This window comes from Neobacillus driksii (genome assembly GCF_013409995.1).
Taxonomy (GTDB): Bacteria; Bacillota; Bacilli; order Bacillales; family Cytobacillaceae; genus Neobacillus; species Neobacillus driksii.
In genome coordinates this window covers 115,344-170,775 of record NZ_JACCBX010000013.1, presented here as the reverse complement: position 1 = coordinate 170,775, position 55,432 = coordinate 115,344, and the positions used below count along the sequence as shown (strand labels likewise).

At 36.6% G+C, this 55,432-nt stretch carries 43 protein-coding genes and 2 pseudogenes (1 of these 45 running past the window's edge); 33 read left to right on the top strand and 12 right to left on the bottom strand.

Annotated elements, in window-relative coordinates:
• Positions 1 to 178: 178 nt before the first annotated feature.
• Together F4694_RS25275 and F4694_RS25270 are read left to right on the top strand one after the other, a co-directional pair.
• Positions 179 to 538 (top strand): DUF7674 family protein, encoded by a 360-nt coding sequence (locus F4694_RS25275; protein ID WP_179602680.1) that lies wholly within the window; start codon positions 179 to 181, stop codon positions 536 to 538.
• Between the two features lie 638 nt (positions 539 to 1,176).
• Complete coding sequence (locus tag F4694_RS25270; protein WP_179602679.1) at positions 1,177 to 1,638, top strand: hypothetical protein; 462 nt, start codon at positions 1,177 to 1,179, stop codon at positions 1,636 to 1,638.
• Positions 1,639 to 1,706: 68 nt separating this feature from the next.
• On the opposite strand, the gene F4694_RS31870 is transcribed toward F4694_RS25270, so the two are convergent.
• The gene (locus tag F4694_RS31870) at positions 1,707 to 1,949 is read right to left on the bottom strand and encodes a hypothetical protein (RefSeq protein ID WP_218895835.1); all 243 of its coding nucleotides are present in this window, start codon (positions 1,947 to 1,949) and stop codon (positions 1,707 to 1,709) included.
• A gap of 2 nt (positions 1,950 to 1,951) precedes the next feature.
• Positions 1,952 to 2,791 (bottom strand): tyrosine-type recombinase/integrase, encoded by an 840-nt coding sequence (locus F4694_RS25265; RefSeq protein WP_179602678.1) that lies wholly within the window; start codon positions 2,789 to 2,791, stop codon positions 1,952 to 1,954.
• An 856-nt stretch (positions 2,792 to 3,647) separates the two neighbouring features.
• On the opposite strand from F4694_RS25265, the gene ltrA reads away from it, so the two are divergent.
• Both ltrA and F4694_RS25255 read left to right on the top strand, forming a co-directional pair.
• Positions 3,648 to 5,459: a group II intron reverse transcriptase/maturase gene (gene ltrA, locus F4694_RS25260; protein ID WP_179602677.1), complete on the top strand. Its 1,812-nt coding sequence runs from the start codon at positions 3,648 to 3,650 to the stop codon at positions 5,457 to 5,459.
• 235 nt (positions 5,460 to 5,694) lie between these two features.
• On the top strand, positions 5,695 to 6,033 hold the full coding sequence (locus F4694_RS25255) for a DUF5655 domain-containing protein (RefSeq protein ID WP_179602676.1): 339 nt from the start codon (positions 5,695 to 5,697) through the stop codon (positions 6,031 to 6,033).
• 519 nt (positions 6,034 to 6,552) lie between these two features.
• On the opposite strand, the gene F4694_RS25250 is transcribed toward F4694_RS25255, so the two are convergent.
• Positions 6,553 to 7,017, bottom strand: a complete 465-nt coding sequence (locus F4694_RS25250; RefSeq protein ID WP_179602675.1) for a DUF3231 family protein — start codon at positions 7,015 to 7,017, stop codon at positions 6,553 to 6,555.
• Positions 7,018 to 7,031: 14 nt separating this feature from the next.
• The gene (locus tag F4694_RS25245) at positions 7,032 to 7,541 is read right to left on the bottom strand and encodes a DUF3231 family protein (protein WP_179602674.1); all 510 of its coding nucleotides are present in this window, start codon (positions 7,539 to 7,541) and stop codon (positions 7,032 to 7,034) included.
• Positions 7,542 to 7,994: 453 nt separating this feature from the next.
• Here F4694_RS25245 and F4694_RS25240 point away from each other — a divergent pair, with 453 nt between their 5' ends.
• From F4694_RS25240 to F4694_RS25225, 4 genes are all read left to right on the top strand, one after another.
• Positions 7,995 to 11,087, top strand: coding sequence for an EAL domain-containing protein (locus F4694_RS25240; RefSeq protein WP_179602673.1), 3,093 nt, complete (start codon positions 7,995 to 7,997; stop codon positions 11,085 to 11,087).
• Between the two features lie 461 nt (positions 11,088 to 11,548).
• Positions 11,549 to 12,022, top strand: coding sequence for a DinB family protein (locus F4694_RS25235; RefSeq protein ID WP_179602672.1), 474 nt, complete (start codon positions 11,549 to 11,551; stop codon positions 12,020 to 12,022).
• Positions 12,023 to 12,258: 236 nt separating this feature from the next.
• Complete coding sequence (locus F4694_RS25230; protein WP_179602671.1) at positions 12,259 to 12,744, top strand: VanZ family protein; 486 nt, start codon at positions 12,259 to 12,261, stop codon at positions 12,742 to 12,744.
• 825 nt (positions 12,745 to 13,569) lie between these two features.
• On the top strand, positions 13,570 to 13,815 hold the full coding sequence (locus F4694_RS25225) for a hypothetical protein (RefSeq protein WP_179602670.1): 246 nt from the start codon (positions 13,570 to 13,572) through the stop codon (positions 13,813 to 13,815).
• Between the two features lie 827 nt (positions 13,816 to 14,642).
• On the opposite strand, the gene F4694_RS25220 is transcribed toward F4694_RS25225, so the two are convergent.
• Positions 14,643 to 15,194: a TetR/AcrR family transcriptional regulator gene (locus F4694_RS25220; protein WP_179602669.1), complete on the bottom strand. Its 552-nt coding sequence runs from the start codon at positions 15,192 to 15,194 to the stop codon at positions 14,643 to 14,645.
• Between the two features lie 245 nt (positions 15,195 to 15,439).
• On the opposite strand from F4694_RS25220, the gene F4694_RS25215 reads away from it, so the two are divergent.
• Positions 15,440 to 16,294, top strand: coding sequence for an SDR family oxidoreductase (locus F4694_RS25215; protein ID WP_179602668.1), 855 nt, complete (start codon positions 15,440 to 15,442; stop codon positions 16,292 to 16,294).
• Between the two features lie 1,399 nt (positions 16,295 to 17,693).
• Positions 17,694 to 19,064: a tyrosine-type recombinase/integrase gene (locus tag F4694_RS32445; RefSeq protein WP_257029388.1), complete on the top strand. Its 1,371-nt coding sequence runs from the start codon at positions 17,694 to 17,696 to the stop codon at positions 19,062 to 19,064.
• Positions 19,065 to 19,268: 204 nt separating this feature from the next.
• Here the strand turns inward: F4694_RS32445 and F4694_RS25195 are convergent, their stop codons facing one another.
• The 4 genes from F4694_RS25195 to F4694_RS25180 all read right to left on the bottom strand — a co-directional run bounded on the left by F4694_RS25195 (position 19,269) and on the right by F4694_RS25180 (position 23,578).
• On the bottom strand, positions 19,269 to 20,309 hold the full coding sequence (locus F4694_RS25195; protein ID WP_218895834.1) for an AbrB family transcriptional regulator: 1,041 nt from the start codon (positions 20,307 to 20,309) through the stop codon (positions 19,269 to 19,271).
• A gap of 107 nt (positions 20,310 to 20,416) precedes the next feature.
• Positions 20,417 to 21,397, bottom strand: coding sequence for a VOC family protein (locus F4694_RS25190; protein WP_179602666.1), 981 nt, complete (start codon positions 21,395 to 21,397; stop codon positions 20,417 to 20,419).
• A gap of 89 nt (positions 21,398 to 21,486) precedes the next feature.
• Positions 21,487 to 22,656, bottom strand: coding sequence for an acyl-CoA dehydrogenase family protein (locus tag F4694_RS25185; protein WP_179602665.1), 1,170 nt, complete (start codon positions 22,654 to 22,656; stop codon positions 21,487 to 21,489).
• A 25-nt stretch (positions 22,657 to 22,681) separates the two neighbouring features.
• On the bottom strand, positions 22,682 to 23,578 hold the full coding sequence (locus F4694_RS25180) for an alpha/beta fold hydrolase (RefSeq protein WP_179602664.1): 897 nt from the start codon (positions 23,576 to 23,578) through the stop codon (positions 22,682 to 22,684).
• Positions 23,579 to 23,754: 176 nt separating this feature from the next.
• Here F4694_RS25180 and F4694_RS25175 point away from each other — a divergent pair, with 176 nt between their 5' ends.
• Positions 23,755 to 25,560 carry a V4R domain-containing protein gene (locus F4694_RS25175; RefSeq protein ID WP_179602663.1) on the top strand — a complete coding sequence of 602 codons (1,806 nt, stop codon included), beginning with the start codon at positions 23,755 to 23,757 and terminating at the stop codon, positions 25,558 to 25,560.
• 79 nt (positions 25,561 to 25,639) lie between these two features.
• Here the strand turns inward: F4694_RS25175 and F4694_RS25170 are convergent, their stop codons facing one another.
• Complete coding sequence (locus F4694_RS25170; RefSeq protein ID WP_179602662.1) at positions 25,640 to 26,935, bottom strand: MFS transporter; 1,296 nt, start codon at positions 26,933 to 26,935, stop codon at positions 25,640 to 25,642.
• Positions 26,936 to 27,449: 514 nt separating this feature from the next.
• Here F4694_RS25170 and F4694_RS25165 point away from each other — a divergent pair.
• The 10 genes from F4694_RS25165 (at position 27,450) to F4694_RS25120 (ending at position 40,345) form a co-directional block, all read left to right on the top strand.
• Positions 27,450 to 27,923: a flavin reductase family protein gene (locus F4694_RS25165; protein ID WP_179602661.1), complete on the top strand. Its 474-nt coding sequence runs from the start codon at positions 27,450 to 27,452 to the stop codon at positions 27,921 to 27,923.
• A 14-nt stretch (positions 27,924 to 27,937) separates the two neighbouring features.
• Positions 27,938 to 28,756, top strand: a complete 819-nt coding sequence (locus F4694_RS25160) for a 2-keto-4-pentenoate hydratase (RefSeq protein WP_179602660.1) — start codon at positions 27,938 to 27,940, stop codon at positions 28,754 to 28,756.
• 21 nt (positions 28,757 to 28,777) lie between these two features.
• Positions 28,778 to 29,566, top strand: coding sequence for an FAD synthetase family protein (locus tag F4694_RS25155; protein WP_179602659.1), 789 nt, complete (start codon positions 28,778 to 28,780; stop codon positions 29,564 to 29,566).
• Between the two features lie 326 nt (positions 29,567 to 29,892).
• The gene (locus F4694_RS25150; RefSeq protein ID WP_179602658.1) at positions 29,893 to 30,873 is read left to right on the top strand and encodes a tRNA dihydrouridine synthase; all 981 of its coding nucleotides are present in this window, start codon (positions 29,893 to 29,895) and stop codon (positions 30,871 to 30,873) included.
• 144 nt (positions 30,874 to 31,017) lie between these two features.
• Positions 31,018 to 31,548 (top strand): TetR/AcrR family transcriptional regulator, encoded by a 531-nt coding sequence (locus tag F4694_RS25145; protein WP_179602657.1) that lies wholly within the window; start codon positions 31,018 to 31,020, stop codon positions 31,546 to 31,548.
• Between the two features lie 168 nt (positions 31,549 to 31,716).
• Positions 31,717 to 34,800: an MMPL family transporter gene (locus tag F4694_RS25140; RefSeq protein ID WP_179602656.1), complete on the top strand. Its 3,084-nt coding sequence runs from the start codon at positions 31,717 to 31,719 to the stop codon at positions 34,798 to 34,800.
• A 427-nt stretch (positions 34,801 to 35,227) separates the two neighbouring features.
• Complete coding sequence (locus F4694_RS25135; RefSeq protein ID WP_179602655.1) at positions 35,228 to 35,548, top strand: hypothetical protein; 321 nt, start codon at positions 35,228 to 35,230, stop codon at positions 35,546 to 35,548.
• Positions 35,549 to 35,890: 342 nt separating this feature from the next.
• Positions 35,891 to 37,657, top strand: a complete 1,767-nt coding sequence (locus F4694_RS25130) for a sensor histidine kinase (protein WP_179602654.1) — start codon at positions 35,891 to 35,893, stop codon at positions 37,655 to 37,657.
• A complete protein-coding gene (locus F4694_RS25125) occupies positions 37,650 to 38,387 on the top strand; it encodes a LytR/AlgR family response regulator transcription factor (RefSeq protein WP_179602653.1) in 738 nt (245 codons plus the stop codon). Before F4694_RS25130 ends, F4694_RS25125 begins: the two co-directional genes overlap by 8 nt.
• Positions 38,388 to 38,539: 152 nt before the next feature.
• Complete coding sequence (locus tag F4694_RS25120) at positions 38,540 to 40,345, top strand: carbon starvation CstA family protein (protein ID WP_179602652.1); 1,806 nt, start codon at positions 38,540 to 38,542, stop codon at positions 40,343 to 40,345.
• Between the two features lie 128 nt (positions 40,346 to 40,473).
• On the opposite strand, the gene F4694_RS25115 is transcribed toward F4694_RS25120, so the two are convergent.
• Complete coding sequence (locus F4694_RS25115; RefSeq protein ID WP_257029387.1) at positions 40,474 to 40,677, bottom strand: hypothetical protein; 204 nt, start codon at positions 40,675 to 40,677, stop codon at positions 40,474 to 40,476.
• A 323-nt stretch (positions 40,678 to 41,000) separates the two neighbouring features.
• On the opposite strand from F4694_RS25115, the gene F4694_RS25110 reads away from it, so the two are divergent.
• Positions 41,001 to 41,558: a hypothetical protein gene (locus tag F4694_RS25110; RefSeq protein WP_179602651.1), complete on the top strand. Its 558-nt coding sequence runs from the start codon at positions 41,001 to 41,003 to the stop codon at positions 41,556 to 41,558.
• 179 nt (positions 41,559 to 41,737) lie between these two features.
• On the opposite strand, the pseudogene F4694_RS25100 reads toward F4694_RS25110, so the two are convergent.
• Positions 41,738 to 42,462, bottom strand: a pseudogene (locus F4694_RS25100) (MFS transporter).
• A 357-nt stretch (positions 42,463 to 42,819) separates the two neighbouring features.
• Between F4694_RS25100 and F4694_RS25095 the strand changes: the two are divergent.
• The 11 genes and pseudogenes from F4694_RS25095 to F4694_RS25045 all read left to right on the top strand — a co-directional run.
• Positions 42,820 to 43,014: pseudogene (locus F4694_RS25095) on the top strand (aldo/keto reductase); the annotation flags it as partial.
• A gap of 241 nt (positions 43,015 to 43,255) precedes the next feature.
• Entirely contained in the window at positions 43,256 to 44,491 is a 1,236-nt protein-coding gene (locus F4694_RS25090) for an ABC transporter substrate-binding protein (RefSeq protein ID WP_179602647.1), read from the top strand.
• 17 nt (positions 44,492 to 44,508) lie between these two features.
• Positions 44,509 to 46,263, top strand: coding sequence for a cache domain-containing sensor histidine kinase (locus F4694_RS25085; protein WP_179602646.1), 1,755 nt, complete (start codon positions 44,509 to 44,511; stop codon positions 46,261 to 46,263).
• The gene (locus F4694_RS25080) at positions 46,264 to 47,436 is read left to right on the top strand and encodes a response regulator transcription factor (RefSeq protein WP_179602645.1); all 1,173 of its coding nucleotides are present in this window, start codon (positions 46,264 to 46,266) and stop codon (positions 47,434 to 47,436) included.
• Positions 47,437 to 47,672: 236 nt separating this feature from the next.
• On the top strand, positions 47,673 to 49,052 hold the full coding sequence (locus tag F4694_RS25075) for an extracellular solute-binding protein (protein ID WP_179602644.1): 1,380 nt from the start codon (positions 47,673 to 47,675) through the stop codon (positions 49,050 to 49,052).
• Between the two features lie 68 nt (positions 49,053 to 49,120).
• Positions 49,121 to 50,062: a carbohydrate ABC transporter permease gene (locus F4694_RS25070; RefSeq protein WP_179602643.1), complete on the top strand. Its 942-nt coding sequence runs from the start codon at positions 49,121 to 49,123 to the stop codon at positions 50,060 to 50,062.
• Complete coding sequence (locus tag F4694_RS25065) at positions 50,059 to 50,892, top strand: carbohydrate ABC transporter permease (RefSeq protein ID WP_179602642.1); 834 nt, start codon at positions 50,059 to 50,061, stop codon at positions 50,890 to 50,892. The genes F4694_RS25070 and F4694_RS25065 overlap by 4 nt, the downstream gene beginning before the upstream one ends.
• Positions 50,893 to 50,904: 12 nt before the next feature.
• Complete coding sequence (locus F4694_RS25060; RefSeq protein ID WP_179602641.1) at positions 50,905 to 52,338, top strand: glycoside hydrolase family 32 protein; 1,434 nt, start codon at positions 50,905 to 50,907, stop codon at positions 52,336 to 52,338.
• A gap of 68 nt (positions 52,339 to 52,406) precedes the next feature.
• The gene (locus F4694_RS25055; protein WP_179602640.1) at positions 52,407 to 52,595 is read left to right on the top strand and encodes an ROK family protein; all 189 of its coding nucleotides are present in this window, start codon (positions 52,407 to 52,409) and stop codon (positions 52,593 to 52,595) included.
• Between the two features lie 272 nt (positions 52,596 to 52,867).
• Positions 52,868 to 53,896, top strand: a complete 1,029-nt coding sequence (locus F4694_RS25050) for a LacI family DNA-binding transcriptional regulator (protein ID WP_179602689.1) — start codon at positions 52,868 to 52,870, stop codon at positions 53,894 to 53,896.
• Positions 53,897 to 54,119: 223 nt separating this feature from the next.
• Positions 54,120 to 55,432: the beginning of a pullulanase X25 domain-containing protein gene (locus tag F4694_RS25045; RefSeq protein ID WP_179602639.1), read on the top strand. It continues 3,031 nt past the right edge of the window; only the first 1,313 of its 4,344 coding nucleotides appear in the window; the start codon lies at positions 54,120 to 54,122; its stop codon lies beyond the right edge, outside the window.

The following is a 55,432-nucleotide window of genomic DNA, read 5'->3' as shown; positions in this document are numbered from 1 at the left end:
CAGATACGTTCTACCCTGGCTACTGATATAATAAGACCAAAATAAATAAGGTCAACCAGAAATATTTAGCATTCTGGCTAACCTTATAATACGAAAGGAGCAGGTTAATTCAAGAAGGAGAACCTCTCCACTTTATAGAATGGTAAGTGTTAATACGTTTTAAATTTAGGAGAAAAAGATGATTTTCAAAGACTTAGCAAAGCATTTTACTGAAAACTTCGAAGAGTATAAGCCTGTATTACAGGAACATATAGACTTTAACGGTGAAGTCTTAAATCACGTATTCTTTGGTGAGTGTAACGATTATTTTGTTGAATTAATTGGTAAAGAGAAGGATCTACACAAGATTAAAGAATTATTTGATTTTCTTGAACGGATGGCAACTCAAGGTGATGATGATGTTAAAGAATTATTAAGTGTTACGATTCTTGCACGATTTGGCGACTCTAAGAAATTGCTACAAACTGCATATAAGTATATGGGTGCTGAGACAAGGAAGGCTTCAGATGAAATTGAAAAGTTTTGGGGTAGATATTGAACTAACGGGGGCGATTCTTCAATAACGAGGGGTCGCTTTTTTTATTGAAGTAACGAGCAGGTTAGCTTAAGAAGGAAATGTGGTAAAATAAGGTCGTTAGTAATAAAAATCCAAGCTATATGACTGATTAGCAACCAGTCGTGATGATATTGGTTATTGAAATGGACGGTTATTTAAATCAAGTTCTTCTTACTGGTAAAAAGTGCTCCAAACAACAGTTAAAGCAAAAATATCTGCAAGCAAAAGAGTTAACTTATGAGATAAAGGACCTACCTAATGTGTTTTGTAGGCTTCACAATTTTGAACCAATTCCTTATGATCTCGATATGCAAGTCGATTTTGTAATTGATACCGATACGGATAGAATTTATTCACCTTCTTATTAAGCAAACAGGGGTGTTGATCCAAGAAGGATTAACACTTCTTTTTGTTGAATCTTATTGAAGTAAAGAAGCAGTTTACTTTAATAGCAGCGGTAATATTTTTTATTGTGCATATGACAAAAGGGGAGAGAGTTAATGGATATGTAACAATAATCATTGCGATTTTATTTTTTTTGTTGCGTCTATTTGGCAAAAAAGATTAAGAACGTTTAAATAACAATTTGTACATATGCGGTAATTAAAGGAGAGACCAGCGTGCTTGAAGAAATAAAAGAGCTTCCACCACGGAAAGTAGCAATTGCCCAACGTAAGTTAGAGCAACCTTATCTCAACAAATCTCAATTTTTCCAAGGATTTTCATTATTTATTACCTTCGCGAAAGCTATATCTTATGTATTTCTTGTAAATTGGATTTGGAATCAACTATCAGGGCCATCTCATACAAATAGATTAGGAGAATATATAAACCAATGGTATCAATCAATGTCTGATTTATTTGGAGTTGCTCATAAATCGAATCAAAAAGTGTACGAAGAAGCTGATATAGCACTAGTGGTACTATGGATTACAGGTATAGTTGCTGTTTTGGAGTTTATTTCAAATCTTATTGAGATTTGGAAGCCACGAAAAGGACCTGAAATCTCATCATTTACTTTAGGATGGTTAAGCCCATTTCTAATCTCTGTAATTATTTTTCTAATTGTTTTTAGCAGATAATAAAATAGCTTTAATATTTTCCATATGATACTTTTTTTCTCTCCCTCGAAAGTAAGGCCAAATACTTCTTATTGATCTTCTTCGATCACAAGAGCCCAAACACGTTTTAATGGCAATTCTGCTTGGAAAGTGTCTTGAAGTCGGTCATAGTTTTTAGTAATTGCCTGTAGTTGTGTTGTTGAATCCCATAACCCGATTGTGAAGGATAATAATGAGCGGAGTTTGTGAAATATTGTACTTAAGCTAACGGGTGCAAGAGCAAAACAAGAGCAACGCATTTGGCGTTGCTTTTTGTCGTTGTCGTTAATCATTATCAAAAATACTTACGATATAGTTCTTGCCTTAAACTGCCACTTAACTGTGCATAAATCCTAGTTGTCTCACTTTTTTCATGACCTAATAAACTCTGAATCACTTCAAGAGGGGCACCATTATTCAATAATTGAGTGGCATAGCTATGCCTTAGTTGGTGTGGATGAATTGATTTATTAATCTGTGCTCGGTTTGAAATACGTTTTATTATGTATCTCATTTGAGCAATACTCATTCGATGGGGATACCTTTCGGTAACAAAAATGGCTGGGTCTGCATCGAGGCGGTAATCGAGGTATCGTTTAAGCCATATTTCGCAGCGAATATTAAAATAAACTTCCCTTTCTTTATCCCCTTTCCCTCTTACAATGGCGGATCGGTTTGACCAATTAATACGATTTTTTTCTAAAGAAACAATTTCCCCAATACGACATCCAGTGGAAAACATGAATTCAAACAAAGACTTTTCCATTGGGGTGGAGCATGCTTCCCGTAAATGTTCGATTTCAAATTCTGTTAAAAATTTTGGAATACGTTTTCCTGCTTTAGGTTCCTTTATTTTGGCGGCGGGATTTTTTGAAATATGACCTTCCTCATGTAACCAACGAAAAAATGATTTCATAAAACGTATTCGGTGAGCTAAACTTGAAGGTTTTAAGGTTTCGCTTGACTTTGCAAGGTATTCTTTAAGTTGACCAGTGGAAATTGTATCAAGTTTAACATCCTTGAAATATCGAATAAGTAATGTGGATTGAAGTTTATATGCTTTAAGTGTTTGTGGCGAGAACCCTTCAATTCGTTTATCAGATTCATACGTTTCCCATGCCTTTGACAATAACAAAATACATCTCTCCCTAAAATTTCTTTTTTAGAGGAATTATTGACTTGATTCTCGAAATTGAAACGGGAGAGACTATTCAACTATCGAAGCAGGTTAGTTGTGCGAAATGTTTCTAGCATAAATTGAGGATGGTCACATTTCTCAGGTAAAGGCTAGACAGTTCCTGTCGGAACTGAAGGATTATATCGAAGAATCAAATGATAGGGTAACGCCTTGAAGGGTTCTCTCTTAGTCGAATAGCACTGAATTTAGTAAGAATGATAGTGTTATAAGCTCGGTGAATAGGCGTGAGAAATTACGGTACCAGTTCGGCTGACAAAGCCTACTCGATGGAGTGGTGTAATTCATGATGCTTGAATTGAATGAATATGGTGAGAATGCAAACACACCTAAAATAAAAAGGTTAAGCTGGCGAACTTCTGAATTGTACGGGTCTATACCTGCAATACATAGAAATGTGTATATCACCAAATTGTGAGGTTAGCTGTGGGTGAGTAAGAATAACTAATATAAAAATCCATGATACGTTACAGGCGCATGAGTGCTAACAGGCTTAAAGGAAGCACCTAAGTTCATTCTATAATAGATATAATTCAACATTGTAAGCTGATAACGTGGAGGGCTTACTCCCTGTGAATCGTTGGCAAGGATAGTAATAATGATACTAGTTATTGTATAACTTGCCTTTATATCAGTGAAAGTGGTGGCACAGTACCAATGAAATGTCTAATCAACATGGAGGGATAGCCACTAGACTAATGAAGAATCGTTCAACCATGTAAGGCAGATTTTTATCGATAAATAAGGTTCTTGTGAGACTAAAAGAGGTTTACCGCCGAAAGGAGTTGCCGACTTATTGAAACGGAAGAAACTGAGGCACAATGAGTATTATAACTTACAGGAGTGCTTTGACGCTCTGTATGCTCAAAGTGTCAGTGGTGAAAAGTTTTATGGATTAATAGAATTGATGAGTTCTAATGAAAATATTCGTCTTGCCTACCGAAATATCAAAAGAAATACAGGTTGTAAAACGGCAGGTACAGATAATCTTACGATTAAAGATATTTGTCATTTATCGGTGGCAGATGTAATAAACACGGTTCAAATCATGTTTAAAAACTACAAACCGCAAATGGTTAGACGAGTGTTTATTGACAAAGGGAATGGAAAACTTAGACCCTTAGGGATCCCAACCATCTGGGATAGAATTTTCCAACAGTGTATTCTACAAGTATTGGAGCCCATTTGTGAAGCCAAATTCCATAAACATAGCTATGGATTTCGTGCAAATAGAAGCACCCATCATGCCAAAGCAAGGTTCGAATTCCTTGTCAATCAAGCTGGGCTTCATCATTGTGTGGATGTCGATATAAAGGGTTTCTTTGATAATGTGAATCACGGAAAACTTTTGAAACAGCTTTGGTCATTGGGGATTAGGGATAAAGTATTACTCTCCATTATCTCAAGACTATTAAAAGCAGAGATTGATGGAGAAGGAATACCAGCCAAAGGAACACCGCAAGGTGGAATTTTATCACCCTTATTATCAAATGTCGTTCTCGATGAACTTGATTGGTGGATAAGTAATCAGTGGGAAACATTCGAAAGCAACTTTAAATATAAGACCAGTGGAATCAAGTATCAAGGACTAAAAAAATCTGGGTTAAAAGAATGCTTTATCGTCCGCTATGCGGACGATTTTAAAGTTTTATGCAGAACTCGTTCTCAAGCAATCAGAATGAACTTTGCCATAAAAGACTTTTTGAAAACAAGATTACACCTTGAAACCAGCGATGAAAAATCAAAGGTAATTAACCTAAAGAAAAACTCTTCCGAGTTTCTCGGCTTTACTTTTAAAGTGGTAAGGAAGGGAAAAACTAGGTTTGGTCATGTAGTCCATTCACATATGTCTAGAAAAGCAAAGAATAACACCACTAATAAAATTAAAGAAGCAATCAAAGCTATCCAGAAGAACCCTTGTGTAAAAACAGTCTGGCATTTCAACACAGTTGTAATGGGAATCCAAAACTCCTATTCTGCAGCCACCCAAATTACAACAAATCTGAATGAGTTAAACTTCTATTTAAGAAAGACACTGTATAATCGATTAAAGATTTTTAGAACAGATGCGAATTTTCATGAGATGACAAAAACTCTACAAAAAAGGTACAAAGGTCATAATTCGAAACTATACAAAATACAAGATATGGTTTTTGTGCCCGTATATGCCCAGAAGCATAAAACAAACTTATGCTTTTCGCAGGAAACATGTAATTATACTACCGAAGGTAGAGATAAAATCCACAAAAGTTTAAAGGCTGTAAACAAAAGAGTTTTATTTTCAATTATGAAAAACTATATTCCAAATCGGTCAATCGAATATAATGACAATCGCAAAAGTAAGTTTATTGCTCAATATGGGAAATGTGCGGTAACAGGAGTGGAGCTTGGCGTAAGTGATTGGCACTGCCATCACAAGAATCCGTATCACCTATCAAAAGATGATACATTTTCAAATCTAGTGATACTCCATGAATCAGTTCATCGCCTGGTCCATCTTAAGGACAGTGAAAAGATAAAGAAATTTATCAAGGTCCTAAAACTTACCAAGAAGCAAAAGGAAAAGATAAACTCATTTCGATTACAATGTAATAATGAAGCCATATGATTTCGGAAGAAAGAACATCAATCTAAACAAATACATAGAATTGAATGAATTGGATTAGTTGGAACGCCGTATGCGGTGAAAGTCGCACGTACGGTGTGAACAGGGGGAAAAGGCGGCGATAACTTCAAAGCCTTACCTATCTGTATGAATAAAGGTAATGGAAAAATGATGTGAAAAGAGGCAAAATAAAGGTAATACAATTTTAAATGTTAAGGTGAAAGTAGGTAATGGCAATATGTCAGAAGATGAATTATTCTTAAATAAGGCACCTAATGTTTATGAAATATATTCAAAAATCCTCGATTTATTAAAAGAAATAGGACCATTTGAAATTGAGTTAAAAAAGACTTCTATTCATCTTTTGAATAAATCTTCCTTTGGAGGAGTTCATCCAAAAAAGAAAAGGTTAGATTTTAATTTAGTATCAAACTATCACATTGAACACGAGAAGATTACTAAAATTGAACAAGTTTCCAAAAACAGATTTCACAATAACTTTAGATTCGATAGTGTAGATGACCTCAATCAAGAGTTTTTAATTCTTTTAAAACAATCATATCAATTGATGGGTTAGTTAGAGAAATCAAATTTATTACCAATGAACAGCATTTTCTTAGGAATTATTTCTGGTGTAATATTTGGTTTATTATCTGTACTAATAATGCTCCCCGTACTGCTATTATTGGTTCATTTATTAATCGTTTTACGATTGGATTCTTAATATCAGTAACTGTTCTTCCTATGTATGGTTGGACCAAAGGAATTTTAATAGGGTTGTTAATTAGCCTTGGTAATATCGGCATGGTAAAGTTAAAATTCAAGTATACGAGTACGGGAGCGCATATAAGGCATGGGCATCAACAGGAAAGATATCTGCCTGGAATTGTTACGGGAGCACTCCCGAACAAGCTAAATAAATGGCAGAGTTTAGAATGAAGCATGCATTGGAAGAAGTGAATTTTTTTAAAACTTCCGGATATTTACTCAATCCACCTTGGTGGCTTTTTTTTTCTTATTGAGCTAACGAAGCGGGTTTGTTGAAAAACAATAATAAAAACCAACCCAATATAGGATGGTTTTCAGGGAAACTTTATCAATTAGATAATTCTCTACGATCAACGGAATGCGGTGGTTCCTCGAACCATTCATTAGCAATCATGATTTCCGCACAGTCTTCCGCCAGTTTGACATCATTTTTAATTGCAGAAGCATATTTGAGTCCTAGATCGCGCCGCATGGAACCGGACATGGCAGTTCCATAATATGCCATGGCAGATTGAATAAGAAAGGCACAATGGAAAATCATCAATTTATCGGAAAAAGGTGCTGTCTCGGAATCGGTGATATGGGTATCCCAGGAAATCGACGAACTGATAAAGTCCTCATGCAGGATTGAACGAAAAATCGAAAGATGCTCTTCTGTCTGTTCCACCACCCGTTGGAAAAATGTCCGAATTTCTTTGGACTCAGCAGTTTGGCTAAAACCTAAGATTAAATCTTTTGCGAGTGTACTCTTCTGTAAATTAAAATAAAGACTGCTGATTTCAATAACGTTCAAGGGTCGATGTTCCCCTAACCAACCGGCAAGAAAACTTTTTTTTTAGCAAATTCCACTTCTTCTGGCAAGGAGATGGTAGGAACCCGATCCGATAGTCCCTTAGATTTTAACATGTCTAAGGTCGTATCATATATCTCAGAAGCGCCTTTGAATGCTTCTAAATAAAATCTTCGTACGTCCAGCCTGTGAGATATGGTCATTCCGAGTGAATAAGCGGTTAATCCATGAGTAGTCATTCCGTGAAGATAAAACAGCCAAAATTCATCAGAAAATAAGCGAGGAGCATCAAGATGGACATCTTTCTCCGTAAATCCATGCGGAATGGGAAACTGTTCTTTTTGAAAAATCTCAGTGATCATTTGAAGGAGATGATTGGACAGTTGTTGTGCTTTTTCAAAAATGGAATAGATGTCGGAATCCATAATGGTTTTTAAAGCATAGGAATTGACGCACCGTGCCATCGTGTTGTTGAGATAGGGGGTCCAAAGATTCGATACATCCAGTTCTACGATTTTTTTAATCATTGCTATGCCTCCAAAATAACTTTTTTAACCCTATCAAAGCCATGACAAAAACCAATTTATTTTGCACTTTTTTATTTGCTTTTATAGGAATTAATTTACGGCTACTTGCTTTATTGACAGGACATATTGTACACAATTATGTGAAGTAATATACTTAAACAAGCGGGTGCTTGAGTTCAACAATATTTGGCTGCTAAGGTAGCCTTTTTTGTTGTTCCACTTAAGGAGCCGATCAAGTGCCGAGTGAAGTTCCTTAACTTACTAAAGCTGGATTCCTTCGGATTCCGTCATTTTTAAATGGGAATAATGGAACTATCAAAGGATGGAACCTTAATGGTTTCATCCTTTGGTAAATTACATAATAAATCTACTGGAATTTAATTGTGACCATGTTTTGTTGGACATTATTATAATTAATACTCTATTTTGTTCTAATAGAAAGGAGATATAATTTTGAGTAAGACAAGCAATACTGAGATCATTTTGGAAAGAGTATCTGATGCTTTTTACTCCTTAAATAGGGATTTAAAAATCGAATACATAAATAATGTTACTGAAAGGCTTTTACAAATTAAACGTGAAAATGTCGTTGGACAATATATTTTTGATGCGTTACCACATAAAGATCTACAGAAATTTGTAACCCGATATAAAAGGGCGCTATCAGAACAAGAACCTATAGAATTTGAAGAGTATTTTAACAATAAATGGTTTGAAATAAGGGTTTTTCCTTCTGCTGAAGGTTTGTCAGTATTTTTTAAAGATATTACGCAACCAAAGCAAGAGTATGAAAAAATGAATTATCTAGCTAATTATGATGTTTTAACAGATTTACCCAACCGATATTTTTTTAATAATTACTTAAATGATAAGTTACAATCTCTTGAAGTGTCTATTGCAGTGATATTTATATCTATGAACAAAATAGAAAAAGTAAATGATACATTTGGTCATGAAACAGGTGACCAATTAATAAAACAAACAGCAGAACGTCTAAAAAGGATTGTAGACATATTAGGTTTTATTGCTCGCTATTCTGGAAACGAGTTTCTTGTCGCTTTGGAATACCGTGATGAAAAGGAGATATCTTCTATTATTGATCAAGTAATGGAATCGGTTTCTAGTCCATTTTTAATTAATGGTTTTGAACTAAAAACTTCACTAAGTATTGGCATAAGTCAGTCTCCAAAGGATGGACAAAGTGTAGAATTACTAATGAAAAATGCAGCATTCGCTATGAATAGAGCCAAAAAAGCAAGTGGAAGTAATTTCAAGTTTTACTCACGTAATGAAGGTGAAGGAAGTATTGACTCATTAAAGTTGGAAGTGGAGCTTTATAAAGCTATAGAACAAGATCAGTTATTCCTCCACTATCAACCTAAAATAAATTTATATACAGGGAAAATAGTGGGGGTAGAAGCGTTAATTCGATGGGAACATCCAGAGTGGGGATTGGTTACACCTGGGACATTTATTCCAATAGCTGAAGAAACAGGATTAATTATACCTATCGGTGAATGGGCTTTGAATGTTGCTTGTAAACAAAACAAAATATGGCAAGAACAAGGATTTAATACAGTTGTTTCTGTCAATTTGTCAGCAATTCAATTTAATCAACCAAATTTAATTAATAAAATTGAAGCTGTTCTTAAAAAAACAGGACTTGAACCACATTTTTTAGAAGTTGAAATTACTGAAGGTATGACAGCTGATATTGACAGTACAATTTTAATGTTCCAGCAACTAAAAAAGATTGGTATTCTTATAAGTATTGATGATTTTGGAACTGGATTCAGTTCTCTAAGCTATTTAAAATATTTCCCTGTAGACACCTTAAAGATTGACCAATCATTTGTTAGAAAACTTCATAACAATCCTAACGATGAAACAATCGTTAAAACTATCATTACAATGGCTCATAATTTAAATTTGAAAGTAGTTGCAGAAGGAATTGAAACAAAGGAGCAACTTGTTTTTCTGCAGCAGCATTTATGCGATGAAGGGCAAGGATTTTTCTTAAGTAAACCGTTACTAGCCAATGATTTAGAACAAAAACGTTCTAATATTGAACAATTCGTTGGACACCATGGAATCCCTAGGGATCTAAATGAGCAGATGTGGATGAAAGAATTATTGGAAAAAGCTAAAAGAGAGTTACAAGATACGATTCGATTACAACAAGGTATGATTTTCAAGTTTAAAAAAATTAATGAACGATTCATTCATACACTCTGTGATGGGGAATTAATGTATCGTTTTGGAATAATTCCTTCTCAAGTTATTGGTAAAAGTTTAGAGGAATTTCTGCCTCATGAAAATGCTATGGAAAAAACAGCCGTCTACAATAAGGCTTGGGAAGCAGAAGAATTTGTTACTTATGAAGACGAATTAAATGGGATAAATTATTTAGCCACTTTACGCCCAATAAAAAAGGGTGGAGATGTAGTTGAAGTTATTGGGTCTTGTATTGATATAACTGCACGAAAAAAAGCAGAGAAAGCTTTAATGGAGAGTGAGTTTAAATATCGCCTTATTGCTGAAAATATGACCGACATAATAATGTTATTGGACATCAATGGAAAGATATTATATTCATCACCATCCTTAGCTAATGTAATCGGTTCCCCATTAAGATCATTTGTAGGTGAAAGTTCATTTGATTTAATACATCCCGAAGACAAACAAAGCGTAATAATGGGGTTTCAACAAGTAATAAAATCTATAACACCAGCTAGGATGGAAGCTCATTTTTTGAAAGCTAATGGAAATTCCGTATTATTTGAAGGTGTCTGTACGCCGGTACTTGGGAAAAATGGAGAACCTGAACACTTTATTGTAGTTGGAAGAGACATTACTGAAAAAAGGATAACGGAAGAACAGCTCTCAAAAGCTGAAAAACTATCAATTGTTGGTCAACTTGCAGCAGGAGTAGCACATGAAGTTAGAAACCCTCTGACGTCAATAAAAGGGTTTATCCAGCTTCTTGAGCAAGGAAGCATCAACAAAGAATATTTTGAAATCATTTTTAAAGAATCTGAACAAATTGAGGAAATTCTAAATGAATTTATAACTCTTGCAAAACCACAGGAGATTCAATTGAAAAAGGTTAATATTCAAACTATTTTTAATGACGTTGCAATATTACTAAAGTCCGAAGCAAATTTGAGAAACGTACAGATTTCTCAAGAATTTCAACCAAATATTCCACAAATTTTGTGCGATATGAACCAAATTAAACAAGTTTTCATTAATATTGTAAAAAATAGCATTGAAGCAATTCCTAATGGAGGATTTGTGAAAATTGAGGTTTATGTAGAAGAGGGAAATCTCCTAATGAAAATTATTGATAATGGAATTGGTTTAAGTAAAGAACGAATTAAGCGATTAGGTGAACCATACTACAGCAACAAAGAAAAAGGTACAGGTTTGGGTTTAATGTTATGTTATAGAATTGTTCGGCAACATAATGGGACCATAATAGTAAAAAGTAAAGAAAATCAAGGTACTACGGTTGAAGTTAGGTTACCAATAAATACTTCACAATAGAAATGTGCCTAATCGATTTAACAATATCAAGGCAATTTTGGAATTGGGATAGTCGAAAAAAAAACGCATATGCAAAAGGTAAACACTGACAAGGGGTTTTAAGTAATAGAATATTACAAGCCAATCAATTGCCGGGTAAAGTATCGGAACATATTTAAAGCTGGGTACCTTCAGATCCCTTCTTTTGTTAAAAGGAATTAAAAAATGAAATATCAAGTATGGAATCGCGATGGTTTCATCCTTTTTATTGTGTTGTAAAAAGGGATTGTGAAATATTGTACTTAAACTAACGGGTGCGTTGATCCAAGAAGGATTAACGCTTCTTTTTGTTGAACTCTATTGAAGTAACGAAGCAGGTTTGTGCAATAAAAACAGGACATTAAATATAAATGTAGAAAATAATATAATGACGTTGTATTAATTTTCAAAAGAACAGTATATAAAAATTAGGAGTGTTGGTTATGGTTCATGCAAAAGATGTTTTATCGGATCAGTTGTTGGCAAATGCGAATGACCCTAGTTGGTACATACCATTTTCAGATTCAGTAGAAAGATTGTCTGAGGAACATGCATTTTGGAAGCCAAACGAAGAAAGTAATAGTATTGCTGAAATTGTACAGCATCTTATATATTGGAATCAAACATGGCAAACAAGGTACCAACAATCTCACGTTAATGCTGTGCCTTCTATAGGAAATAATAATAACAGCTTTATTATTCCTGAAAATAATACTTTTGCTAACTTAAAAGAACAACTATTAGAGGTACTTTTACGTTGGCAAGAGTTATTATCTGAAGAAAAAGTTGAAAGTGATGTTAATGGTTTTCCAGGAACCGTGAAATGGTGGGCAATAATCGGAAATGTGTCAACTCATAACGCATATCACATTGGTCAGATCATTTATATCCGGAAGTTGCAAAATAGCTGGAAATAGATGCTGGAGAACAGGAATAATAAAAGTTACACTAGCACCTACTTGAACTTAAGGGTGCAAGAGTTGAAAATCTAGGCTGTCATTATGGCGGCTTTTCTTATTGTGCTAACGGGGCAGGTTAATTTAATTTAATTTAATAAATTAAAAACCAAACAATACTATTGGTCGTCTAATATTAGAATAGGTGCTATTGTATTTTTACAGCTATATACAAAGAAAAAACAACGGAGGAGAAAATGAAAAAAATAATTAAGGTAGTTTTTAGTTTAAGTTTCGTGTTTTATTTATTCGCATTGGTAGTCCTATTATTCTTAGGTACAAGAGGTTATATATGGGCAGATTTGACATTGGTAGAATATATCAAGAGTTCTTCGAATTTTATTCCATTTAAAACAATAAGTACATATATTAAGGCGTTTTTTGACGGCAGTATGAATATGGATTCACCAATAAAAAACCTCGCTGGAAATTTAATTATGTTTTTACCAATGGGTATTTATCTGCCTTACTTTATAAAAAGAATAAACAAAGCAAGTGGATTTTCAATTTCAATGATTATATTATTATTTGTTATTGAAGTAACACAATTAGTTCTTAGAAGAGGAAGTTTTGACATTGATGATTTTATTCTTAATATGTTTGGTGCTTTGATAGGATTTGGAATTTGGAAAACAAAATTTGTTCAGAAGTTACATTCTTCATATCCAGCTAAGAGTTTGTGAAGAATTGTTCTTAAACTAAAGGGTGCAATAGTGGAAGAAGGCGGATTGCTGCGGCGATCCTTTTTTGTTATTGAGCTAAAGAAGCTGGATAATTGAAGAGTGTATGCTGTTGAATAATGCGAGATATTCCTAGTTTTAAATTAGCTTCAACCTGGTTTGAAATGAGTCAATTTTACAAAATATTAAAACTTTATTCATTGTTGTGCGTATTAGTTATTAGGATCAAGTCCCATTACGGCACACGGGTCAGAAGAAATGGCCCCTTGTAAATGCTTGCAACTAAAATTGAAATAAAAAAAACTGCCATTAAGGAAGTTCTTGGGGGTTGATGTATGGGCACGTCATAAAAACAAAGACAATGTAAATAATGATCCTTTTAAAAATCCAGTAATTCACAAACGAATAAACGGTAGTGAGATTACTCCACTTAACATATCTAAATTATGGGGAGATTAGTTTCCCATTATCAATCCTTCATTATTTTAAAAATGTAAAAAACTATTAATAGGGTTGCTCCAATAGAAATTAATAATGGGGTAGAAATTACACTCATAGTTATCCCCTTGCCTATATTTTTTACGTGAATGAAGACTGTAATGGAAGCTGACCTTTTTTATTATGTTTGATATAAAGAAATTTATAATTAAAAACCTTCTTAATTGAAGAAATGGACAAGTTGTCTATTTTGAAAAAATTATAAATCAATATCCACAGAGGTACGAGTTTAATAAGGCGTTGCAACGCGCAAGTATCATACCTTTTTCTGTTACATAGTACCAATAAAAGAAATGGATACTAATTAGAAAGCAAAAAGGAGTGATACTGATGGCTATGTGCCCTATATGTAACTCGTTTAAAGAGTTAGAAATATATTGTCCAGAATGTAGTTCTCGATTAGAAGACTCTGGCAAGGTATCCGATTTTTTAGACCCTTACGGTCATTATAATGATGAAGAAACTGTAAAAATGGGTGATGGTTTTCCCAATACAGCGAAAGATCAGATTTGTCCTCATTTAATGTACTGTAACAATTGTGGACACGATGAAGTGAAGTTCGTTCAGGAAGAATAGCTGGTCAAATGACTGGCTCTAAAATATTTAACAGTTAGTGAACAATTCGAGAATTATGTGAAGAAGTACACTTAAAGTAACGGGTAGCGATTGTTCTAGAAGAGCAGTCGCTTATTCAGTAAAAGGAGTTGTAGACATTGCAGAACAAGATGATGGTGTATCGGAAGAGTTTAAGAAGAAAGTAGAAGAGCTTTGTGAAAGGCTTGGACCGAAAAATAAAGTAAAGAACGCATTATGGCAACTAGTTGGGGAAATTTGCAAGGAAGATGTAAAGGATTAACCCTGACTATTTCTTTTTGAAGGATGCTTATGTTAAGGACAATAAATAAACCTAGTCTTTTGCTGCACAGTACAAATATACTATTTAAAATCATGGAGATCACACGTTAGTTAAGTGATCGTCCCAACGTATTGGACACATACTACGCAACAAATAATTTCGTTTATGATAACTTTATTAAAAAGGTTTTATTTATCGGGTAGGTGTTCAACAATCGGGCCAGATTGTGGAAGACATAATTATAGATTTAACATAAAAAAGGTGAACCGTATTACAAATAGTGGTAAAGCGGAGAATTGAGCTGAATGTCGAAGCGGCAATGCTCAATTTCCAGGCTGGTGCTTAGGCAACTTCGACGCATGTGGAATGCCTAATATTGATGGTACGAAATGAGATGTGACAGTACTGCTCATGAATAAGTAATTTGTATCAAGTTTTTTAAGTGTTTTGTGTTGTAACCAGACAATATTATCATTAACTTAATTGCATCTACAGCCACCGCCGCTGTAGATGCTTTTTTCATACAAATAAATTTTCTTCATCCGAGTTATTCTAGTTTTATGAAATGCATTATTTGCTTTACGTAATCTTCTGGTTTTGTCGTGTGATCTTGCATCCAATGCATTGCAGCCCCATAAAGGGACCAGCTTAACATCACCGAAAAAGTCTCTACTTCTATTCGGTTTTTGTTAGACCATTGTTTTTGTGCCCACTCTGAAAAAAAGGCTTGGAGTTCATTTTTAAAGATCGTTTCTATTTGGGGTGTAAATGCTTCATAACTTCGCGGACATTGGTTACTAATCGATGTTTGGAACTTAATAATCGAGATAAAAATAGCCCTAATCGTCTCTTCGTTAATGCCCTCATGCGTACTTACTTCTTGAAGGACTTCTCTCATCACGCTTTCACGTAACACTTTTTCAAGCAAGTCATACTTGTCAATGAAATGGTTATAAAATGTTGCGCGATTAACCGTTGCAGCAGATGTAATATCCCCAATTGTGAAGTCTTTAAAATCCTTTTTCGTCGATAACTCTATAAATGCATCCATAATGAGCTTTCGGGTGCGAAGAGTACGGGGATCGATTTGTTTTTCCATAAAACTCTCACCTTTTCTTAGACATTTTTATCACTATGTTGGTTAAGCGATAGATCTGTAATATTGTCGATTGCTTATAGATATCCAACTTGTTATATTAATTATACAACAAGTGTTGGCTAAGCGAAAGGTGTTAAATCGACGTGGTAAGAGAATGATTAACCATTCTATCACTTGTTGTATTTAATCTTTATGTTTCATAAATGATTTAAAAAGGAAAATTATAAATAGGAGGTAAGTTAATCATGAAAATTGGTGTAAGTGGTGCTAGTGGACAATTAGGTGGAGCAACGGTAAAAGAATTGTTGGAGCGTGCGGCTGGACAACATAGTGTTGTAGCAATCACGCGTTCTCCAGAGAAAATTGCAATTGATGGCGTGGAAGCACGTTTCGGTGATTACAATCAACCATCTTCGCTGATCGAGGCATACAAAGGTTTGAATCGCTTACTACTTATTCCGTCGTCCGAAGTAATACCTGGTCGTCGTTCAGAACAATTTCTTGCAGCTATTGATGCAGCTGTAGAAGCCGGCGTTCCACACATTGTCCTTATTTCATCTACAGGCGTGCGCAACACGGAAAAATCGAACATCGCATTTGACTACTTTGTCAGCGAACAGCATTTGATTCGTAAAGCAAGCAAGTGGAGCATTTTGCGCATGAACTACTATGCAGAGTATTTCATCATGGACGCGCAAATGTCGTTAGCTCATGGCGTTCTTTCAGGTCTCACTGAAAACAAAGTCGCATTCGTTTCACGCGATGATATCGCCGCTGCAGCAGCTGGTTTGCTACTCGGTGATGATCACGATGGTGCAATTTATAACGGAACTGGACCAGAAAGCCTAACAGGTGCACAGCGTGCAGAACTCATCGCGAAAGCTAGCGGTAAACCACTTTCATTTATCACAGTACCAGTTGAGACGCTACAAGCACAGCTTCAGCAAGGGGGACTTCCGGCAGAGATCATCAATTTAGTTGTGAGTAGTCAGCAAAACTTCTCTAATGGAGATTTCGATATCGTTACGGGGGACATTGAAAAATTATCAGGTCGTCCAGCACGAACCCTTGAATCCATCCTGTCAACCGCATTTCATTAATTTACTCTTGTGAAACGAATGTATGGAACAACTCAGGAAAGTGCCCCATAACCAATTGAATTAAACGGGGGTATTCATCTTAGCGGCTCCGTCCAGCTGTTGCAACTGCGCTTAGCCGCTCTGAAATCATATAGCCATGCATTGTCGCATCTACAGCCATCGCCGCTGTAGATGCTTTTTCATGCACAAAAAATATATCTAGCAAACAGGTCGCTGTTAAACTTGCCGTTATAGACAGCGCAGGGAACCGTATCATATATGGATAAAGTTATTCAACAATTGGGCGCTTTTCTTTAATAAGAAGGCGTCGTTTTTTAATCAATCAGATTCTGGAGGAACACATTTAAATTGGAGCTATCTTAAGGTGTAGAAGAGATTGTGAAGGATTCTACTTAAACTATCGGGTGCTTTTGTTGAAGATTACTACCAATATGTGAGCTATCGCAATTATTAAATCCGGTACATATTTCAACACAAATAACAGGAAGCAGTGGAAGATATTTTAAAGCTAAGCTTGCAGGCTTGAATATGTATTTGAATTGTATTAATTGTCAGCTAAATGAAGTACCTTATCCAGATGAATTCTGTGTGTCTTGTAGTATTAGCGAACATTTCCTAGAGTATGGACCTGGTAGATATATACTTTTGGCAAGCTGGCGAGTTGCGTTAGTTCATAATACACCTACCCTATATGTAGGAAAAGTCATAGATACATATAGAATTGGGTAGATGTATTGACTTCACTTTTGTATAAGTGGGCTGAGAGCTTATGAGTCACCGCTGTTTTACACAAAATTTTCTTTTCAGATAAACACAATATCAATCCTGCCCGATGCTGTATAGTTTATCTGCTACGCCCCACTAGGAGCCAGGATTCCACCCGTACCGTTACTGCAAGAGGTCGTCGTCACCTCTCTAAGACTCCTCTCCCGGACCTAAACAGCGGAAAAATCCTTGACTGATGGAGAGTACGCTGATTTTATGCAGTGGCTCAGCTCACCTTACCTGTTTATTTATAGTCGCTTTCAGGGTAGGGGTCGACTATTGTTGATATTCTTTTCGTAGTTTTCTCATGTTAAAACTATCAAATTACAGCGTTTTGACAGAGGTAGCGGCTCTGACCCTTTTGGGGATTTACCTGTGATGTTAATACAACCTTTTAGGGAAATAGGTGCAACACTTTACTGAAGGAATTTATGTACCGTTGATGGTGTTTTTGGTGGAATAGTTCGGAGGTCAAGGTATAGGATGCTGAGTCTTTCATTTTTTAAATGATTATTACAAAATTTGGATTTTTAGTAGTCTACTAATAGTAGATTGCCGAAAATTACATAATGAGTGGATGTGGGCAAGTTGAGTAAAAAGTTACAAGTGTTTGTTTCTTCAACCTAGTTTAGATTTGAAAAATGAAAGACAAAAAGCCGTTGAGGGAATATTAAGATCAAAGCATATTCCTGCAGGAATGGAGTTATTTATCCCTAGCGATAAAACTCAATGGGATATAATTAAAGAGTGGATAAAAGACTCAGATCTATTATTGCTAATTTTAGGTGGGAGATATGGATCTATTGAACCGGAGAGTGGGAAAAGTTACACTCATTTAGAATATGAGTTTGCAATGTCCAATAACATCCCGGTATTTGCAATTGTCTTAAATGATCAGTTTCTAGCAAATAAAAAAAGTCAAGATATACAACTAAAGGTTTATGAGCATGAAGCTGTAAACCCTTCTTTTGAAAAATATAAATCTTTTAAAGAGATGGTAATGTCAAATTTTGTTAGCACTGTAGAAGATATAAATCAAATATCTACCGAAGTTTCATTAGCTTTACATGAATTTGTAAGGAAGGATGAAACTGAATACAAATTTAGGGGATGGGTAAAAGGGAAAGAAAGATTAAGACCCGACGAAATGAGTATCGAATATAATATAAACATTTATATAGATGATAAGGAAAGACATGGGCTTGTCAAAAGTACATTGGATAATTACAAGAACAACCTTAGAATTTTTCAAAATTACTTTAATAATAGTCCAATAGATGAAATTGATACCGCTAAAATTAAGGAATTCCTTAAGCATAGGGAGGATAATTATTCGATCAATTCAAAAAACACTATGGAGGTGGTAAGAGGCATTTTAAAAGTCTTCTTTGATTGGTTAGTACAAGAAAATATAATTGAAAGAAATCCGGTTGATAAGATTAAACCTTATAAAGTTCATAAAAAAGGGAACGATGGACTTAATAATACCGAACTTAGAGAAATAAGGAGTGCTTGTAGGACACCTAGAGAGCGTGCGCTAGTAGAGGTGTTACTTTCGACTGGATGTCATTTGTCCGAACTAGGAGAAATTCAACTCACTGATATTAATTGGTCTAACAAAACAATTAATATTAATTCTTCCAAGCGAAGGAGAGTTGTTTTTTTAACACCTAAAGCGGAAAAATATTTAAAAATTTACCTTGACAAACGTGATGATAAATTAAGTTATCTTTTTATAACAGGAAGAAAACCGTATCAGCAAATTGGAACTAGAAGTATTGAAAGAGCAATAGATAAGATAGTAAAAGGAACCAATATAACTAAGAACATTTCTCCAAGAACTTTTAGAGATACATTTGTCAGAATTATGTTAGAAGAGGGATATCAGTGGAATATGTTGCAAGTGTTATTAGGATATTCTCCTAATAACAGCAGGTCTGCTACCCTCTTTAGCATTAATAGTACAAACATCTGGGATATTATGCAATCGCGTCCGGATTTTTAGTTTAGATCATTGATTCCAATGGAATAATTGATTCAACTGCTTGAAAAACTCACCAGCACCCCATGTGTTGCCACATACACTCAACACACGTCGAGTGTGTGTCCCAACTTATTTTAAATAAAGGCAACTAACCCTACTGGCTGTTGCCTTTCTTGTTCTTCAAAAGAATTTAATTAGTAAATTCCTTCTATTATATATGGTTAACTACACTGCTTCCTTAATTGCAGAAAATTTCTTTCTTTCTCTCCAACGGTAAAACATTTTCATTGAAGGCATAATTAAAATAAAGATGAATAGCAGCCTGAACGTTTGGAACATCGAAACGAGCGAGACTTCTGCTTTAACTTCATCAGCTAATAATACCATTTGATCTAAGCCGCCTGGGGCTGTGCTTAGAAAACTTGTAGCGAATGTTGTGTCCATTGCAAATGACATTAGGAAGCTCGACCCGAATGTTAGGGCAATCAGTGCGATTGCGCTAAAAATGCCGCCTGCAAGTACACGGACCGGAAGCTTAATCATATGTGGCTTGAGCATTAAGCCAATATGGGCGCCGATTAATAGCTGTGCGACGTCCATTAATATGCCAGGTACTTGTGGCATGGCGATTGGTGTTGTGAGTTGCAGCGTAATTAACAAAATAATCGGTGTGATGAAAAACGCGACTGGTAAATGGATGCGTTTCGTTAAATGAGAGCATACCCATGCAAGTGCAATTAATAATACTAAACTAATCGTTAACTTCGCGTCTGTTGGATGCTTACTAATTACTTGGCCAGCGACGATAAAAGGTACGAACACAACGACTAGTAATAACCGGATTACTTGAAAATAAGAAATAACGCCAATTTCTTTAACTTTTTCTTCCTCGGCAAAAACGACGATTTGACCTAAACCACCAGGGATAGCGCCTAATACTGCAGCTTTCATTGGGATTTTTGCCCATCTACTCGTTAAGTAGGCGATGCCGATAGAGCCGCCGATTAAAATAACGTTTAGCGTGATCATGTAAAATAAAATGGAGCCCATCATACCGAATAAATCGGTGTTAAATTGTACACCAATGACGGTACCAACCATGACCACACCTAAATCACGCATTTGGCCGGACCATTTGAGCGGCCCTTTATAAACAAATTGGGCTAACATGACGATAACAATGGGGCCGAGCATCCAAGGAATAGGGATGTGCAGCAGGCTAAAAATATAACCGCCAATTAAAGATAAAATTAGCACCTTTAACATTGCTTTCAACAGTCAGTAACACCCCTTCCTATGATAATATTCGTAACTACATTTATTACTTAAGAAACCACCAGCGTTCATCGTCATGAATACTGGTGGTTTAGTTATTATGATTTCGCTAATTCTTTTACTTGTGCTTCACGATCTACGTCGTCGCGGCGGCGATCACCCCAGTATGCGGAACCATTTTTCAAATATTCTTCATAAGTCCATTTCACTGGCTCCCAGTCTGGCTCGAAGATTAAGTAGCCGTTTGTAAAGATTTCAAGACGTAAGCCGCTTCCTGGGTCTTTTACGTAAATGTACATGGCTTGAGAAATTCCATGTTTACCAGGACCAACGAATTGTACTTCTGATTCGCATAAAATGTCAGCAGCACGCAGTAAATCTTGAGCGTTGTCTAACCAGTAAGCGATATGGTGCATTTCGTTTGGTTCTTTAGATCGTGGTGTAGACATGATGGCTACGTCATGTACTAAGTTTGTTACTGATAACCAGCTTGCTACTTGTACGTCGTCTGGATTTACGAAATATTCGCGCAACTTAAAACCTAATGCTTCTTGTAAATATTTTACGATTTCAGCGTTATCGTGAGAAGTTTGTAAGTTTACATGGTCAATACGGCGTGGAGATACACCTTTTGCCCAAGATTTATATGTTTGATTTTTAAGTACTGATTTACGAGATTCATCAGCAGGTGTTTTTTCCATATCGTAGTAAAGTTCAAAGCGGTGACCACTTGGTAATTTGAAGCGGATGGATTCACCTTGCGCCACTTCTTCGCCTGCCTCTATCCAACGTACTTCTGTACCGGCATCTTCTAATAATTTTGCGAAAGTTGCTACGTCCTCGCGACGTTTTGTACGCCAGCCGATGTGATCGATGTAAGAAGTTTCACCAGCTGTAATTGATAATGTATGGTGTTCGAAGTCGCCCCAAGCTCGTAAGTAGTGTACGCCATCTACCACTTCTGTTTCTTCTAATCCGATTGTGTCGCGGAAGAACCATAAAGATTTTTCAAGATCTGCTGACACTAAAGCTACGTGTCCTAATTTTGCAATTTCCGGTGCGTAATGAAATTTTTCCATTTATTTTCACCTCATAATTAGTTGTTTTTATAAGAGGACATGTGAAATACTAATCCACTCTTTTTAAATCATATTTTCGAATACTACTATTACCCTTGAATGTTTGTATTCACGCCGAATAAGTGTCTGCCGTAACCTAAAATGCCGTCTTCATATAAAGAAGTAATGTGAGTGGCGATTGCCATTAAGTCACGAGTGAATAGCTCTACTGGGTGACCTTTTAATAATGCGTGTCCACCTAAAGTAAGGAGTGATTTAACACCGATTTGTGTGCACCTATCAATAATCTTTGCACGGATAGCTTTATATTTTGCCCCTTCGTACGGGCCGCCTTTATCTGTTTCCATCATTGCAATGTATTCATTTAATAAACCTTTAGCAGAAAGCATTTCAAGTTTTAACTCTGAAAGCACGCGTTGGCTCGCAGGTGAATCTTTTTCGTTTATGCCAGAGAAGCGTACGCGGCCTGCTGTATGCTTTTCAAATTCGTCAAGTACACGCTCTGCACCACCAACAGCCATTGCTGCGAACCCTACATAGAAGCCAGGGTAGAATGGTGTGTTGTAGTATAAGTAGTCTTGATCGAACTCTTCATATGGCGGCTGGCTCTTTTCGATAATTTTGCTAAAGCGTAGGATGGCATCTGGTTTTACGGACACTCTGTCGACGATTAATGTATTACTGCCTGATCCACGAAGACCAAGAGAATCCCAAGTGTTCACAACTTCTAAGTCAGAAACTTTTAATAGTATACCTACACGCTCAGGTACGTCGCTGTCATCGAATTTCATAATTGCGCCAACGCCGACCCAATCGCTATAATTGATACCGCTTACAAAGTTGTACTTACCTGAAACGATATAGCCGTTTTCAACTGATTCTACTTTGCCGATTGGTGCAAATACATCCGCTACGAAACCGCCTTGGTTAATAACTTCATCACGGATGTGCCTCGGATAGTAGCATACCCAAGAGTTGTGCACGGAGAAGAAGTAGGTTAACCACGCAGCAGATAAGTTGTGGTAACCAACTGTACTTACCATATCAACGAACGTGCGCCAATCCAGTTGTGGATAGCCAAACTCTTTCGGTAAAATCAAACGGTGAATTCCCTCCTCGCGGATAATATCCGCGATACGATGAGAGATTGTCGAGTTTAGGTCTGCTTCGATTGCTTCTAACTCTGCAGCTTCGCCGATACGTTTTGCTTTTTGTATGATTTCTTCATAAGTCGCCTTATTTTCAACTACTGTTACCATTTGATCATTCCTTTCAAAAAATAGTTTATTGTGCTGTGACTGCTTGATCTTTTCCCGCTGCTAAAAAATCGATGACAAGTTTGTTCACAATTTCTGGTTGGTCCGTTTGTGCTTGGTGACCGCAGTTTTCGATATATTCGAATTTAATGTTCGGTAATAATTTCTCAAGCTTATAACCTGTCTCCACTGGTGCAACAGAATCTTGGTTACCCCAAATGAAAATGCTAGGGATTTTTAATTTTGGTAATGCATCTTTGATGCAGTAACGATCCCATAGCTTTGGATCTTCATTCATTTTTGCTAAGTAAGCATCGAACGCTTGATTTGATTCTCTTACGCCTGGGCGGGTTGCTGCTTGATGACGCAGTTGAATTAGTTCTTCCGGTATGACTGTGTCTTCACTTGAATTGCGGTACATAAATTTCCGTAATGATTCTTCTGTATAGTCGTAACCAATCACTTCTAAGAATGAACGGAGCTTTCTTTCGGGTACTTCCTGCATTGCTTGATACATGGTATTACTGCCGATGTAAACAACCCTATTTACCTTTTCCGGGTGGTCAATTGCATATTTAGCCGCAATGTAAGCACCTTGAGAGTTGCCTACAAGTGATACCTCATCTAGGCATAATGCTTCAATAAAATCATGTACATGGTCCACTAAGCTTTGATGTCCATTTACTGGCCATGCGTGAGGGCGTGCATCTGTGAACCCCATTGATAGTTGGTCTACTGCATATGCGCGAAAGCCAGCTTTTGCTAATGCAGGTAACATAAAACGCCAGCCCGCTGCGCCGCAAGCTCCGGGTCCTGCACCATGTAATAAAATTACAGCTGGTCCTTCTGTTCCGGCCCAGGAATAATGTGTACGTACACCGTTTGCTAATACGAAGCTATTATGGAATCCTTCAAAAATTGTCATCGTTTTGCCCCCTGTACTGATTAGTTGTTATTTTCTGTTTTGAGTATAACTGTTGAAAATTTTAAATATAATAGTGATTTTTATTGTATAAATAGTAATAATCTTTAAAATTTATTGAAAATTGGAATTTGTTTTTGTAATATGGGAAATAGAATACCAAAGGGGATGTGATTTTAATGAGTGAAATTGCATTTGATTCTAGCGAAACGAAAAATATTTTAATGTCTGCAAATGCCTTCCACACATTAAAAAACAATTTATTTAACAACATTGGATCTCATAAAACGAAAGGCTTTTTATTCCGATTTGGTAAAGAGTTTGGGATGGAATCAGCCAAAAATAATTTCCAAAATAAAAACTCGGTGAATCCTGTCGGTAAAAGACATTCGCGCTTAGGTCACGTAAAAGATGTTATTTTCAAGGGGGAAATTGTGCGTCATCAGGACGGCACGGTTGAATGTATCGATACGTGGGGGCAATGGGTAGAATCATTCGAAGCAGCATTACACCTGAAAAATTACGGTTTAGCAGATGAATGTGTTTGTCACATGTTATGCGGCTTTGCAAGTGGTGCATTGACATATGAGTTTGGCGAGTCAATTATTGCAATTGAGTATAAATGCGTCGCAAAAGGTGATCCATGCTGCGAGTTTAAAGTTCGATTGGAGCGCGATTGGCTCAATGAGAAGGAAGAACTTATTCACCTTTATCAAAACGACAACATATTATCCGAGCTTGAAATGACATATGATGCACTTTTGCATCATAAGCAGATGCTTGAAAAGATTTCAATATTTCATGGTCAACTCACGCAAAAAGTTACAGATAAGCATTCAATGGATGAAATAGTACAGGCTGCATACGAGCTGGTGAACATCCCGATTTTGATTGAGGATATTCACGGCACTAGTTTAAGTCAAGTTGGTTTAACGGAGGAACAACAGCTAGTAATAAAAAAAGATAAGGCGAAATTATCGCAGTTTGTCGATAAGCACAACGTTTTGAATTACAAGGGAGATAAATACTGGAAGTTGACAGCACCAGTTCTTATTAATAAAAAAAGTTATGGCACTTGTTCGTTTATTTACTTTGATGAAAAGCATATGGATGAAAACGACCACCTATTTTTAGAACGTATTTCAACGGTCGTGGCGTTATGTATTTTATACGAAGAGGCGCAGTTTGAAGAGCAGCAACGTATGCGCAGCTCACTATTAGAGCGCTTAATTCATAATCGAAATATTAAAGATATCGAATCTTACTATAAATTTTTGCCGTTTAAGTTTCAGCCTCCATTTTCTACAGGTATTATTAGTGTAAAAAAGAAAAAGAAAAATCATGAAATTATTGACATTCATGAACAGCTGACAGAGTTATCTAAGCTGGCAAAAGAGTGGGATTTATCATGTATTTTTGCAGTACTCGGGGAGGAAATTGCTCTCCTTAACTCACTAAATAGCGATAGGCAGGGTTGGCAAAAGAAGATCACGAAAATTTTTCAAAAGATGGAGAAGCAAAATAGCAATTATAAATATTCAATCGGTCTTAGCGGAACGTTTAGCAACTTTAAAGATTTCGAACGTTCTTTACAAGAGGCACGTGTCGCACAGCGCTTTCCAAACCAGAAGCTGCTAACGGAATACGAAGATTTAGGTATGCTTGGTGATATCGTAAAGAACATGAGCATTGAGCAGCTGCATGAAATGGCGAAAAAGACGTTAAAAGATTTATACAATTTCGATGATCCACGTAAAAAGGAATTGTTGCACACGCTTTACGTCTATTTATTAAATAGCCAACGCTTAAAAGAAACGATGGATGAGTTGACGTTATCAATCGGCGGTATCCAATATCGTATAAAGCAAATTGAGGAACAGCTGCAAATTTCACTGAAAAACGCGTCAACAGCAGCCTATACTTTATTAGTTATTCAGGCGCTAATATTGTCGGATAGCTTAAACTTTGAGGAATTTGCAAGATAAAAAACAAAAAAGACTGTAGACAAACTCATTTTTTTTGAGTTTGTCTACAGTCTTTTACACGAGCAAGCCCATGTTGAATTTATTGCTCTACAACAATGTCTAAGTTCATTTGATCTTCTTCAGCAGCACGACTTGCGTCTTCTTTTTCAGTTGCTGTAATTTTTAATTTACGTGTAGCTAATAACACGATTGCAGACACAATATATAAACTAACTATAACTAACACCCCTGCGTTGAAGCCAGAGCGAACGTCATCACCTGCAAGTGTGATCAAGTAACCAGTAATCCATGGACCAATTATACCAGCCATACTTGCAATCGCTAATGAAATACCTGTTACACTACCTACTAAGTTTTTCGGGATGATCAACGTTTTAATCGCAGCATTTAACGGTAATAAGCTTGTGTTCATTATTAAGCCTACCCCTAAGAAAATACATGCTAAAACTGGTGAAGATACAATGGTTGTCATTGCGTAAGAGGCAGCACCAACAAGTAATACCGTAACTAATACACGGTCATAAGATTTGATAAGGCTTTTATTTTTCTTAAATAAGACGTCTGTAAATTTTCCTGCACAAATTGCGAATACTGTACCAGCAATGCCCATTCCAGCGAATATTAAGCTCATACTTTGCTGCTTAAGGCCAACGATTTGTGTTAAGTAAGTTGGTGCCCATGTAAGAACCCAAGTTGTAATCCACATTGATACGAAACCTATAACTAAAATTGATAATACATACGGGTTGAATAATACTTTTAATATATACTTGAATGGTACTTCCTTGTTAGAAGCTAAAGATTTTACGTCCTCGACCAGTGGCTGCTTTGGTTCGTCTCTCATAAAGAAGAAGAAGAGTGCCCATGCAAAGCTTGCTACTCCTAACATTGCGAAAGTATGCTGCCAGCCTAAGTTTGTAATTCCCATAACTAAAATTGGTGCTGCTAAATACGTACCAACTGTTGTACCGGAAGTCATAATAGCTGTGGCAACACCACGTTGTGCACTAGTGAACCATCGTGCAAGGTGTACTAGGCAAAAACCAAGCGTAGAACCCTCGAAGAAACCTAAGACAACACGGAGTAAAATTAAGTGTGGCAACGTTTCGACAAAATACGCACTTGCTAATGAAATTGTCCAGCCAGTAGCAATCATCATTAATAAATATTTTGAGTTGAAACGATACGTTAATGTACCTAAAACAATACTTCCGACAGCGTATGCAGCGAAGAAGCTACTTCCCACCAAACCAAACTGATCGTAAGATAAATTTAGTTCAGACATGATTGGTTCTGCGGCTAAGCCTAAAACTGATTTATCCGTATAGTTTAAAACAGATAGCAAGAATAGAAATCCTAATACAACCCAACGCATGTAAAATCCCCCTTGAATTACCGTATTTTCTCATCCACATCATTTCGTGATAATATTATCAGATTCTTCCGAAAATTCTTCAGGTAACTGTTTTTCTTCAAGTTAATGTTAGCGTTTTCAAAAAATTCATTTCACACCTCCCTTATGTTTTACTAGACATACTTTTAAAACAAACTATAGCATCTTATCAGAAAATCCGGAGTTCGAATCTTCCATGAAATGAATTCTATTTGATAAAAAAGAGATTGACAAGAAAAAAAAGATTGATAGTTAATTTGTGTTTGCCGGAGAACAAAAAAGAAGTAATAGAATCCCAGTTCCAAAAAGCAAAACTTTTGACATTGCGATATATTGATAAATCTGAATTTTTCTGAATATTTTTCATGTGAAAATTCAAATATAGATTTGTGTAAATTTTATTGTTTTTATTTGAATTTTCAATAAAAAATACCATGATAATTTTAAATGGACTCATTTATGATTAAATCAATCGATTACGAATGGGGGAATTGGGATGGATGATCGTTTATTTAGAAATGCAATGGGGAAGTTTGCGACAGGGGTTACAGTTCTTTTAACAGAAAACGAGGGAGAAACACATGGAATGACAGCAAACGGTTTTATGTCAGTATCATTGGATCCGAAGCTTGTCTTAATTTCTATTGGACATAAAGCAAAATTTCTAGAGAAAGTTTCACAATCTAAAAAGTATACAGTAAATATTTTAGCGGAGGATCAAGAGCATTATTCACGTCATTTTGCTGGGAGACCTGGTGAAGTAGTTGAATTTGAAACGTTAGCTGGGCTGCCAGTATTAAAAGGGGCTATCACTCAAATCGCATGTGAAGTCGTATCAGAACATATAGAGGGTGACCATACATTATTCATTGGTAAAGTAGTAGATTTACGGCTTGAGGATAAAGATCCGTTATTGTTCTTCAGTGGTAAATATTGTCAATTGACAGAGGTAGAAACAGTTAAGTCCTAAAAGGAGAATTGTCTATGAATATTCAAACCATAGCTGAAGCATTGCTTGAAGCGGAACGTACGAAACAGCCAATTGCTCCCTTAACCGAAACCTATGAAAATATTACAGTTGCTGAGGCTTATGCAGTGCAATTAGAGCAAATTCATCAAAAGATTGAAAACGGGGCCACAGTGAAAGGGTTAAAGATCGGGTTAACGAGTAAAGTGATGCAAGAAATGTTGAATGTTTATACACCAGACTATGGCTGTATTTTAGATACAATGGTATATGACGAGGCAGATGGTTTAGTTGCTGAGTCTTTTATTCAGCCAAAGGTAGAGTTTGAGATTGCGTTTGTTTTTAATAGAGAGTTAAAAGGGCCACAAGTGACGGTGCAAGATGTAATTGATGCAACAGCCTATGTAGTACCAGCAGTCGAAGTAATCGACAGCCGCATTGAGAATTGGAAAATAAAATTTGAGGATACAGTGGCAGACAATGGGTCTTCCGCCGGTGCGATCTTAGGTCAAAAGCGGACGCTACTTAAAGACATTGAAGACATTACAAATATTCCAATGATTGTAAAGAAAAATGGTGAATTTTTAGACGAAGCAACGAGCTCAGCTGTGTTAGGGAACCCACTCAATGCAGTTGTTTGGTTAGCAAATGAAGTGAGTGCCTTTGGCATTTCTATCGAGCCGGGCATGTTTGTCTTATCAGGAGCGCTATCAAAAGCTGTTACCTTTAAAACAGGTGATAAATTCGAAGTTGATTTCGGCATACTTGGAAAAGTAAAAGTTAACATTTTGGAAGAAGATTTAATTTATAAAGCAGCACAAAATTTAGCAAGATGAAAGAAAAAGGAGAGAATCGCAATGAAGGTAATCTATGTGAATGCTAATAACTTACAAGAGATTAGACAGTCATCTCCTAATGTAGCAATGGCCCTTGGTTACTTTGATGGTGTGCATTTAGGGCATCAAAAGGTAATTCAAACAGCTAAAGAAAAAGCAAAAGCACAAAATTTATCACTAGCGGTTCTCTCTTTTTTCCCGCATCCCAAAAGTGTTTTATGTTCGGACATAGCAATCTCATATCTTGAGCCACTAGAACAAAAAATTGAAAAGTTAGAAAAACTTGAAGTGGATATTTTTTATATTGTAGAATTTACAAAGGAATTAGCTAAAGTAGAAGCAAACGATTTTTTAGATGATTATGTTATAGGTTTGAATGCTAAGGAAATTATTTGTGGTTTTGACTACACATATGGTGCAAAAGCAAGTGGTACCGTTAAAACACTGGCAGATTATGCTGCTGCACATCAAGTAGGCCTAACGGTTGTTGAGGAGCTAAAGTGGAATAATCAAAAAATTAGTTCGACATTGATTCGGAAGCACTTGATAGAAAGAAAGCTTAGTGAATTACCCAATTTACTAGGAGGCTTTTACAAAACTAAATATTGTCAAAAGAATGGTATCCTGCCAAATTATTCGTTACCGAATGTTGGTAGTTATAAAGTATTGATTGAAGATCGACATGCATCTATTGAGTGTGTTGCAACTGTAAAGTGTAAAAAATATATTCAGATTCATCATGAAATGTCGATACTATCCAATTTATTAACGATAGAATGGGTTGAGCAATTAAAAACAATACCAAGCTGATTATTCAGCCTTTGATTTATGTTGATTGTAGTCCATTCTACAATTTCCCTTCTTAAATAGGATAATATTAATAGAAGCGTTAATAATCCCAAAAATAAACTGACCCTGATTTCGTGAAAAAATACTTTTACGATTTTGGGGTCTTTTTCCTGTAAACCGTTATCAGTCCAGTATTCTTCCCATTTTCTTTTCGAATCTTTTTTATGAATTTGATAAAAAGTGCTTAGTCATGGTATAAGTGTAAAAGGAGCAGAGACATTCTGCTTTTTAATTTTGGGATAAGGGATTGACCAGTTAACCGATAATGAGAGGATTTGAATATATATATGAAAGAAAATTTTTGGCGTGATTTACCACGACCATTTTTTGTACTTGCACCAATGGAAGATGTGACAGATCTTGTTTTTCGCCATGTAGTAAGTGCAGCTGGTCGACCTGATGTATTTTTCACAGAGTTTACAAACTCGGATAGCTATTGTCATCCAGAGGGCATGAAAAGTGTGCGTGGCCGTTTGACTTTTACAGAAGATGAACAGCCAATTGTGGCACATATTTGGGGAGATAATCCTGAATATTTCCGTCAAATGAGTATTGGGATGGCAGAACTAGGATTTAAAGGCATCGATATTAATATGGGCTGCCCTGTACCGAATGTGGCATCGCGAGGAAAAGGCAGCGGGCTTATTCTGCGTCCAGACGTAGCGGCAGAACTTATTCAAGCAGCAAAAGCGGGTGGACTGCCTGTAAGTGTGAAAACACGACTTGGCGATAAGGACATTCAGGAGTGGGAGGAGTGGCTAACGCATATTTTAAAACAGGATATTGCAAACCTTTCTATTCATTTACGTACAAGACAGGAAATGAGCCAAGTCCCTGCGCATTGGGAGCTAATTCCGGAGATCAAAAAATTACTTGACACGATCGCACCAAATACGCTACTAACAATCAATGGAGACATTCCTGACCGTCAAACTGGGCTGCAGCTTGCTGAAAAATATGATATTGATGGCGTTATGATTGGGCGGGGTATTTTTAAAAATCCTTTTGCATTTGAAAAAGAGCCAAAAGAGCATAGTAGTAAAGAATACCTTGATCTTTTAAGACTGCAGCTTGATCTTCAGGATCAATATGCGGAAGTACTGCCGCGTTCCATCACAGGGCTTCACCGCTTTTTCAAAATTTATGTCAAAGGATTCCCTGGAGCTGCAGAATTAAGGAATCAATTGATGAACACGAAATCAACAGATGAAGTGCGTGCATTACTCGATAACTTTGGGACAAAGAATGTTGATGGGACAGAGGAATAGTAGAAGGAGGTCTTTCCGGTTTTTGCCGACAAGACCTTCTTTTTTGTTATAGTAAAAGTCTTTTACTATAATTGAGCCTATAACCAGTACACAGTACGTATTTGAAATTTATCAATACCCAAAACCTATACAAGGATGTGTACGATGCACTATACGACTGAACGGACACGACGCCAAATTATACAAAGCTTTATACATGTGTTGCAATCGAAAAGATTCTCTTCAATCACGATAAAAGATATATGTGATGATGCATTGATTCATCGGACTACGTTTTATCGTTATTATGAAGATAAGTACAGTCTGTTAAGAGATTTTATTTATCATTTATCTGAAGAGATTATTAGCAGAAATAAAAAATCGAATACTGACACTTTTAGGTTTCTAGTTGATTATGTCGAAGACCATTTTGTGTTATTTGAAAACACTTTGTTAGGATCTGAAGGGCATATATTTTTCAAAAGCATGGTGAAAATTGCAAGTGATATTATGCGTGAACACTCCAAAACAGGAGATGACCCGATATCAACTAAAATCAATCAGTCGAAGTATCCTGATGTGATGTGTGAGTTATATGCCGTGGCATTTATGACGATTCTACAAAATTGGGTGAGTAAAGAATACAATTACGAAAAAGAGGAGTTGTTTGAAATCTTTAAACAGGTGATGTTTTAATGAGACAAAATTGTATAAATGTAGTATTTTGAGGCACTTGTTTCATTTTGCTTTTTGAACCCATCCTCATCCCTTGATATAGTGACTAATGTGAAAAAGGATTTCTTTGATGTAACGGACTTACGGGACAAAACAAACAGACAAAATAACAACGGGGAGGATACAAGGGTGAATAAAATCATAAAAAGGCGTTGGGCGATTTTTTCAATTTGGTTAATTGCCACCATATTGCTCACTGTCTTTCAGCCGGACATCAATGCCATTCTAAGGGAAAAAGGGCAGCAAGGAACAAGCAGTGAAAGCCCTTCTGTTATCGCAGACAATATCCTGAAAAAGATGGATACGACGAAAGGCACAAACAACATCATCGTTTTTTATGATAAAAATAAAATTTCTAACGCTGAAATGAAAATTATCGGTGATACGATAATGGAAATTAGTGATAGCAAGAAAGGGCTTGGGATTACGGATATGATTGATCCCTTTAACATGCCTGAGGCGAAAAGCTCATTGGTTTCCAAAGATAAAACAACTGTTATGGTGAGCTTTAAGCTGGATAAGAAAGGCAGAGAAGTCGATGATATCCAGAATGACCTTGATAAGAAGCTCGGTGATGTTCCTGTTGAATATTATTTAAGCGGGGAAGATTTTATCAATAACGACTATCTGAAGGCTTCTCTTGCGGGAGTGGAAAAGAGTGCGGCCTTGACTGTTATCTTTATTTTAGTCGTACTGATTATCACGTTTAGGTCAGTTGTTACGCCTTTGGTTTCATTAGTGGCAGTAGCCTTTTCATATCTTGTTTCTATGGGGATTGCAGCACAATTAATTGACAAAGCCGGTTTTCCAATCACAAGTCTTACTCAAATGCTCCTGGTACTAATCCTCTTTGGTATTGGTACTGATTACAACATTCTTTTGTTTAATCGATTTAGGGAAGAACTGACTCACGGTCATTCCATCGATGAATCAATCGTAAACACGTATAAAACGGCTGGTAAAACGATTGCTTACAGTATACTCACGGTGTTTATTGCTTTCCTTGCTCTCGTTTTTGCCGAATCACCAATATATAAATCCGGTGTCGTTGTCGCAATAGGTGTAACCATCCTGTTGCTTGAAATTTTGACGCTGACTCCTTTTATTATGAAAGTCTTAGGAAAAAAACTTTTCTGGCCATCGAAGAGTATAAGTGGGCATAAGGAAAACAAGTTCTGGGGTACAACATCATCCTTTGCCACAAAGCGTCCACTTATCACAGTGATTGTCATTCTCTTAATTCTGGTGCCAATGGTATATTTGCATGAAGAAAAGCTTAACTTTGATACCGTTGGTGAACTGGGAAACAAATATCCATCTTCGAAAGGATTTAATATTGTTGCGGATCATTTTGGGAAAGGCCAGGCAATGCCTGCAACGGTTGTGATTGAAAATAGTAAAGCGTTAAATAATAATGAATCACTTGCTGTAATTGATGACGTAACAGAAAGAATTAAAAGTATTGAAGGCGTGAAGCAGGTTTCTTCGGTCACACAGCCTTTGGGTAAGCCAATTGAAGAGTTTTACGTTGATAGTCAGATGAGCTCTGTTACGGATGGTGTGTCACAGACTCAAAATGGTGTCGATCAAATAAATGATGGGCTGAAACTGGCTCAAGAAAAGCTAGGAGCGGCAGATTTTTCTCAGGTCAACCAAATGGTTGATGGTACAGCAAAGCTTGAAGAAGGTATGATTGCCTTAACAAATGGGTTAATCCAAATTCAGAATGGTATCGATAATGGATCAAGTTCTTCACAAACAATTACTAGCGGTATTGCTGCCATTGAAACAAATCTCACAAAAATGAGCAGCGGCGTATCACTGTTAGCAGATAATTATAGGAAAATGCAGGCTGGTTACGCTGAGATGGGGACTCACTATCAGGGTGCAGCACAGGCTCTTCTGGGAGTAAAAAGTGCACTTTCACAGATGCAATTCATGGTGACAGAACTGGGTAAAAGTTATTCCGGTGCCGACTCTGATGGGAATTTTCAAGGATTAAAGCTAACAATTGACCAATTATCCTCGTCATTAAGTCAGATTACACCTGAAGGAATTCAAACATTAAATGAAAATTATAATGCTGCAACTACAGGATTTGCTGAAACCAATAAAAATCTTTCCAGTATCAGCGACGGCATATCCCAAATGGCAGCCGGTTTGAAACAGCTCGAAAGCGGCCTTGATCAAGCCTCTTCAGGAATAGGGACTATTGTAGCCAATATGAAAACTGTAGCCTCAGGGCTCGGTGAGATGAAAAGTGGTCAGCAGCAGCTTGCCGATGGTCTCAATGGGTTCAGCATCTTTGGACAACAACTTTCTGAAGTAAACGGCGGATTAAAGCAAATTTCTGACGGACTTGGGCAAACGAATGGATTCTTAACACAGTATAAAACAAATAAAACTTTCTTTATTCCAAAGGAAGCCTTGAACGACAAAAACTTTGAAAAATCGTTGGACTCATTTATGTCTGAGGATAGAAAAATTACCAAAATGATCATTGTATTAAAAGATGATCCTTATTCAAAAGAAGCTTTAAGTACCATTAATAAAATTAATGCAGAGGTTTCTAATGGACTGAAAGGCAATAATCTTTCAGATGCTAAGTTTGGCACATCTGGACCAAGTGCTACAACCAAAGATATGAATGATGTATTAAGCAGGGATTTAAACAGATCGACGACGATTGTCATTATCGGAGTTTTGCTGGTACTGTTCTTCGTTATTCGGTCGTTCTGGACACCAGTTTTCATAACGGCATCGCTTTTAGGTTCCTACTATGCGGCGATGTTCATCATAAATTATATATTTATAGATTTGCAGGGGCTTGAAGGGATTTCCTCCTTTGTTCCTTTCTTCTCGTTTATCATTATTGTCGCCTTGGGAGTAGACTACAGTATCTTTTTAATGATGCGCTTTAAGGAATACCCTCATATGTCGCAGAAGGAGGCAATTGTTACGGCTTCAAGACATATAGGCGGTGTCATTATTGCTGCAGTCATCATCCTTGGAGGCACATTTGCGACACTTATGCCTTCTGGAATCATCCTTTTATCTGAATTGGCCATAGCGGTCATTACAGGACTGATTGTACTTTGCTTTGTACTGCTTCCTATCTTTTTACCAGCTATGATCGCCCTGCCAGATACCTTGGTGAACGTATTCTCTAGAAAAAAGAAAGCTGACTTAAATTTAGAGGAAAAAGTAATATAAATAAAAAGCCGACTTACTTGTTAAAAAAAGGAAGTCGGCTTTTCCTTTGAGGTTCACAGAATTGTAGAAAAGCCTTTGAAAAGACTGAATTTATCTAAGGTCTAATATGATATTATTCTATCAAATAGGTTCTAGACAAATGAGAATAACGATAAAAAAATTACACTTCCAAACTTTTGATGTTTCTGTCCTCCATCATTTCCCGATTAAAACAATGTGTTTATGATAACCTCTAATAGTAAATTCTACTTTCAAATGATGATAATCTTATTGAACAACCTCCATATCGAATCTTCACATTTTCCTGCCGTAACACCCATTTATTCCAATAGTTTACTAACAAAACTTGAAGGGAGTGGTAACCATGTAAACATATAATCATTTATAAGTTTCCTAAGACAAATAAATTTATGAAGGAGGATCACTAATGGGTCATGATATTTCAGGATTCAATAATTCAGGAGAAGAAATTGCTTACGCTCGTTTTAGCATGGGGAATTATAATTCTACCATCCTTTACAGTTTACTAGACGCAAATCAATTCTATGCAGGAGTTAGCGGGTCAGGTAAAAGTTCCACCTTTTCAATTAATCAACTTGAAAAAGCATTAAATACCTACAATCAATTATATGGAAACGGTAAATCCCTATCAGAAAGAGATTGGGATCTAAAACAAATCCAGGATTTTATCCAAAACTGTTTGGCAACTGCTCAAAAAGAAGGGAGGGTAAATGTGTATTTCGGCTAATGTTTTATGCTATAAATTCTATCATTATCATTATCTTCTTATGTAACATATTGGAAAATACCTCCAGATAATCTTTTCATTTCTTATCTCCCCAAAACAATAATCATCTTTAGTTAAATCTAGTAGAATAATGTTATAATAGGATCGGTTCTTCAAATACAACTTCCCAGCTGAGGGGATTCCAAGGTATTATAGCTTATAGCCCAATTGAGTTTTTAAGTTGGGCTATTTTGTTTTTAATTATATGGTGGCAATCAACTATATTGAAATCCTTCCATTTTAGTCCCAAGTATTTACAGGTTTGGTGAGGGTGCCACGGACCGCACTAAAGGATGGGTGAAAATGTTTAATTTAGCAGCATTAATGCTTGAAAAGGTCGGTATCATAGTCATTGTGGCTTTTTTGCTTTCGCAAATGAAGTCATTTCGTCATATTATTCAAACCAAACACAATACAAATGAGAGAATCTTGCTTATTTTACTTTTTGGTGCCTTCGGGATCATTAGTAATTATACAGGGGTTGAAGTTCATTATAATTCTATTAATAGAGCAACGTGGCTTTCTGAATTAGAACATGAGAGTGCACTGGCAAATACAAGAGTGATGGGGGTTGTCATAGGTGGTTTGCTTGGTGGCCCGATGGTTGGTGTTGGTGCAGGATTGATTGCTGGAATGCATCGTTACACGCTTGGCGGTTTCACTGCATTTTCCTGCGGAATTTCTACTATCTTAGCTGGGATTATTGCAGGCTACTTTGGTAGAAAAAGAAAACTGATGGGAAAACAAATTACTGCAGGATTTGCTGTAATGATAGGCATGATATTGGAATCCGTACAAATGTTACTCATTCTTGTTTTTGCTAAACCGTTTGAACAAGCATGGAGCCTTGTAGAGTTTATTAGCTTACCGATGATATTTGGCAATGGATTAGGTACATTGCTATTTATGTTCATAATTAGAGCAATTAAACGTGATAAAGAGGTTACTCGTGCAAATCAAACCAACCTGGCCTTTCTTATTGCCGATCAAACCCTGCCATATTTTCGACAAGGCTTGAATATCCATTCCTGCGGGGAGATAGCGGAAATTATGCTAAAACTAACCGATGCTGATGCGGTTTCAGTTACAGATGACCATCAAGTCCTAGCTCATGTCGGCGCAGCTTTAGACCACCATATCCCTAAGTCAAAACCGGAGACCGGTTTGACAAAAAAGGTGCTTGAAAGCGGCAAAATTTCAATCGCAAGATCGAAGAAGGAAATTCTCTGCGTTCATCATGATTGTCCTTTAGAAGCCGCCATTGTCCTGCCGTTGAAGGTGAAAAATAAAATCGTCGGTACATTAAAAATGTACTATACTGAGCCGGAAAAATTAGATAAGGTACAGCAGGAATTAGCAGAGGGACTTGCTAATCTTTTTTCTACACAGCTCGAGCTTGCTGAAGCAGAAAGACAGACGAAGCTATTGAAAGATGCAGAAATAAAAGCCTTACAGGCACAAATCCATCCGCACTTTTTATTTAATAGTATCAATACAATCTCAGCACTTTGTCGAACAGATGCAGATAAAGCTCGTAAATTACTGTTGGAGCTCAGTTCATTTTTTCGTGGAAATCTCCAAGGAGCAAGGCAGATGCTCCTCCCGCTGGAAAAGGAATTAGCAAATGTCAGGGCTTATCTATCTTTGGAACAGACCCGTTTTCCGAATAAGTATTTCGTAGATTTTCAAATTGAACCAGGTCTCGAAGAGCTGTTGATTCCTCCGTTTACCCTGCAGCCATTGGTAGAAAATGCAATACATTATGGCTTTCCTAGAAGTAAATCCGAAGGGAAAATAGCAATCCGGATTTTTTTCGAAAATAATCAATTGCAAATTATTGTTGCTGATAACGGAAAGGGCATCCCTAGAGATAGGATTGGAGTGTTAGGGAAGCAAATCGTAGATTCGAAAAAAGGAAATGGCACAGCTCTTTTTAATATAAATGAACGTCTTAAAGGAATTTACAATGGTCAAGCCTATTTAACTATTGAAAGTGAAGTGGACCATGGAACAACAGTGATGATTTCCATTCCGCAAGACTATAAAGGAGTTTTTGATCAAAATGCTTAAAGCTTACATAGTGGATGATGAACCATTAGCAAGAGATGAATTAAAATACTTGCTGGTACGCAGCAAGCAGGTGTTCGTCATAGGTGAAAGTGATTGTGTCGAGGATGCTATTGCAGATATTCTTGGGTTAAAACCAGATATTGTCTTCCTAGATATTGAACTGGCTGATGAGAGCGGATTGGACTTAGCGAAGCAAATAGAAAACCTTAATCCAGCTCCAGCGACTATTTTTGCTACTGCTTACGATGAATTTGCCCTTAAGGCCTTTGAATTAAACGCGGTGGATTATATATTAAAGCCCTTTGATGAAGAACGGATTAATAAAACTCTGAAAAAAATTAAAAAGATAAAGAAAATCGGAGATCATGATTTTCCCATTTACTCCTCTGAGAATAACATCCAAAATGGGAAAATTGCGGTCCTTGTCGATGAAAGAATTATTTTATTACCCAATGCTGACATTGTTTATTTAGAATCCAGTGAGGGTAAGTGCGCAATCGAAACAATGGACCAAAAGTACACAGTAAGTGAGGCACTTGTCGTATTAGAGAAAAAGTTACCTAACACCAAATTTCTTCGCGTCCACCGCAGTTTCATTGTAAACATCGATCATATAGTAGAGATAGAGCCTTGGTTTAACTCTACCTATAATCTAATCATGAAAAACGACTCAAAGGTTCCCGTCAGCCGAACCTATGTAAAAGAATTGAAGCAGATGTTAGGGTTTTAAATTTTAGTTTTTTATTTCCAATCATTGTATTTCATCTGTTGTTTTTTGCAATTCACCTTCCCATTTGTGCAAGTTATTTTGAAAATGAAATAAAAGCGTTTTCATTTTGTAAGATAATGATTGTATAAGAAGTAATGGAGGGAGAATGAGAAATGAATGCGATTTCAATCGTAATAGGTTCAATATGTATCCTCTTAATCGTTTATCGTTTATATGGCACCTTTATGGCGGCAAAGGTTTTGAAGCTTACTGATTCAAAGCCGACACCTGCTCAGAAATTAGAAGATGGACAAGATTATGTACCTACAAATAAATGGGTTGTATTTGGTCACCATTTTGCTGCGATTGCTGCAGCTGGCCCTTTAGTTGGTCCAATCTTGGCAGCACAATTCGGTTATTTACCAGGCCTGCTTTGGCTGTTAATTGGTGCAGTAATTGGTGGAGCGGTCCACGATATGGTCGTTCTCTTTGCATCAATGCGCAGAGATGGAAAATCTTTATCAGAGGTTGCAAAGGAAGAACTCGGTCCTGTAGCTGGATTCTGTACAGGATTAGCGATGTTATTCATCATCACTATTACGATGGCTGGTCTGTCAATGGTTGTATTGGGTGCACTTGAAAGAAACCCATGGGGAACATTCGCAGTTGGAATCACCATTCCGATTGCAATGGGTGTTGGATTATACCATAAGAAGACCGGCAATTTAAAACTAGCTACAACTGTTGGTTTCATTCTAATCATGGCAGCAATCGTTTGGGGACCAAATATTCAAGGTACATGGTTAGGAGATTTGCTAACACTAGAAAAAAGCACGCTTGCTCTTATACTGCCAATCTATGCATTTTTTGCGGCAGCATTACCAGTTTGGTTATTGCTGGCACCACGTGATTATTTAAGTACATTTATGAAGATTGGGGTATTCGCAGCATTGATCGTCGGGGTATTCATTGTAAACCCGGAAGTTCAATTTCCTGCATTTACAGAGTTTATTAATGGCGGTGGTCCTGTTGTTGCTGGTCCAGTTTGGCCGTTTATCTCGATTACAATTGCCTGCGGAGCAATTTCAGGATTCCACGCATTCGTTGGGTCTGGTACAACACCGAAGATGGTCAGCCGCTGGGGTGACATTAAAGGTGTAGCTTTTGGAGCAATGCTTGTTGAATGCTTAGTGGCAATTATGGCTTTAATTGCTGCCATCTCTCTACAGCCAGGCGATTATTTTGCAATCAATTCCACACCTGAGAAATTCGCAACACTTGGAATGGAGACAGTTGAACTGAACCAACTCGAGGAAAAGGTTGGAATGGACCTTGAAGGAAGAACAGGTGGAGCCGTTACTCTCGCTGTAGGGATGACATACATCTTCGCAGCAGTTCCATTTTTTGCAAAATTAGCATCCTATTTCTATCAATTTGTCATTCTATTTGAGGCTGTCTTTATCTTAACTGCGATTGATTCAGGAACGAGGGTTGCTCGCTATCTTATTCAAGATTTCCTTGGAGACTTTATTAGACCATTAAAACGTACAGATTCACTCGGAGCAAATATCTTTGCCAGTGCATTAGCCTGCTTCGTCTGGGGATATCTTCTTTTCTCAGGGGACATCAGCTCCGTCTGGGCACTATTTGGTGTATCAAACCAATTAATGGCTTCTATTGGACTGATTGTCGGAGCGACAGTAGTCCTAAAGATTGCCGAAAAGCGCTGGTACATGCTTACATGTCTAATCCCTCTAGCATATTTATTTGTAACCGTAATGGTAGCGGGTTACTGGATGGTTAAAAACGTCTATTTCAATGCAGATAATGCTGGTTTCAGTGTATTAAACGGTATTCTTTCTATTACCATGCTCATCCTTGGTATAGTAATTATGGTTGCTTCAATTAACAAATGGATTAAGCTTTGGAAGATTCCACAAAATGTATTAGTAAAACAATCGGAAAAAGAAGTAGCATAAATAACAAGCACCCATTCGACTAAATGAATGGGTGCTGTTTTTTTATAGGGGTTCCTCATTGAAGTTTTGCGGAAATAGATTTAAAGAAACCGAAACCAGTTAATTTAAGTATAAGTTTCTCCTTGCCTCTAATACTTTTTTGTACATAGATAGATAAAATTATCGATTATAACCTCATTAAATTGGTTTAACGTTTTAGGTTTTCCAGGGACTGCAACTTGTTCCTGAATACCTGGAGCACAACAAGCCTTTACCTCAAGCGTCTTTACGGTCAATTGATTGCCTTTTGACTTTATCCACTGTTTTGATTCAGTATCCAATTCAACATTCATCGATTTTTGCTCCCTTTGTTCTTTCATTAAGTATAATATAGTAGTTTTGTTATAGACCATTAGATACTCGAGGAATGGGACTTTTTGATTAAAAAAAGTGAAAAATGTAGTTTCATGGAAGAAAAAGCAGGATTTTAATTTTTAAAAATGAATATATATAGCAACTAGTATCTCCAGTCCGTCGAAGTTGTTTTGACATACGATTAATGAAATAGGAAAACCAATGAATTCTTTCCACCAGGAAGACCTTCCCTTAACTCAGAAAAGGATCAGAATCATTTTATTCATCCAGCCCAATTAATTTATGAAAGAAGGTATACCGTATGAACGAAAAGTTTTTTGCTGACTATAAAAAATTTATTGTTGCACCGGTCGATGAAAAGCTAAATGGTAAAGAATCATTTGATCCAAAAAATTATGCTTCACATTATATCATGACACTGTCTATATTTGATTCGCGTATAACGACTTTGAAAGATGCTGGTAAATATGAAATAGATGTTGAAAAAAGTATTAAAACGGTTCTGAAGGAATTTAATATAAAGCACCATGAAAGGTACCATCTTCAATTACTTGAATTAGATAAGTTTAAAAACTATTTTGTATTGGCTCTTTCCTCAAAAACAGAATTTGAAACAAATGAAGAAAATGAAAGAATATCTTTTATTGTTGATAAAATGCTAACGAACCCTTTTTATGTTGGACAAGGGTGGTTCAATTTAATAGGTGAAAAAGGAAGAATAGCACGTAAGCTCTTTTGTTGTTCTTTTATGAAATATGTAATAGAGAACCAAGATCATTTAAAAATAGACAAAAAGTTTGAAAGCATCAATGGATTCATCTCAAAAAATGATGAGATTAAGCTTGTAAAAAATTTTTAAAAGTTGGGTGTTTCTTGCAGATAGGTATAAAAGAAGAAGCAGGAACCCGTTAATGGGCAGCCTGCTTCTTCTATTGGTTATGAAGATTTTAGTAAAGGGTATAAACTTAAACGTTCGTATTTAATCTTGCCTCCAATTCCTGTCTAATCTTGCTTTCATTTTTTTCATATTTAATGTATTTAAACATAATAATTGCACCTACAGCAAAGAAAAAAAGCCGGTAACCAAGTGAAGCAAAACTTGATTGCTGCTAATGATTGAGATGTTTGTTCAGCATTTGCAACATAACCAGCAGCACCTAGTATTAATGAAGGAATAAAGCTGCCTAATCCTGGACCCAGCTTAATACAGAAAGAAATTCCCACTGCTGTCAAAAATCCGCTGGCTCTAACACCGTTTTTCCACTCACCATAATTGACAGTATCTGAAAGCATTGCAAAAGGCAAAGTACTGCTATACCGGTACCCAGTGAAGCTATTGTCCATCCAATAATTATCATCGTGATGTTACTTCCTGCGAACCCAATAATGATTTGCCCCAAGGCTGCCAATGACAATCCGATAATTTGTGTAGGGGTCTTTATAAAGCGTTTAACTAGATATGGCAACACGGTGATAGAAAGCATTTGAACAACCACAAGACCGTTTAAAATAGAGGCCAAATTCTTATATCCTAAATTATACTGACTATAATAAATTACTGTTGACGCTCTGGCCATGTTTCCTATCCAATAGAAAATGAATACTAAAACCAATGTAATCCATGGCCAATTTCCTTTAACCGCACGAAAACTTTCACGAATTGAGATTGATTTAGCTTTCTGTGAATTGCTAATTTCTCTTGTTCCACTAAAAGCGAAAAGAAGAAGCAGGACAGCTGCAACTGCAAAAATTCCTACAGTCATACTAAATCTTAATTTATCGTTACCTTGTCCAAAGAAATCAACCAAAGGAAGTTAAACCACCCCATAATGAGTAAATCATATAAGAGAGTGCTTCCCACCAGCGATCTGGATTTTGTGCTCTAAAGTTTCGTAAAGTTTGTAATTTGATTGCTTTAGTCTAAGAGATTAAGATGGAACGCCTAATGCGTTGAAAATCGCACGTTGGGTGTAGAGCAGGGGAAAAGATGGAGATTACATCAAAGTCTTACCTATTGCTATTAAAGTAACGGGTGCAAGAGTAGAAGAAAGGACAGCTCGAGCAAATGCCGTTTTACAAAATGAAACGATTCCGAACGATTGCTGCCGAACATAACAAGACGATTGATTTTACGTTGTCATTATCAACTAGGAGCCATCCCAATTCCTAAATCTTCATATCCTGAACGACAACTTGAAAATATATCAATCTTTGATTTTTCTCTAAATGCAACAGAAATGAGCGCGATTACAGAATTCATTCGCCCAGATGGGGGAATTAATGATCGAGATAAGACTGTTTATATAGAATTCTAAACCATATATAAAAACAAAGCGGCGAACCACTTTTATACAGGTGGGGCGTTTTTTTTTTTGATTTCGTTTGTACATAAACAAACCTTTTTGCTGATGTATAAGAACCCCAATTTAGTTGAATTATCAAATTCGTGAACATGGAATTGGAAAAAGGAGACATTGTTTAGCGAAACAGTGAGATTTATAGTATATATAAAGAATAAACAAAAAAGTATTAGAAAGATATTATATAGGAGGGTATATGAAGCGATTTTTTTCTATCATTCCCATTCTTATCATTCTCTTGTTAGCGGGTTGTACAGAAAATGAATTAAATCAATCTCTGATAAAAGAAGATAAGATTGAACTTGAATTTTTTTCACCGAAACCTGAAACAGAAGTGATCTTTAATGAACTTATTCAAGAGTTTGAAAAGCTGCATCCTAACGTTACGATTAAGCAGGTCATTGTACCTGAACCGATGACAGTGTTAAAAGGAAGAATTGCAAGAGGTGATATTCCAGATCTTTTTATTACTTATCCGATCGAACAAGATTATAAAGTAAGAGCTGAAAAAGGATATCTGCTTGATTTATCAAATGAACCCTTCATTAAAAATATCCAACCCACTATCCAAAGTCGTTATCTTATAAACGGAAAGATGTACGGTGCTGCCTTAACGCAAAATGCGGTAGGAGTTCTATATAATAAGGATCATTTCGAGGAATTAAATTTATCTGTTCCTAACAGTTGGAATTCGTTTGTTGAAGTTTTGGAAGAGTTAAAGTCTAATGGAAAAACAGCTTTAGTCATGCCTAACAAAGATGTGAACCAGGCGAGTATTTTTAATCTAAACTTAGTCGCAAATGAATTCGAAACGAGTTATTGGGAAAAGGATGAGTTTTCAATTGTATCTGATCCAAGGTGGAGAAAAATATCAGAAAAAACCCTTACTGTGCTGTCATATGTGCAGCCAAATTCTTTTGAAGACAGCTATTATGATGTAAATAAAAAATTTGCAAACGGTGAAGGTTCTATGTACATTATGGGAACATGGGCGTTAACGATGATCGAAAAGTCGAATCCTTATTTAAATTATGGTATTTTTCCATTTCCAGTATCGAATCAAACGGATCAAAATGTATTGGGTGGAGTTGATATCGGCTTTGCCATTTCAGCTGATACGAAACATCCTGAAGAAGCGAAAGCGTTTTTAGCGTTTTTAATAAAAAAGGAAAATGCCCAAAGAATTTCCAATTTTGATGGTTCGATCAGTGCTGTTAAAGGAGTTACAAACACCCATAAAGAAGGGCATTTAATTAGAGAAAAAGTTGTAAGCGGGCAAGTAGTAAACTGGCCAAATCATTACTGGGCAGGAGGAACTGCTGCAGAATCAGAGTTTCGAAAATATACAGCACAGTTTTACTATGATCATAATATGGATGTTTATCTTAAGAATCTAGAAAAGATGTTTAACCGCTATTCGAATGCTAAATAAAAGAATTAGGTGCCGATATGTTAAAATTTCAGCATAAGTTAATTATAGCCTTTATATGTTTTGTGTTAATTCCGATTATTATACTAGGGGTTGTTTCTTACAAAATTTCATCCACCACATTACAAAAGAATATTAGTGAGCACATGATCCTAACTTTAAAGGCGGTTGATCAAAATTTATTAGCCGCTGTTTCTGAAGTGAATTCATTTTCTGACTATCTTGTTTCATCAAGTACGATTCAGGACTATTTAAATACTCAAAATACGACCTCGATTTATGAATTTTATAGGGATCGGCAGGAAATCGCCGGAAAGATGTATGGTAATTCACAGATTGATAATCTTGTTCTTTTTACGCTTGATGGGAATGTGATTACTTATACCGATGAGAAGGTTACGAGCTTAGACTCGCTTCGTTCAAGTTTGTTTTTGGATGAGGTTTTACAGCAGAAAGGTCGTCCGGTTTGGTTAACTCCATATGAAAATCAAAACCTTTTTTTTAGTCAGAACTATATTCTAACTCAATCAAGAGTCATAAAGGATCTTAACACGCTTGATAATTTAGGTTATTTAATACTACATGTAAAACTAGATTTATTTGATCCTATTTTTAAAAATATTTATGGAGGTCCGAGCCATGAATTGATTGTAAATAAAGAGGGGACCGTGCTTTATTCATTAAATCGGAATTACATTGGTAAAACCCTGGACATTCAAAGTTTTTCTGATTTTCCAACAAATAAAAGTGGTTACCTCACTGATGAATGGGACAATGAAAAAAGTTTGATTACTTATACACCCTCTAGTTTTGAAACGGGAGGTAACTCACAGCTCATCCTAGTATCAATAAAGCCTTGGAAAACAATTGCCAGTGATATCGTCAATATCCGAAACACCATGTTAGTCATTGTAGGGTTTACCGTGTTAACCGCGGGTTTATTTAATTTATTGTATTTAAAAAGAATTTCTCTATTTATTCATGAACTGTTAATACGAATGAAACAAGTTGAAAGCGGCAGGCTGAGCAAACGAATGGGGAGATTTAAATTTCAAGAATTACAAAACATTTCGCAGGGCTTTAATAACATGATCGGAAAACTTCAACAATTGATGACTGACATTAAGACAGAACAGGAACGAAAGCGAGAGGCTCAGTTTAAAGTTCTGCAGCAGCAAATCAATCCTCATTTTTTATACAATACGCTTGAATCAATTAATGCACTTGCCGCTTTAAACGGGCAAAAGGAAATTAGTAAAATGACGATTAACCTCGGTAAGCTGCTGCGCATCAGCATTAATGGAGGTTATGAAGTGAAAGTAAAAGATGAGATCCGTCATGTGATCAGTTATCTGGAAATACAGAAAATAAGATTTGATAATCGTTTTTCTTTCGAAGTAGATGTAGAGGAAGAACTGAATAATTATCAAGTCCTTAAACTAATTCTGCAGCCGCTCGTAGAAAATATTTTAATCCATGCGTTTTCAAACAAAGATGATGAAGAAGGGCTGATTAAGATTAGAGGTACGGTTTCAAACTGCCAAGGCGAGTTTTGGATTGAAGACAATGGTAAGGGTATTGATGAACGTGTACAAATGGAATTAAATAAGTGGAAACTAGAAAATCAACATACTCAAACAAGTAATGGTCACGGTGTACGCAATGTTGATGAGCGGATAAGACTTTTTTATGGAGAGAAATATGGTCTCATCATTTGTTCGACGAAAAATGAGGGTACGGTAATTAAAATTTCATTTCCGATTAAAGGTGATTAAATGGGATATAAAGTAGTAATTGCGGATGACGAAAAGTTAATCTTAAAAAATCTTGCACAAATTATCGATTGGCAGGGATTAGACTGTGAAATCATTGGGACAGCTCAAAATGGACAAGAAGTCATGGAGATCATCAAAAATCAACAAGCTGATCTTCTATTAACAGATATTTCAATGCCTGAAATGAGCGGGATTGAACTGTTAAAGACAATAAATCAGATCGATAATAAGCCAATGGTTATCTTAATAAGCGGTTATGATGATTTTGAATATGCAAAAGAAGGAATTAAAAATAACGCGTTCGACTATATTTTAAAGCCGATTGATTATGACGAATTGGAAGATTGCGTTAAAAGAGCACTTAACAAATTAAAAGAGCAAAAAGTAAATGTGTATGAGCATGAGAAATATGCGATTTATGAGCTGATTACATCAGGGAAAGTGGATGCTCAAACCAACAACAAACAAGCTCTTTATTTCTCAATGATCGTAAAAAACTATAAGGAAGACATCGAATTAATTTTTACAAAAAATGAAGACTTCCTTTCTAAGTGGAATCCGAACCTATTTGTTTACCAGCTGTCAGATAAAGAAGTGATGGTAGTCGTTGAAATGGCAAAACACTTCGTCACTCAAGCAGCGGATATTACCGATGCATTTTCACAGCTGCTTCTTCATGAAGGCTCTGATCAATGCATCATCTCTTTTGGTAAAGTCGTTGAGCAGTTATTTGAAATAAAGCATTCCGTTGAAGCTGCCAAGGAATTACTAAAATATGAAAACTATATAAGCGGCAATGTTCTGACAGAAGAGCGGTTAAAGAAAGAATATAAGCCCAGCCAATCAGCTGCAGCTATGATGGAAGAGGCACTCGACTATATCCGAAATAACTTTCAAACAGATCTTGGCGTGGAACAGATAGCACAACAAGTAGGATTAAGTGTTAGCTATTTCAGCCTACTTTTTAAACAAAAAACCGGTCTTACCTTTCTCGATTATTTAACAAATGTCAGAATGGAATATGCATGCCTTTTCCTGCAAAATACAGATCTTAAAACATATGAAATTGCCGAAAAAGTCGGCTATACCGATCAGCGTTACTTCAGCCAAGTATTTAAAAGGAAAATGAAAAAAACACCAAGTGAATATCGTAAACTAGTAAAAAATAATTAAGCCTCTCACTACTGGGTGATGAGGCTTTTTTGTTTATTGCCCTGCGCTTGTCGCTAATAAGCTGGCACCTTGCACTTTTATTTTCAATAATATGAATTTAAACATTTTTTAAAGAAATGCAGCATTTTGAAAGCGTTGTAAATACCTTATCATTAACTTATGAAAGCGCTAAACTAAATCGCATTACAATATTGAAAGCGCTTGATAAGATGTTAAAAAGAACAAGGGGGAGAAGTATGAAAAAGTTAATCTTGTTTGTTTCAATCCTGTTTTTAGTCTTTTCGTTAGCAGCTTGTAGTTCAGACAAAACTAGCAGCAGTGACAAAATTGTAGTTTGGACACAGGCCGCAGCAGATCATCCAGAAGGAAAGATGTTTGCTGACCGAGTAAAGAGCTACAATGAGGCTCATCCAGACGGACCAAAAATAGAAATACAAAACATCACACGTGCAGGAGCTGGTTCAGGCTACATAGATAAGCTTAATGCAGCAATTACAGCAAATGACATGCCTGATATTTTCACATTAGATGGACCCGATATTGGGGCTTACGTTGATTCAGGATTACTTGGTGAACTTGATGGATACATGAGCGATGGATTCAAAGATGGATTCACGCAAGCGATTATCGACCAAGGAACAGTGGACGAGAAATTCTACGGAATGGGTTATTCAGACTCAGGCGTAGCTATCATGTATAACGAAGACATGATCAATGCATTACCTGAAGATGTAAAAGCATTAGTACCTTCACTTGATCAAGACTGGACATGGGATCAATTTATTGAGTTATCAAGAAAGGTGGACGAGTTTGCCAAAACGACGGATGATCCAGCTTTTGCAAATTATGAAGTGGCTGTAAGTTTATTACTAACAGACATTACTGCAGGTGCCTATGAATTAGGAACATACTACTTCACACCACTTCTTTGGGGAAATGATGCAAACATTGTCGGTAAAGATGGTGTAACAGTTGATGGCGTATTAAACAGTGACAAAAGTGTAGAAGCATTAACAAAGTATGCACAATTATTTGCTGAACCAGCACTTGCTAGTGCCACAGAATCCGAAAAAACATTCCATACAGGAAAATCAGCACTATCTGTTAGCGGATTCTGGTATGTAAATGAGCTTATCAATAATTATCCTGACTTAAAATTCAAAACGGTTCGTTATCCAAAAATGAGTGAAAACTTGAACGGGTTATACACACCATCAGGATCTTGGGCATTTGTTCGTAACGGACAAGAAGAAGACGAAGAACGCATCAAGCAAATCGTTGAAGTCATGGAATGGTTAACTAACGACGAAGCATCAAAAGAATATTTCGCTAAAAACGGTTCTATTCCAACAAGAATCAATTCCGTGGACGCAATTGATACAAATACAGACAACCCATATCACAACGATGCATGGTCAGTATTAAAGTATCAAGTGGAAAATACAAACAAATCTCGTCCTGTATCCCCAGGATATCCTTATCTTTCTGAAACCTTTGCAAAAGACGTCATTCTAAAAATCGCTCAAAACAAAGCGACAGATGAAGCAACAATAAAGAAATATTTAGACGATGCAGCGAAGAAAATTGAATTAGAATTTGCAAAGTATAAAAAATAATCGTTTGTAAAAGTAAGAGGTGAGGCGAGGACCTCACCTCTTACTCTTTTTTAAAAGGGGTGTGAACCATGAAGAAATTTATCAAACGTTTTGTAAAAGTGAGAAATACAACCGAACACTTCAGACATAGCGAACATTATAAAACAAGAGATATCGTGTCTGCTTACGGATTTTTAACACCTGCTTTAATTCTAGCGATTCTTTTCATTGTATTACCAATTATTTTAGCATTTACGTACGGGTTTACGGATTACTATTTATTAAAACCAAACGACAAAGAATTTATTGGACTTGAAAACTTTAAGCGAATGATTACAGATGAAGTGTTGATCCAAAGTTTTAAAAACACGATTAAGTTTGTGGTGTTTGTTGTTCCTCTGCAACTGTCGATGGCACTTGGACTTGCGCTGATTGTCAACAAAAAAGTCAGAGGGGTAGGGTTCTTCCGTACCGCCTATTTTTCACCAGCTGTTTTATCTCTTGTTGTCATCTCAATCCTATGGACGGTCATGTTAAACCCAACATCTGGATTAATTAATGAACTCCTTGAGAATGTTGGGATTTCAAAGCAGCCTTTCCTCTCAAGTGCCTCTCAAGCAATGTATACGATCATTGCGATCTCTGCATGGTCAGGGTGCGGGTATCAAATGATGATTTTTTTAGCAGGACTTAAAAATATTGATGGAAGCCTTTATGAAGCAGCGGACATTGACGGAGCCAATGCGTTCCAAAAGTTTTTATTTATCACCATTCCGTCAATAAAACCCATTCTGATGTTTTTAGTGATCACCACCACGATTCAGGCGTTTAAACTCATTGTTCAACCGATGGTTATGACAGGTGGAGGTCCGGATTACTCAACGATTACCATTTTGCAATACATTTATGAGTATGGATTCCGTCACCGAAACATTGGATATGCAAGTGCCATTACATTAGTATTCACGATTTTCTTAGTCGTTATCTCAATCATTATTAAAAAGCTATTTATAGAGGAGAAAGCAGCATGAAAATTGTAAAGAAAACCTTGTTTTATATCTTGGCGTCTCTTGTGGCATTACAATTTTTACTTCCTCTTATTTGGATGATTCTTTCTTCATTTAAAATCGATGAAGTGATTTACAGAGATATTGATACAATCTTTGCCTTTGTTCCAAGATTTTCTGATCTTTCGTTTGATTCCTATGTGGAGTTATTAGGTTTTTATAACATCTTTAAGAACGTTGGAAATAGTTTGATTTATGCATCCGTTACAGTGGTTGTAGGATTAACCATCAATTCATTGGCAGGATATGCTCTAGCAAGATTTAAATTTCCATTTAAAGATTGGATTTTAATTTTTATTATCGCACTTATGATTGTGCCAATTGAAGCGACCATTCTTCCCTTGTTTTTAGTGGTAAATCAAATGGGATTAATCAACACGATTCCAGGTTATTTGCTGCCATTTATCATCAATGTGATGAACATATTCTTATTCAGACAACATTTCTTGTCCTTCCCTGGTGAATTGATTGAATCAGGAAAAATCGATGGACTAAGTGAAGTAGGATGTTTCTTTCGAATCGTCATGCCGTCTAGCTTAAATATGTATATTACAGTTGGAATTTTAACGTTCTTAGCATCATGGAACGATTTTTTATGGCCGGTTATGGCGTTATCAAACGCAGATTTGATGCCAATTCAAGTTGCCCTTAATGCGGTTTTTGCAGACACGTATAACATTTTCACAAGTCACATGATGGCAGCACTAACAATCATAACGATTCCAATTGTTATTCTTTATATCATTTTCCAAAAATACATTGTGGAAGGTTCCATGCAAAGTGGAATTAAATAAAAGAGGTGCCCTATGAATCGACTACAAAAAGCAAACGACTATATCAAAGAAAACAAATATAAAACAAATAACCGCCCCTTTTTTCACTTTTCACCAGAAATCGGATGGCTCAATGACCCAAATGGTTTTTCCTTTTACAAAGGGAAATACCAGCTCTTTTATCAGTATTACCCGTATGACATTGTATGGAATGACATGCATTGGGGTCATGCAACAACAAATGATTTTGTCAATTGGGAGTACCTTCCCGTAGCGATGGCCAATGACAAAGCGTATGATGCGAACGGATGTTTTTCTGGAAGTGCGATTGAAAAGGATGGGAAGCTCTATCTCATTTATACAGGTCATATTGATCCTAACTTAGGGTTTGATAAAGATGAATCACAAATTGCTGAACGTCAGTGTGTTGCAGTGTCAGAGGATGGTATCCATTTCGAGAAATCCAAATTAAATCCCGTGATTGGGGAAAAAGAATTGCCAGAAGGGTATCTCATTTGTGATTTCAGAGATCCTAAAGTGTTAGAGCGTGACGGGGTATACTACTGTGTATTAGCGGTAAGAAACGCGAAACGTCGTGGTGAAATCATCATGTTCCAATCAAAAGATTTACTTCAGTGGAGCTTTCATTCTTCTATTTTTCAAATGCCATTTGAAGAAAATACGTTACTAGAATGTCCAGATCTCTTCCACTTAGACGGAAAAGATGTGCTAATTTTCTCAGAAATGCCATGCGACCCTGAATTTGACGGGGAAGTAGAGAAAAAGACGTCTTATGTGATTGGACACATGGATTTTGAAAACGGAGCATTCACTCCTGAGGCAAAGGGCTTGCTAGATTATGCAACGTTTTACGCACCACAAACAACGGACGGTCAAAACGGAGAGAGACTTTTAATTGGATGGATGCATCGTTGGACAAAAGCAACACCACCAAAAGAGTTCGGCTATAACGGCATGATGAGTTTACCAAGAAAGTTACACATCAAAAACAACACATTGATTCAACAAGCTTATATTAGCCATGACGATTATTTCACACCCGTTGCTGTTCATGAACATGTTTCATTAAATGAGGACTTGCACATTGAAAGCGGAAGAACAGGATATTTATCCCTATCACTATTATCTAAGAGTAAATCGTTTGTTGTTGAATTAAACAAGGAAGAAATAACAGCAACACGCGTGAGTGTGGATCCATCATCCAATTCTGTTGTGATTACTTCTGATTATGGAGATAGTGAACCAATTACCGTACGTGACTGTTTTAACAATGAAGAAAACACACTAGAATTTTATGTGGATCTTCATTCAGTTGAAATCTTTGTGAATAAGGGCGAAAAAGTCGCAACATTTACTGCATATGAAAAAGAAAAAGGAACAAGCATTGTCCTTTCAGGAAAAGGAGCCCAATTAAAAGAAGTTCGTTATGAGGCGTTTAGTTCTTAATAAACGAAATAAAACAGCTCTGTTTAACAACAGGGCTGTTTTATTTAAACATATAGGAGGAAAAAACCATGTATTATGGAGCGGTTGAAGCAGGAGGCACTAAATTTGTTTGTGCCGTTAGTAATGAAAATTTTGAAATAATTGACAGAATGAATATCCCTACCACGAAACCAAACGAAACCATTCAACAAGTGCACCAATTTTTCAATAAGTACACGCTAAAGTGTTGTCTTTGTACGTTTCTTGTAACGGATTAACACTGCTGTATTAACTATGAGGAATCCCAGGGTTTATAAGTGAACATTAAAACAAGTGAATGAAGGATTCGGCGTTAATTCCTTTAGTTTCCGTACAATCATCAAATCATTTCGATTTTTTACTTTACTCATTATTTGTGTTTGTTAACTGCAGGCGGTACAAAAGGCTAATTCTTTGCGAGAGAGTGTCTCACAATTTCCGATTGGGTCATTATCGTTATATAATAGTATATGAGAATTCCATAAAACTCCCTACGAGAGGGGTGTTAGACATAGCGGTTACAATTAAGGATGTTGCAAAGCTTGCGAATGTTGCTCCGTCAACAGTCTCAAGAGTGATTGCCGATAGTCCGAGAATAAGTGAAGCAACAAAGCGTAAAGTAAATGAAGCAATGGGAAAGCTCGGGTACCATCCAAACTTAAATGCAAGAAGTCTTGCGAGTCAATCCACACAAACCATTGGGCTTGTCATGCCGAGTTCAGGAGATGTCGTATTTCAGAATCCCTTTTTCCCAACCGTATTACAAGGAATTAGTGAAGGGGCACATGAAAAAAAATACGCTTTGCATATGACAACTGGAAAATCAGAAAAGGAAACACTTGAAGCAGTGGTTGAAATGGTTCAGGGAAAAAGAGTAGATGGGATGATTCTACTAAAATCTAAGGTGGAGGATAAAATTATCTCCTATTTACTAAAAAGAAATTTTCCATTTGTCCTTATTGGTAAACCTTATAAAAATGTAGAAGAAATTACCCATGTTGATAACGATAATTTTCGTGCCATGCAAGAAGCTACCGAACATTTAATCATGCAGGGCCATCATCAAATTGCCTTTATCGGTGGATGTCTTGAGCTTGTCGTAACGGTAGAGCGGTTACTTGGTTATGAACGGGCATTACGAAATGCTGGTATTGAATTGAAAAATGAATATATTATTCATGAAGAATTTTTACGTGAAGGCGGTCAAGAAGCTGTTAAAGAGCTCATGTCACTAGAAAATCCACCTACTGCCCTCGTGGTAGTTGACGACTTTATGGCTTTAGGTGTCTTGAATACACTAGATGAGTTAGGAATCAGCGTTCCAGAGGATATCTCCATTGTCAGCTTTAATAACGTACTTCTTTCAGAAATGGTGAAGCCCCCGTTAACATCTGTTGACATTAATATATTTGATCTTGGTTATCAAGCATCAAAGAACTTGATTCAAAAGATTGAAAACAGTAACGAACCAATAAAGCGTATCATCATTCCTCATAAATTAATTGAAAGATCATCATGCTGCCATCTAAAAAACAAGTAAAATCCACGAAAGCCCTTAATTTTATTAGGGGCTTTTCCTATTTTAATTGGAATTGCTTATTTTTACCAAAAACAAGCATAAAGACCCATAACCAAACCTCTTAATGAGTAGAAATGTCCTATTCTTTGGAAAATACAGATAATGAGATAATACATTCTAAGGAAGCGTTTGCAATTGTTTGTGCAAACGCTTGCTCAAAACAATTTAAAAGGGAGTTGAATGTATGAAGGGTAAATCGAGAAAGATTATAAGTTTCATAACTCTTTTTGTTTTATTTGCGCAAACGATTGCTCTTGGATTTATTAATCCAATTGAATCAAACGCCGCAGAACGTGTGGTAACGCTAGTGGGGAATCTACAGGATGAACTTGGCGGATCAGGTGACTGGAATCCGGCTGATGCCTCAACAAGAATGACCCTTCAGGAAAATGGAAAGTACAAGCTGACAGGCACGCTTCCTGCAGGGAACTATGAATATAAAATTGCGATTAATGGTTCATGGGATGAAAACTATGGAGTAAACGGGGTTCCTGGCGGCGATAATTATAAGCTGTCTCTGGATCAGGAAAAACAAGTCACGTTTATATATGATGATGTTACCCACAAAGTTTCTGTTCCTGTAGAGCTGCCAGACGACCAGAAACCGAGGATTGTGGGAGATATTCAGCCTGAGCTGAACGCTGGTGGAGAATGGGCTCCAGGTGAATCAACTGCTATTTTAAAGGATGAAGACCTCGACAACATTTACACTTATTCAGCACAAGTGCCGAAAGGAAAGCATGAATTTAAGCTTGTTCTTGGGAACAACTGGTCTGCTCCGGCGCATCCAGCCAATAACTTTGTTCTGAATGTAGTAAAAGACACGATGGTTACATTCTTCTATAACCATGATACAAAGGAAGTGTACACCGATTATGATCCTGGTTTGCCAGATGGCAATGTCCAAGGAGATAAGCTGTTTCACGACACTTGGGATCCAGCGTACAGGTCACCATTTGGGGCAGTAAAGGCAGGGGATACGGTCAAGATTCGACTCCAAGCGAAGAAAGGCGATTTAACCGCTGCAAAGGTTCAGCTAAAAAACTACAACACTGGTAATACCATCATGGTGGAAATGGAATATGCCGGATGGGTTGAGCTAGATGCTGCACCAGTAGAGTTTTGGGAAGCTGATATAAAGCCGGAAGAAAAGGGCGTTTATGGATATAAATTTATTGCACGTGACGGAGAATCTCAGAAGGAATACGGTGAAGATATTACTGAAGGTGGAAAAGGGACCACTTCTGATGCCAATGCTTCTCTATTCCAATTAACGGTTTTTGATCCAGCGTACAAAACGCCAGATTGGATGAAGGAAGCGGTCGTATATCAGATTTTTCCGGATCGCTTTTTCAATGGAAATAAAAAAAATGACGATGCCAAAGATACAGCACGCGGTGATGAGCCAATTGAACATCAAGAATGGAGCGAACTTCCGGACAACCCTCGTGAAGCTACTTCCGAAGGCTATCATGAAGATGAAATTTGGTCCAACGA

Coding starts and splice junctions, on each gene's coding strand:
- F4694_RS31870 (WP_218895835.1), bottom strand. CDS start 1,949: ATGATTAACGACAACGACAAAAAGCAACGCCAAATGCGTTGCTCTTGT.
- F4694_RS25110 (WP_179602651.1), top strand. CDS start 41,001: ATGAACGAAAAGTTTTTTGCTGACTATAAAAAATTTATTGTTGCACCG.
- F4694_RS25225 (WP_179602670.1), top strand. CDS start 13,570: ATGGCTATGTGCCCTATATGTAACTCGTTTAAAGAGTTAGAAATATAT.
- F4694_RS25235 (WP_179602672.1), top strand. CDS start 11,549: ATGGTTCATGCAAAAGATGTTTTATCGGATCAGTTGTTGGCAAATGCG.
- F4694_RS25060 (WP_179602641.1), top strand. CDS start 50,905: ATGAATCGACTACAAAAAGCAAACGACTATATCAAAGAAAACAAATAT.
- F4694_RS25135 (WP_179602655.1), top strand. CDS start 35,228: ATGGGTCATGATATTTCAGGATTCAATAATTCAGGAGAAGAAATTGCT.
- F4694_RS25185 (WP_179602665.1), bottom strand. CDS start 22,656: ATGGTAACAGTAGTTGAAAATAAGGCGACTTATGAAGAAATCATACAA.
- F4694_RS25075 (WP_179602644.1), top strand. CDS start 47,673: ATGAAAAAGTTAATCTTGTTTGTTTCAATCCTGTTTTTAGTCTTTTCG.
- F4694_RS25070 (WP_179602643.1), top strand. CDS start 49,121: ATGAAGAAATTTATCAAACGTTTTGTAAAAGTGAGAAATACAACCGAA.
- F4694_RS25145 (WP_179602657.1), top strand. CDS start 31,018: ATGCACTATACGACTGAACGGACACGACGCCAAATTATACAAAGCTTT.
- F4694_RS25160 (WP_179602660.1), top strand. CDS start 27,938: ATGAATATTCAAACCATAGCTGAAGCATTGCTTGAAGCGGAACGTACG.
- F4694_RS25215 (WP_179602668.1), top strand. CDS start 15,440: ATGAAAATTGGTGTAAGTGGTGCTAGTGGACAATTAGGTGGAGCAACG.
- F4694_RS25245 (WP_179602674.1), bottom strand. CDS start 7,541: ATGATTAAAAAAATCGTAGAACTGGATGTATCGAATCTTTGGACCCCC.
- F4694_RS25065 (WP_179602642.1), top strand. CDS start 50,059: ATGAAAATTGTAAAGAAAACCTTGTTTTATATCTTGGCGTCTCTTGTG.
- F4694_RS25125 (WP_179602653.1), top strand. CDS start 37,650: ATGCTTAAAGCTTACATAGTGGATGATGAACCATTAGCAAGAGATGAA.
- F4694_RS25130 (WP_179602654.1), top strand. CDS start 35,891: ATGTTTAATTTAGCAGCATTAATGCTTGAAAAGGTCGGTATCATAGTC.
- F4694_RS25155 (WP_179602659.1), top strand. CDS start 28,778: ATGAAGGTAATCTATGTGAATGCTAATAACTTACAAGAGATTAGACAG.
- F4694_RS25055 (WP_179602640.1), top strand. CDS start 52,407: ATGTATTATGGAGCGGTTGAAGCAGGAGGCACTAAATTTGTTTGTGCC.
- F4694_RS25220 (WP_179602669.1), bottom strand. CDS start 15,194: ATGGAAAAACAAATCGATCCCCGTACTCTTCGCACCCGAAAGCTCATT.
- F4694_RS25085 (WP_179602646.1), top strand. CDS start 44,509: ATGTTAAAATTTCAGCATAAGTTAATTATAGCCTTTATATGTTTTGTG.
- F4694_RS25255 (WP_179602676.1), top strand. CDS start 5,695: ATGTCAGAAGATGAATTATTCTTAAATAAGGCACCTAATGTTTATGAA.
- F4694_RS25175 (WP_179602663.1), top strand. CDS start 23,755: ATGAGTGAAATTGCATTTGATTCTAGCGAAACGAAAAATATTTTAATG.
- F4694_RS25230 (WP_179602671.1), top strand. CDS start 12,259: ATGAAAAAAATAATTAAGGTAGTTTTTAGTTTAAGTTTCGTGTTTTAT.
- F4694_RS25080 (WP_179602645.1), top strand. CDS start 46,264: ATGGGATATAAAGTAGTAATTGCGGATGACGAAAAGTTAATCTTAAAA.
- F4694_RS25090 (WP_179602647.1), top strand. CDS start 43,256: ATGAAGCGATTTTTTTCTATCATTCCCATTCTTATCATTCTCTTGTTA.
- F4694_RS25195 (WP_218895834.1), bottom strand. CDS start 20,309: ATGTTAAAGGTGCTAATTTTATCTTTAATTGGCGGTTATATTTTTAGC.
- F4694_RS25275 (WP_179602680.1), top strand. CDS start 179: ATGATTTTCAAAGACTTAGCAAAGCATTTTACTGAAAACTTCGAAGAG.
- F4694_RS25120 (WP_179602652.1), top strand. CDS start 38,540: ATGAATGCGATTTCAATCGTAATAGGTTCAATATGTATCCTCTTAATC.
- F4694_RS25190 (WP_179602666.1), bottom strand. CDS start 21,397: ATGGAAAAATTTCATTACGCACCGGAAATTGCAAAATTAGGACACGTA.
- F4694_RS25115 (WP_257029387.1), bottom strand. CDS start 40,677: ATGAATGTTGAATTGGATACTGAATCAAAACAGTGGATAAAGTCAAAA.
- F4694_RS25165 (WP_179602661.1), top strand. CDS start 27,450: ATGGATGATCGTTTATTTAGAAATGCAATGGGGAAGTTTGCGACAGGG.
- F4694_RS25170 (WP_179602662.1), bottom strand. CDS start 26,935: ATGCGTTGGGTTGTATTAGGATTTCTATTCTTGCTATCTGTTTTAAAC.
- F4694_RS25150 (WP_179602658.1), top strand. CDS start 29,893: ATGAAAGAAAATTTTTGGCGTGATTTACCACGACCATTTTTTGTACTT.
- F4694_RS25180 (WP_179602664.1), bottom strand. CDS start 23,578: ATGACAATTTTTGAAGGATTCCATAATAGCTTCGTATTAGCAAACGGT.